The 57,671-nt window shown below is 61.7% G+C and carries 50 protein-coding genes and 1 other RNA gene (2 of these 51 only partly in view); 27 read left to right on the plus strand and 24 right to left on the minus strand.

The window, feature by feature from the left end:
- An RNA gene (gene rnpB, locus CCICO_RS03290) (RNase P RNA component class A) lies at positions 1-45 on the plus strand (it extends 394 nt beyond the left edge of the window).
- A gap of 6 nt (positions 46-51) precedes the next feature.
- Here rnpB and thiD read toward each other — a convergent pair.
- Both thiD and CCICO_RS03300 read right to left on the minus strand, forming a co-directional pair.
- Entirely contained in the window at positions 52-918 is an 867-nt protein-coding gene (gene thiD / locus CCICO_RS03295; protein ID WP_018019043.1) for a bifunctional hydroxymethylpyrimidine kinase/phosphomethylpyrimidine kinase, read from the minus strand.
- Positions 915-2,216, minus strand: a complete 1,302-nt coding sequence (locus CCICO_RS03300; RefSeq protein ID WP_018019044.1) for a hypothetical protein — start codon at positions 2,214-2,216, stop codon at positions 915-917. The genes thiD and CCICO_RS03300 overlap by 4 nt, the downstream gene beginning before the upstream one ends.
- Before the next feature lie 151 nt (positions 2,217-2,367).
- Here CCICO_RS03300 and CCICO_RS03305 point away from each other — a divergent pair, with 151 nt between their 5' ends.
- Positions 2,368-2,565 (plus strand): hypothetical protein, encoded by a 198-nt coding sequence (locus tag CCICO_RS03305; protein WP_018019045.1) that lies wholly within the window; start codon positions 2,368-2,370, stop codon positions 2,563-2,565.
- Between the two features lie 46 nt (positions 2,566-2,611).
- On the opposite strand, the gene CCICO_RS03310 is transcribed toward CCICO_RS03305, so the two are convergent.
- Positions 2,612-4,201, minus strand: a complete 1,590-nt coding sequence (locus tag CCICO_RS03310; RefSeq protein ID WP_018019046.1) for a CYTH and CHAD domain-containing protein — start codon at positions 4,199-4,201, stop codon at positions 2,612-2,614.
- Between the two features lie 130 nt (positions 4,202-4,331).
- Between CCICO_RS03310 and glnA (CCICO_RS03315) the strand changes: the two genes are divergently transcribed.
- From glnA (CCICO_RS03315) to CCICO_RS03325, 3 genes are read left to right on the plus strand one after another with little or no spacing between them, the layout of a single operon-like run.
- Positions 4,332-5,672 (plus strand): type I glutamate--ammonia ligase, encoded by a 1,341-nt coding sequence (gene glnA / locus CCICO_RS03315; RefSeq protein WP_018019047.1) that lies wholly within the window; start codon positions 4,332-4,334, stop codon positions 5,670-5,672.
- 39 nt (positions 5,673-5,711) lie between these two features.
- Positions 5,712-8,894, plus strand: a complete 3,183-nt coding sequence (locus tag CCICO_RS03320) for a bifunctional [glutamine synthetase] adenylyltransferase/[glutamine synthetase]-adenylyl-L-tyrosine phosphorylase (RefSeq protein WP_018019048.1) — start codon at positions 5,712-5,714, stop codon at positions 8,892-8,894.
- A 50-nt stretch (positions 8,895-8,944) separates the two neighbouring features.
- Positions 8,945-9,370: a hypothetical protein gene (locus CCICO_RS03325; protein ID WP_018019049.1), complete on the plus strand. Its 426-nt coding sequence runs from the start codon at positions 8,945-8,947 to the stop codon at positions 9,368-9,370.
- Here the strand turns inward: CCICO_RS03325 and CCICO_RS03330 are convergent.
- Complete coding sequence (locus tag CCICO_RS03330) at positions 9,367-10,638, minus strand: MFS transporter (RefSeq protein ID WP_018019050.1); 1,272 nt, start codon at positions 10,636-10,638, stop codon at positions 9,367-9,369. The two genes, CCICO_RS03325 and CCICO_RS03330, sit on opposite strands and share 4 nt — an antisense overlap.
- Before the next feature lie 132 nt (positions 10,639-10,770).
- On the opposite strand from CCICO_RS03330, the gene CCICO_RS03335 reads away from it, so the two are divergent.
- Positions 10,771-12,033 carry a glutaminase gene (locus CCICO_RS03335; protein ID WP_018019051.1) on the plus strand — a complete coding sequence of 421 codons (1,263 nt, stop codon included), beginning with the start codon at positions 10,771-10,773 and terminating at the stop codon, positions 12,031-12,033.
- Between the two features lie 41 nt (positions 12,034-12,074).
- On the opposite strand, the gene CCICO_RS03340 is transcribed toward CCICO_RS03335, so the two are convergent.
- Together CCICO_RS03340 and thrC are read right to left on the minus strand one after the other, a co-directional pair.
- Positions 12,075-12,431 (minus strand): YbaN family protein, encoded by a 357-nt coding sequence (locus CCICO_RS03340; RefSeq protein WP_026161332.1) that lies wholly within the window; start codon positions 12,429-12,431, stop codon positions 12,075-12,077.
- A gap of 52 nt (positions 12,432-12,483) precedes the next feature.
- The gene (thrC, locus tag CCICO_RS03345; protein WP_018019053.1) at positions 12,484-13,914 is read right to left on the minus strand and encodes a threonine synthase; all 1,431 of its coding nucleotides are present in this window, start codon (positions 13,912-13,914) and stop codon (positions 12,484-12,486) included.
- Positions 13,915-14,049: 135 nt separating this feature from the next.
- Between thrC and CCICO_RS03350 the strand changes: the two genes are divergently transcribed.
- The 5 genes from CCICO_RS03350 to CCICO_RS03370 all read left to right on the plus strand — a co-directional run bounded on the left by CCICO_RS03350 (position 14,050) and on the right by CCICO_RS03370 (position 20,118).
- Positions 14,050-14,589, plus strand: coding sequence for an NUDIX hydrolase (locus tag CCICO_RS03350; RefSeq protein WP_018019054.1), 540 nt, complete (start codon positions 14,050-14,052; stop codon positions 14,587-14,589).
- Positions 14,590-15,288: 699 nt separating this feature from the next.
- Positions 15,289-17,013, plus strand: a complete 1,725-nt coding sequence (locus CCICO_RS03355; protein ID WP_018019055.1) for a glycerol-3-phosphate dehydrogenase/oxidase — start codon at positions 15,289-15,291, stop codon at positions 17,011-17,013.
- Positions 17,014-17,015: 2 nt separating this feature from the next.
- Entirely contained in the window at positions 17,016-17,753 is a 738-nt protein-coding gene (locus CCICO_RS03360; RefSeq protein ID WP_026161333.1) for an MIP/aquaporin family protein, read from the plus strand.
- Between the two features lie 39 nt (positions 17,754-17,792).
- Entirely contained in the window at positions 17,793-19,325 is a 1,533-nt protein-coding gene (gene glpK / locus CCICO_RS03365) for a glycerol kinase GlpK (RefSeq protein WP_018019057.1), read from the plus strand.
- A gap of 130 nt (positions 19,326-19,455) precedes the next feature.
- Complete coding sequence (locus CCICO_RS03370) at positions 19,456-20,118, plus strand: hypothetical protein (RefSeq protein ID WP_018019058.1); 663 nt, start codon at positions 19,456-19,458, stop codon at positions 20,116-20,118.
- Here CCICO_RS03370 and CCICO_RS03375 read toward each other — a convergent pair.
- Entirely contained in the window at positions 20,115-20,663 is a 549-nt protein-coding gene (locus tag CCICO_RS03375; RefSeq protein WP_018019059.1) for a TetR/AcrR family transcriptional regulator, read from the minus strand. The genes CCICO_RS03370 and CCICO_RS03375 overlap by 4 nt on opposite strands.
- A 90-nt stretch (positions 20,664-20,753) precedes the next feature.
- On the opposite strand from CCICO_RS03375, the gene CCICO_RS03380 reads away from it, so the two are divergent.
- Positions 20,754-22,244: an MFS transporter gene (locus CCICO_RS03380; RefSeq protein ID WP_018019060.1), complete on the plus strand. Its 1,491-nt coding sequence runs from the start codon at positions 20,754-20,756 to the stop codon at positions 22,242-22,244.
- Here the strand turns inward: CCICO_RS03380 and trhA are convergent.
- On the minus strand, positions 22,241-22,948 hold the full coding sequence (trhA, locus tag CCICO_RS03385) for a PAQR family membrane homeostasis protein TrhA (protein ID WP_040357218.1): 708 nt from the start codon (positions 22,946-22,948) through the stop codon (positions 22,241-22,243). The genes CCICO_RS03380 and trhA overlap by 4 nt on opposite strands.
- Before the next feature lie 337 nt (positions 22,949-23,285).
- On the opposite strand from trhA, the gene CCICO_RS03390 reads away from it, so the two are divergent.
- From CCICO_RS03390 to CCICO_RS03410, 5 genes are all read left to right on the plus strand, one after another.
- Entirely contained in the window at positions 23,286-23,966 is a 681-nt protein-coding gene (locus tag CCICO_RS03390) for a ZinT/AdcA family metal-binding protein (RefSeq protein ID WP_018019062.1), read from the plus strand.
- A gap of 38 nt (positions 23,967-24,004) precedes the next feature.
- Positions 24,005-25,324 carry a metal ABC transporter substrate-binding protein gene (locus CCICO_RS03395; RefSeq protein ID WP_018019063.1) on the plus strand — a complete coding sequence of 440 codons (1,320 nt, stop codon included), beginning with the start codon at positions 24,005-24,007 and terminating at the stop codon, positions 25,322-25,324.
- Positions 25,321-25,998 (plus strand): metal ABC transporter ATP-binding protein, encoded by a 678-nt coding sequence (locus CCICO_RS03400; protein WP_018019064.1) that lies wholly within the window; start codon positions 25,321-25,323, stop codon positions 25,996-25,998. Before CCICO_RS03395 ends, CCICO_RS03400 begins: the two co-directional genes overlap by 4 nt.
- Positions 25,991-26,848 (plus strand): metal ABC transporter permease, encoded by an 858-nt coding sequence (locus CCICO_RS03405; protein WP_018019065.1) that lies wholly within the window; start codon positions 25,991-25,993, stop codon positions 26,846-26,848. The genes CCICO_RS03400 and CCICO_RS03405 overlap by 8 nt, the downstream gene beginning before the upstream one ends.
- A 168-nt stretch (positions 26,849-27,016) precedes the next feature.
- Positions 27,017-27,766: a ZinT/AdcA family metal-binding protein gene (locus CCICO_RS03410; RefSeq protein ID WP_018019066.1), complete on the plus strand. Its 750-nt coding sequence runs from the start codon at positions 27,017-27,019 to the stop codon at positions 27,764-27,766.
- Positions 27,767-27,915: 149 nt separating this feature from the next.
- Here the strand turns inward: CCICO_RS03410 and glnA (CCICO_RS03415) are convergent, their stop codons facing one another.
- Entirely contained in the window at positions 27,916-29,349 is a 1,434-nt protein-coding gene (glnA, locus tag CCICO_RS03415) for a type I glutamate--ammonia ligase (RefSeq protein WP_018019067.1), read from the minus strand.
- A gap of 309 nt (positions 29,350-29,658) precedes the next feature.
- On the opposite strand from glnA (CCICO_RS03415), the gene CCICO_RS03420 reads away from it, so the two are divergent.
- Positions 29,659-30,132, plus strand: a complete 474-nt coding sequence (locus tag CCICO_RS03420) for an RDD family protein (RefSeq protein ID WP_018019068.1) — start codon at positions 29,659-29,661, stop codon at positions 30,130-30,132.
- Between the two features lie 12 nt (positions 30,133-30,144).
- On the opposite strand, the gene CCICO_RS03425 is transcribed toward CCICO_RS03420, so the two are convergent.
- The 8 genes from CCICO_RS03425 to sucB form a co-directional block, all read right to left on the minus strand.
- A complete protein-coding gene (locus CCICO_RS03425; RefSeq protein WP_018019069.1) occupies positions 30,145-31,749 on the minus strand; it encodes an aspartate:alanine exchanger family transporter in 1,605 nt (534 codons plus the stop codon).
- 148 nt (positions 31,750-31,897) lie between these two features.
- Positions 31,898-32,686 carry a DUF4191 domain-containing protein gene (locus CCICO_RS03430; protein WP_018019070.1) on the minus strand — a complete coding sequence of 263 codons (789 nt, stop codon included), beginning with the start codon at positions 32,684-32,686 and terminating at the stop codon, positions 31,898-31,900.
- Between the two features lie 76 nt (positions 32,687-32,762).
- Complete coding sequence (gene lipA, locus CCICO_RS03435) at positions 32,763-33,797, minus strand: lipoyl synthase (protein WP_018019071.1); 1,035 nt, start codon at positions 33,795-33,797, stop codon at positions 32,763-32,765.
- Positions 33,798-33,845: 48 nt separating this feature from the next.
- Positions 33,846-34,610 carry a lipoyl(octanoyl) transferase LipB gene (gene lipB / locus CCICO_RS03440; protein WP_018019072.1) on the minus strand — a complete coding sequence of 255 codons (765 nt, stop codon included), beginning with the start codon at positions 34,608-34,610 and terminating at the stop codon, positions 33,846-33,848.
- A 149-nt stretch (positions 34,611-34,759) separates the two neighbouring features.
- A complete protein-coding gene (gcvH, locus tag CCICO_RS03445; RefSeq protein ID WP_018019073.1) occupies positions 34,760-35,146 on the minus strand; it encodes a glycine cleavage system protein GcvH in 387 nt (128 codons plus the stop codon).
- Positions 35,147-35,191: 45 nt separating this feature from the next.
- Positions 35,192-36,304 (minus strand): glycine cleavage system aminomethyltransferase GcvT, encoded by a 1,113-nt coding sequence (gene gcvT / locus CCICO_RS03450; protein WP_018019074.1) that lies wholly within the window; start codon positions 36,302-36,304, stop codon positions 35,192-35,194.
- Positions 36,305-36,319: 15 nt separating this feature from the next.
- Positions 36,320-39,169, minus strand: a complete 2,850-nt coding sequence (gene gcvP, locus CCICO_RS03455) for an aminomethyl-transferring glycine dehydrogenase (protein WP_018019075.1) — start codon at positions 39,167-39,169, stop codon at positions 36,320-36,322.
- Between the two features lie 317 nt (positions 39,170-39,486).
- Positions 39,487-41,628: a 2-oxoglutarate dehydrogenase, E2 component, dihydrolipoamide succinyltransferase gene (gene sucB, locus CCICO_RS03460; RefSeq protein WP_301354859.1), complete on the minus strand. Its 2,142-nt coding sequence runs from the start codon at positions 41,626-41,628 to the stop codon at positions 39,487-39,489.
- A gap of 336 nt (positions 41,629-41,964) precedes the next feature.
- On the opposite strand from sucB, the gene CCICO_RS03465 reads away from it, so the two are divergent.
- Positions 41,965-42,381, plus strand: coding sequence for a hypothetical protein (locus tag CCICO_RS03465; RefSeq protein ID WP_018020344.1), 417 nt, complete (start codon positions 41,965-41,967; stop codon positions 42,379-42,381).
- Positions 42,382-42,451: 70 nt separating this feature from the next.
- Here CCICO_RS03465 and CCICO_RS03470 read toward each other — a convergent pair whose 3' ends face one another.
- Positions 42,452-43,933, minus strand: coding sequence for a leucyl aminopeptidase (locus CCICO_RS03470; protein WP_018020343.1), 1,482 nt, complete (start codon positions 43,931-43,933; stop codon positions 42,452-42,454).
- A 189-nt stretch (positions 43,934-44,122) separates the two neighbouring features.
- Between CCICO_RS03470 and CCICO_RS03475 the strand changes: the two genes are divergently transcribed.
- Positions 44,123-45,229 carry a branched-chain amino acid aminotransferase gene (locus CCICO_RS03475; protein ID WP_301354863.1) on the plus strand — a complete coding sequence of 369 codons (1,107 nt, stop codon included), beginning with the start codon at positions 44,123-44,125 and terminating at the stop codon, positions 45,227-45,229.
- A 109-nt stretch (positions 45,230-45,338) separates the two neighbouring features.
- Here CCICO_RS03475 and CCICO_RS03480 read toward each other — a convergent pair whose 3' ends face one another.
- The 5 genes from CCICO_RS03480 to CCICO_RS03500 form a co-directional block, all read right to left on the minus strand.
- Entirely contained in the window at positions 45,339-45,524 is a 186-nt protein-coding gene (locus CCICO_RS03480; RefSeq protein WP_018020341.1) for a hypothetical protein, read from the minus strand.
- A gap of 253 nt (positions 45,525-45,777) precedes the next feature.
- Complete coding sequence (locus CCICO_RS03485) at positions 45,778-46,629, minus strand: adenosylcobinamide-GDP ribazoletransferase (protein ID WP_018020340.1); 852 nt, start codon at positions 46,627-46,629, stop codon at positions 45,778-45,780.
- The gene (gene cobT, locus CCICO_RS03490; RefSeq protein ID WP_018020339.1) at positions 46,619-47,689 is read right to left on the minus strand and encodes a nicotinate-nucleotide--dimethylbenzimidazole phosphoribosyltransferase; all 1,071 of its coding nucleotides are present in this window, start codon (positions 47,687-47,689) and stop codon (positions 46,619-46,621) included. Before cobT ends, CCICO_RS03485 begins: the two co-directional genes overlap by 11 nt.
- 90 nt (positions 47,690-47,779) lie before the next feature.
- Entirely contained in the window at positions 47,780-48,307 is a 528-nt protein-coding gene (locus CCICO_RS03495; RefSeq protein WP_018020338.1) for a bifunctional adenosylcobinamide kinase/adenosylcobinamide-phosphate guanylyltransferase, read from the minus strand.
- Between the two features lie 15 nt (positions 48,308-48,322).
- Positions 48,323-49,036 (minus strand): DUF3043 domain-containing protein, encoded by a 714-nt coding sequence (locus CCICO_RS03500; RefSeq protein WP_018020337.1) that lies wholly within the window; start codon positions 49,034-49,036, stop codon positions 48,323-48,325.
- A 282-nt stretch (positions 49,037-49,318) separates the two neighbouring features.
- On the opposite strand from CCICO_RS03500, the gene erpA reads away from it, so the two are divergent.
- On the plus strand, positions 49,319-49,663 hold the full coding sequence (gene erpA / locus CCICO_RS03505) for an iron-sulfur cluster insertion protein ErpA (RefSeq protein ID WP_018020336.1): 345 nt from the start codon (positions 49,319-49,321) through the stop codon (positions 49,661-49,663).
- Between the two features lie 105 nt (positions 49,664-49,768).
- Here the strand turns inward: erpA and asnB are convergent, their stop codons facing one another.
- The gene (asnB, locus tag CCICO_RS03510) at positions 49,769-51,691 is read right to left on the minus strand and encodes an asparagine synthase (glutamine-hydrolyzing) (RefSeq protein WP_026161562.1); all 1,923 of its coding nucleotides are present in this window, start codon (positions 51,689-51,691) and stop codon (positions 49,769-49,771) included.
- A gap of 555 nt (positions 51,692-52,246) precedes the next feature.
- On the opposite strand from asnB, the gene ctaC reads away from it, so the two are divergent.
- The 6 genes from ctaC to qcrB form a co-directional block, all read left to right on the plus strand.
- Entirely contained in the window at positions 52,247-53,353 is a 1,107-nt protein-coding gene (ctaC, locus tag CCICO_RS03515) for an aa3-type cytochrome oxidase subunit II (protein ID WP_018020334.1), read from the plus strand.
- An 18-nt stretch (positions 53,354-53,371) separates the two neighbouring features.
- Positions 53,372-53,803, plus strand: a complete 432-nt coding sequence (gene ctaF / locus CCICO_RS03520) for an aa3-type cytochrome oxidase subunit IV (protein WP_018020333.1) — start codon at positions 53,372-53,374, stop codon at positions 53,801-53,803.
- A 664-nt stretch (positions 53,804-54,467) separates the two neighbouring features.
- Positions 54,468-55,082 (plus strand): aa3-type cytochrome oxidase subunit III, encoded by a 615-nt coding sequence (ctaE, locus tag CCICO_RS03525; protein WP_026161561.1) that lies wholly within the window; start codon positions 54,468-54,470, stop codon positions 55,080-55,082.
- A gap of 138 nt (positions 55,083-55,220) precedes the next feature.
- Positions 55,221-56,102: a cytochrome bc1 complex diheme cytochrome c subunit gene (qcrC, locus tag CCICO_RS03530; RefSeq protein ID WP_018020331.1), complete on the plus strand. Its 882-nt coding sequence runs from the start codon at positions 55,221-55,223 to the stop codon at positions 56,100-56,102.
- Positions 56,099-57,304 (plus strand): cytochrome bc1 complex Rieske iron-sulfur subunit, encoded by a 1,206-nt coding sequence (gene qcrA / locus CCICO_RS03535; RefSeq protein WP_018020330.1) that lies wholly within the window; start codon positions 56,099-56,101, stop codon positions 57,302-57,304. The genes qcrC and qcrA overlap by 4 nt, the downstream gene beginning before the upstream one ends.
- On the plus strand, positions 57,301-57,671 hold the 5' end (the start) of the coding sequence (qcrB, locus tag CCICO_RS03540; protein WP_018020329.1) for a cytochrome bc1 complex cytochrome b subunit. It continues 1,252 nt past the right edge of the window; the window shows 371 of its 1,623 coding nt (coding positions 1-371); the start codon lies at positions 57,301-57,303; the stop codon falls past the right edge of the window. Before qcrA ends, qcrB begins: the two co-directional genes overlap by 4 nt.

The raw sequence follows: 57,671 nt of genomic DNA on the forward strand, positions 1-57,671 counted from the left end.
TGCCTGAAAGGGAGACAGAATCCGGCTCATAGGCCGGCTCATTCGCCCCATCTACTGATCGGCGATCAGGCCTGCCTGCCGGTAGAGCTGATGGAAATGATGGATCGGGCCGTGGCCGTAGCCTACCTCCAGCTCATCGGCGTGGGCGATCGCCTCGTGTATCCACATCGTTGCCCAGTGGACTGCCTCGGGGGCGCGCTGGCCAGCGCCGAGACGGGTAGCGATGGCCGAGGACAGTGAGCAGCCGGTGCCGTGCGTATTGCGGGTGTTGATGCGTTCGACGGGGGTATGCCACGTGGAACCATCGGGGGTGATCACGGTATTGCCCGCGTCTTCGCTCGAGAGATGGCCGCCCTTGCACACCACAGCCGTGCCGAGCCTCTGGGCCACCTCGGCGGCGTAGGCAGTCGATTCCTCCCGGGTGGTGCACGCCCCAGCGCGCGCGGGATCGCCGCCGTTGATCACCTGCCGCAGCACCGCCAGCTCGTGGGCGTTGGGGGTGATCAGATCAGCGCGGGGGATGAGCTCAATCAGGGCGTCGGCGGAATGCGCATCATGTAGTAGGTCGCCCGAGGAGGCCACCATTACCGGATCGATCACCACCGGAATATCGGTGTCGATGCGGGCGAGGAAATCACCAACTTCGGCGATGGTGTCGCGGTCGCCGAGCATGCCGATCTTGACGGCGTCGATGTCCACATCCTCGCGCACCGCCTCCAGCTGTTCCCGCAAGAACGTGCGCGGGGGAGTGAAGATCTCGCGCACCCCCTGGGTGTTTTGAGACACCAAGGAAGTCACCACCGTCATGGCGAAGCCACCGGCGGCCGAAATGGCTTTGATATCGGCCTGGATGCCGGCGCCGCCGGTGGGATCCGTGCCGGCGATGGATAAGACGCGGGGGATGGAATCGATGGTCATAGGCTCTCGTTCGGGTGGGGCTGGTGCACGGTGGCGGTGTAGCCGCTGTCGAGTGCAACGATGACACAGCCGTCCTCGTTGAGCTCGTCGATAGTGTGCTGGGCGCGGGAGGTAGGAATTACGGCGAGCACCGCGGGAGAGACATCCCATTCCACGGGCCGCGCCGTGATGGCACCGCGGGCACGACACAGCTGCGCCAGCGCGCTTAAGTGCTCATCCAGCTCGCCGCCGGTGGCACAGTGCTTCGCCAGCGCCGTGGTGGAGGCGGCGAGCTCCTCATAGGCCTGGGGCTCGCGCCGGGAGCGCAGATACATGGCGGTGCGCTGGGCGCGTTCGTCTTCGGCGGCGAAAAACTCGGCCCACTGCTGGGCTTCTTCGGCGCTCGGGACAAAGCTAGGCAGCGGGGAGTCACCATGCGAGTGGTGAATGTGCAGCGCCTGCACCCAGTCACAGATGCGCTCTGGGGCGTCGGGCAAGCTGCGTAGCGCGTCCACCCCGAATGCCGAGCACGCGGCGGCCATGCAGGCTCGCCGGGTGGCACTCGCCCCAGTGGGCTGCGGGGTGTGGCCGGGGGAGTACACGGCGATCACCGTGTGCGGTCGGCCACCGTCTTGGCTGAGGTGACCGGCGGAGGTCACCGAGCCATCGGCGTGGTCAACCACCGCCAGATGCGGCTGGGTGGAGGTGCTGGCGCTGCGCAGCGCCGCGTGATAGCGGGCGGGGATCACCGGCTGCGGCGCATGACAGGCGGCGTTGTGGGCCAGAGTCTCCGCCAGGCGGGTGCGGCCAGGGGCGTCATCCTTGGCGCCGGACGCGTTGTGCACAAGCAGCGCCAAGGCGGCCTCGGTGGCCTCTAGACGGCCGAATCCTTCGACCGCGGGGATATCGCTGAACACGGTGATCTCCAACCCGCCGTGGCCCCCGTTGGGGCGCCAGCCGAGGCTGGCTATGAGCGTCGATAAGCGCCATGCCCAAGGGACGTCGGTGGAGCTGTGCTCGCGAGCGGCACGCGGGTTGTCTACCACCTGGGAGAAACTGATGCTCTCGCTGAACTCGGTGGTGGTGCCGGAGCTGGTGCGGGCGTGCACCGTGACCCGCACGATGTCCTCGGCGGTGGGGCTGGCGGCCACGGCGCTGCGATAGCAGGCCAGAGCCATCACCACGGTGCCGCCGGTATCATCGCCATACTCGCCGATCACGGGCACAGTGGCGGGTGCTGAGGCCACCGCCGTGGCTGTGGGATGTAGCCGCGCCACCTCCGCTGCGTGATCAGGATGTGCGCTCGGCCACAACACCATAGCCCTCCTTTAACGTCTCGGTCGGCAACATAACTTCTCACCCACTCTAGGCCAGTGCTCTCAAGGATGTACCGACATGGGGTAGCTTTAGCCCCTACAATGGTCACGCCCCCTTAACGCACGAATGAACGACTTTTAAGGAGTTATGTCTATGAGCGAGAAGACGTGGTACTACAACGTTGCTACCGGTGAGGTTTCCGATGAGAAGATCGGTTCGTGGGATAACCGCATGGGCCCCTACGCCACCGAAGGGGAAGCCCGCAACGCCTTTGAGATCGCGCACCAGCGCAACGAAGACGCCGATGAGCGTGACCGCGACGACGATTGGGATAACGACGACTGGGGCTAAACCCCAGGCGCTATCGCTTATCGACGCCACGCCCGGCCCACAGCACCTAGCTGCGCCGGGCGTTCATCTTTGTGTAAGCAGCGCGAATAGCACGGAAGGAGTGCTCGTAGCCGTCCACCGCGGCAAGCCCCAGCTGCCGCTCCCGCTGATAGAGCAGCCCGTAGGCGAAGGTATCCTCGCCCCGCGCGCGGGCCCGTGCAGCCAGCTTCACAATCACCTCTCGCGAGGTTACGGTGTCCTGAAAATCACCGAGCAGTGATTGCATGCGCTTGCACGCCTTCACCACCTTCTTAGTTTTCAGCCCCGTGGCAGCACCGGCAGCCTCTGCCGAATAGCGCAGCTTCTTAGCCGCCTTCCGCATATCGTGCAGCGCCTCTTCCCGCGTGTGCAGATCGAGCTCGTGATTGCCCCACCTAGCCTGCACCTGGGCATGGCGCTTAGCGAGGCGCCGATACGCCCCATCGAGATGGCGGGCCAGTACCTCCTCCGCGGCGGTATCGGAATCCGCAGTCGAATCCTGGGCCTCGGCCGCCAGTGGGGGATCGGCCAACAGGGCATCGAGATCCCGCAACAGGTCGAGATAGCGTTCACTATCGAGCACCTTCACCACCCGGGCGTGAGCCCGGGCATAGTCGCGCTTCAGCTCCTGCAGGATGTGGGCGCGGGTGGAGGCATCGATCATGCCGCTGTCCTCGTTCTCGATCAACCAAGCCATGCGCTCCGCCACCACCTCGGCATCGCGGGCTTGGCCCAACATGAAGGCTAGGGCCTTCAGCTCCTGCTCGATGTGGCTATAGGCCTGCCCGACGAGGATCCCCTCGAAGGTGCGCATGTGACTACGCAGCTCGCGGGTGGCCACCCGCATCTGGTGAATCGAATCCCATTCATCGCGGCGGACCTGGGGATCCATCTCGACGATACGATCACGGTTCTGCGCCAACGCCGCCACCACCCCGGCCGCCGGGGAAGAGGCGGGTAGCTGCGCCACCTGCGGGGGAGTGGGGGCAGCATGCACCGACTCTCCCAGCGCGGAGACCAACTTCGAGGGGCTGTCGGATTCGCCTGCGCCCGCGGCGCGCACCGCCTTGGAGGCCCTGCGTAGAAACTTAGCGCCACGCTTGGTCTCCGCCGCGGGGCCTGAGAGCTCGATCTCCCACTCGCGCCAGCGTTGCTCCTCGCCGGTGGGAAGGAAGGACTGGGCGTGCACGTGATCGTCACAGAACTCGGCGAGCTCCACCCCCTCGCCGTCCTCATACACCGTCTCGTGGCGCTCGTTATCCACCTGCGCGATCGGCTCCAGGTGCTCGCCGCGGGTCAACGCCCGCACACTCGCCAGAATTTCCGCCGGGATACGCTCCGGGTTGGCTGGGTCGATGTCGGCGTGAATCTCCATGCGCCCCTGCGCGCCGGGAAGCTTGATGTGCCACCCGGCGTCCTTGCCCCCAGTGCGCCGACGCAGGGTTACCTTCGCGCGCGTCAAGCGCAGATCGGGGGTATCGAAATACACCGCCGATAAACGGTGCACCACCGTCTCGCGCGCGGCTTCGCAGCCGGATACCTCCCTCAGATCCGGAACAGCGAGCTCATCGCTGGCAGAAAACTTCACTTCAACCTCAAGATTCGTGGCAGTGCCCATGCCCAATGTCTACCAGTTTTGCTCCGCTTTAGCTGCGCAAACACACGGCGGGGGTGTGCCCTGAAGCGGCGGGTGCACACCCGCGGCTATCCGCCCAACTCAGCCGAAGAACTCAAGTAGGTTGGAATACATGAACAGCCAACAGGAATTCGTGCTCCGCGCCATTGAAGAACGAGACATCCGCTATGTACGCCTCTGGTTTACTGACATCCTTGGCTACCTGAAGTCCGTGGCCATCGCCCCCGCTGAGCTCGAAATAGCCCTCGAAGACGGCATCGGTTTCGATGGCTCCGCAGTGGAGGGCTTTTCCCGCATCTCCGAGTCGGACACCCTGGCCAAGCCGGATCCCTCCACCTTCCAGATGCTGCCGGATTCCTATGGCGAAGGGCTGGAAAATACCGCCCGTATGTTCTGCGATATCGTGATGCCGGACGGCCAGCCCTCCTGGGTCGATCCCCGCCAGGTGCTGCGCCGCCAAACCGAGAAACTCGCCGACGAAGGCTTCCGAGCGCTGTTGCACCCCGAGATCGAGTTTTTCATGGTGCGCAGCCTCGACACCGACGGCAAGGAACCCGTGCCCACCGACAACGGCGGCTACTTCGATCACGCCACCTATGATGACGCCCCGCGCTTTCGGCGCGATGCCATGGCCGCGCTCGAATCCATGGGCATAGCTGTGGAGTTCTCCCACCACGAGACCGCGCCGGGCCAGCAGGAGATTGACTTGCGCTACGCCGAGGCGTTGAGCATGGCGGATAACATCATGACCTTCCGCTACCTGATTAAGGATGTTGCCGCCCACCACGGGGTGAAGGCCACTTTCATGCCCAAGCCCTTTAGGGACTTCGCGGGCTCGGCCATGCACACCCACATGTCCTTGTTCGAGGGAGATACCAATGCCTTCCACGACTCCGATGACATGTACAACCTTTCGCGCACCGCCAAGCAGTTCATCGCCGGCATTCTTCACCACGCCCCCGAGATCTCCGCGGTCACCAACCAGTGGGTCAACTCCTATAAGCGCATCATGTTTGGAAACGAGGCCCCCACCGCCGCCACCTGGGGAGTGTCCAACCGCTCAGCCATGGTGCGCGTGCCCACCTACCGGCCCACCAAGGTCTCCTCCCGCCGCATCGAGGTGCGCTCACCCGATACGGGCTGTAACCCCTATCTGGCCTACTCCGTCCTTCTGGCCGCTGGGCTGCGAGGCATCACCGAGGGCTATGAGCTGCCGGATCCCGCCGAGGATGATATCTCGCAGTTGACCCGCCGGGAGCGCCGCGCGCTGGGCTATCGCGATCTTCCTTCCAGCTTGGACCAGGCGCTGCACCTGATGGAGCAGTCCGAATTTGTGGCCGATGTTCTGGGCGAGCACGTGTTCGAGTTCTTCCTCCGCAGCAAGTGGAGCGAGTGGCGGGACTACCAAAGCCAGATCACCGCGTGGGAACTGCGGACTAACCTGCACTACTAAACGTCGAGAAGCTCATCGCACGCAGCCGAGGAAACGATCATGCGCACTAGCCTGCCCACCCCAGCCAGCCTGTCCCTTCAGCGCCCCACCGCGGCCGATGATCTCAAGGAGCTGGGGTGGTACAACGAGGAGTCGCTGGAGCTGCTGCGGCAGCTCTCTGGGGCGGCCGACCCCGATCTGGCGCTCAACACGCTCATCCGTCTCATCGGCAACCTCGAGGCAGACGAGCGCGCCGAGTTTGATCGCTGCATGCGCAGCCACCGTGAGCTCCGCGTGAAGCTGATCGCACTCGTCGGCGGCTCCACCGCCTTGGGCGATCACCTCGTGGCGCATCCGCATACGTGGCGCAGCTTGATGGAGCCGATCCCCACCAAAGAGGAGATGCTGCGCTCCATGCTCCAGGCGGTGGATGCTCGGCCGGCGCGCTTCGCAGAGGGCGTGCAGGCCCAACCGGCGTCCAAGGACTGCGATCAGGTGGGAATGTATGTGGCTGGGGCCACCGGTACCGAGGCTGAACGAGCATTGAAGGTGGCCTATCGCAGCATCATTATGCGCATCGCCGCCGCCGATGTGGCCGGCACCTATCCGGAGACCTCCCGCCGTTCCGGGCTGGAGCGGGTGGCGTTTACCACCATCGCGGCGCGACTGTCGGATGCGGCCGATGCCGCGCTCACCGCAGGGCTGGCCGTGGCTGCTGCGGGGGTCTATGGGGAGGACCCAGTGGATTGCGCGCTTGCGGTGATCGCCATGGGTAAATGCGGCGCACGGGAGTTGAACTACATCTCAGATGTGGATGTCATCTTTGTGGCGGAGCCGGCCACCACAAAGGCCACGCGCCTCGCTAGTGAGCTGATCCGCATCGGGGGCAAGGCCTTCTTTGAGGTGGATGCGGCGCTGCGTCCCGAGGGCAAGCAGGGGGCGCTGGTGCGCACCTTGGAGTCTCACGTGAGCTACTACAAGCGCTGGGCGGACACGTGGGAGTTTCAAGCCTTACTCAAGGCCCGTCCCCAGACCGGCGATATGGATCTGGGCGAGCGCTATCGCGAGGCGCTTGAGCCCATGGTGTGGGAGGCCAGCCAGCGGGACAACTTCGTGGAAGGTGTCCAGCACATGCGCTCGAGGGTGCTCGATAACGTGCCCTCCGACATGCAGGAACGCGAGCTCAAACTCGGCCGCGGCGGCCTCAGGGACGTGGAGTTCGCGGTGCAGCTGCTGCAAATGGTGCACGGCAGGGTCGATGAGAGCCTGCGCACCAAGGCCACCGTGGCTGCGCTCGAAGCGCTTATCGACGCCGGCTACGTTGGCCGCGAAGACGGCAAGGTACTCATCGAAGACTACGAGTTTTTGCGCACCATCGAACACCGGTTGCAGCTGCAGCGTCTCCGACGCACCCATGCCCTTCCTCCGGCCGATGACACCACCGCGCTGCGGTGGCTGGCGCGCGCCGCTGGGCTACGCGGCGAGGGCCACGGCACCAGCGCGGAGACTCTGGTGAAAAAGCTCAAGCGCGTCTCCATCCAGGTGCGCGGGCTGCACACCCGACTGTTCTATCGCCCGCTGCTGGGCTCGGTGGCGGCACTCGATACCGGCACTCTCACCCTGAGCAAGGAGTCCGCGAAGCTACAGCTGGCCGCCTTGGGATATCAGTTCCCCGACCGCGCCTACGAGCACCTCACCGCCCTGGCCTCTGGTTCCTCCCGCAAGGCCAAGATTCAGGCGATGCTGCTGCCCACGCTCATGGAGTGGCTGGGCGATACCGCCAACCCAGATCAGGGTTTGCTCAACTACCGCAAGCTCTCGGATGCCGCCTACGACCGCACTTGGTTCCTGCGCACCCTGCGCGATGAGGGCATCGTGGGCCAGCGGTTGATGAAGGTGCTGGGCACGTCTCCCTATGCGGCGAATCTGGTGGTGTCTGCCCCTGAGGTGCTCAAGCTGTTCAGTGACTCCGCCAAGGGGCCGCGGCTGCTCGAGCAATCGCCCGAAACCATCGCCAAGTCCCTGCGGGCGGCCGCAGCTAGGCACGACGATCCGGATCGAGCGATCACCGTAGCCCGCTCTTTGCGGCGCGTCGAGCTCGCCCGTATCGCTTCGGCGGATCTTTTGGGGCTCATCGACGTGCAGACGGTGTGCGAGAGCCTGTCCGAAATCTGGGATGCGGTGCTCGATGCGGCTCTGGCTGCCGAGATGCGGGGCTCTGTGCACAAGGGCGAGGTTGAACAGCCGCTCGCGCGGATCGCGGTGATCGGCATGGGGCGGCTCGGCGGGAAAGAGCTGGGCTATGGCTCCGATGCGGATGTGATGTTCGTGGCCGAACCGGTAGAGGGAGTCAGCGAAAACGACGCGTTGATGTGGGCCAAGCGCATCGTCGATCGCATGCGCCGCAGGTTGAGCAAACCCTCCTCCGATCCCGCCCTCGAGGTGGATTTGGGGCTGCGTCCCGAGGGCAAATCTGGGGCCGTGGCGCGCACTGTGGAAAGCTACCGCCGCTACTACTCCTCTTGGGGAGACGTGTGGGAGAAACAAGCCTTGCTGCGGGCTACCGATATCGCCGGCGACGCGGAGCTCGGCAAGGAGTTCCTCGATGCTATCGATGAGTTTCGCTATCCCCGCGAAGGCGTGGACCAGAAGACCGTGCGTGAGGTGCGCCGCATGAAGGCCCGAGTGGATAATGAGCGGCTGCCGCGCGGAGCGGATCGTAAAACCCACACCAAGTTGGGGCGCGGGGCGCTCACCGACATTGAGTGGACAGTACAGCTAGTGAGCATGCTGGAAGCCCATAACTATCCGGCCCTGCACACCACCTCCACGCTGGAGTCCCTAGACGTGATGGAGCAGGAGGGGATCTTAGAGGCGGAGAAGGTACACATTCTGCGATCGGCATGGCTGGCCGCTACCCGTGCCCGCAATGCCTTGGTTTTGGTGCGTGGTAAACGCACCGACCAGCTACCGCAGCCTGGCCCGCAGCTTGCGGAGACTGCAGCAGCCGCAGGGTGGGATCCGATGAACTATCAGGAGTTCCTCGAGGACTATCTGAAGAAGACCCGCCGTGCCCGTCAGGTGGTAGATGAGGTGTTCTGGGGCGAGCCCACCATGAGCGATGAACACGCCGGCTCGGACGGGATGGATCACCGGCTGGGCCACGTGGGCTCCTTTTCCTCCAGCAGCCAGCCCGGGCCCAGCCAGATGGGGCGGATGTCTTGGGGAAGCGAGCGTTTTTAAGCGGGCTACACTGGACGCTATATCCACCGCCGTAAGAAGAAAGCGCAGTAATGAGTATTTCTATGCGAATCGGGCTTGATCTCGACACCGCCACAGTCAGTGATCTCATCGAGTTGGCAGATACCCTCCGCACCCTCGATGTGGCTGGGGATGAGGGGCTGGTCATTGATGATGACACCCGCGAGCTGTACGTGGAATACAGCGGGCTTGCGGAGTCCCCCTTCGCCGCTGGCGCCCAGGAAGAGGTGATCGAGCCGGAGGAGGTGGATGAGCCTGGACCGGCCGAGACCCCAGGGCCTACGGAGAATCCTGGGCCCACCGGGGGCAACGGGGAGGAGCGGATCGAGTTTCCGCGAGGCACCAGCTTCGATGCCGGCAAGGTGTATGACGCGGTGCGTCAAACTCTCGGTGATCAGGCGGTGCACAGTGTGCTCGATGCGCTACTGCGCGGCCGAGGTGGCCCCACCTCGCGCTAGCGCTTTTCGCGACTGCGCGCCCAGAACAAGGCGCTTGCCCCGAGTGCCCACACGATGAGGGCGGCCAACCCAGCGAAGCGGAAATCGTCCCAGGTGTAGCTGCTGCTGTCCGTGGAGGCGACGTCGAGAAGCATGCCATAGGCCTGGGCAACGATCATCCCAGCGGTGAAGCCGCCCATGTTCGCCAGCCCCGTGCCGGTCGCCAGCACCTCGTGCGGCACCGCCTCGCGTACCTGGTCGAAACCATAATTGGCCACGGGGGCGAGCGCGCCCATCACCACGTTGATCGCCACGATCCAGACGACCCCGCGCGGGGAGGAGCTGAGGAAGAACACCGCCCACAGCGCCATGGTCGCCCCCGAGGTGATCAGCGCCAACATCCAGCGCGTGGCCCCGAAACGGGCGGATATTACTCCGTGTAGGGGGCCGGCGAGCACCTGAACCACGGTGTTAACCACCAGCACCCAGCCAGCCACCTGGGGGCTGAGTCCCATGCCGAGTGTCATCAGCGGCATGCCCCATGTGAGCGTGAAAACCACTTGGGGGAATAGGCCGATGCCGTGGATGAAAAATCCCTGCCAGCAGGCGGGGTGTGTGGCTACCGTGGCTAGCCTGGCGCGCAACGGCTGAGTGGAACTCACCAGCCGGCGCGGCGGCTCCTTGATCGCCACCCAGGCGGCAAGCGCCACCAGCACACCCACCGCAGCAAGGGAGATGAAGGCCACCTCCCAGCCCGCGGCGTGGAGGATGCCGAGGAAAACCACCGCGGACAAAAACTGTCCCACCTGCCCTAAAGCGGCGGTGAGCTGCGTGAAAATGGGGGCACGGTGCAGAGGGAACCACTGCGGGATGATGCGCATCACTGATAAAAACGCGGTGGCATCGCCCATGGCTACCAGTACTCGCGCCCCAATCGCCACCGCATAGCTGGTGCTCAATGCTAGAAGAAGCTGACCGCTAGCCATCACGAGTGCACCGGCCACCAGCAGCCGACGCGCCCCGAAGCGATCAATTAACACCCCTGTGGGAATCTGGGAGAGCGCATACACGCCCATCTGCACCGCGGTAAACACCGCCAAGCCGCTGGCCGAAATGGAGAAACGCTCAAAGGCCTCCACGCTGGCCACCCCAAAGGAGCCACGGCCCATGATGGCCACGATGTAGACCACCACGGCGGCAAGCCAGACCACAAGTGCCCGCCGCTGGGTGGCGGGCTCGGCGGGGTCGGTGTGTGGGCGAGAAGATGACGAGGCATCGGAAGAATTCATCAGTCACCACGATAGTGTTGCCTCAAAATCCGTCATGAACATGGGTCCGCGGGAGCCGCCGCCAGGCGTTGGTAGTGTCAAGAATGTCCGCGCTTTGCCCCGCAGCACCCAAGGAAGGCTTTCGAGCTCAGCATGTCTACCCCTATTCACGACTATTTGGCGCTTGCCCTCGACTCCATCGAATACGACGAGGAAGGCAAGGTAGCTGACTATATTCCGGCGCTGGCGCAGGCCAATCCCGAGCACAAGGCGATCGGCCTGTGCACCTCGCACGGCCGCATCTATTGCGCCGGCGATGCTGAGCACGAGTTCTCGATGCAATCCGTGTCTAAGCCCTTCGCCTATGCCCTCGCCCTCGAGGAGCGAGGCCTGCAGGCCGTGCTGGAGACCGTCGGCGTGGAACCTTCAGGCGAGGCCTTCAACGAGTTGTCACTTGACACCCCCACGAACCGGCCGGTCAACCCCATGATCAACGCTGGGGCCATCGCGATCAATCAGCTGATCAACGGCGAGGACTCCACTATCGAAGAGCGCGTAGAGAAAATCCTTTCCCAGTTCTCCCGCCTAGCCGGCCGGGAACTCAGCGTGGATATGGCGGTGGCGTATTCGGAGCTGGACTCCTCGGATCGTAACTTCGCCATTGCGCACATGCTGCGCTCCTACGGCATCATCGGCGATGACGCGCACGATGCCGTCGTTTCCTATGTGTATCAATGCTCCATCAATGTCACCGTGCGGGACCTCGCAGTCATGGCCGCCACCCTGTCTAATGGTGGGGTCCAGCCCCTGACTGGTGAACAGGTGGTCAGCGAGGACGTGTGCCACCAAACGCTCGCTGTGATGGCATCGGCGGGTATGTACGATGCGGCCGGTCGATGGATGACATCGGTGGGTATTCCTGCCAAGTCGGGAGTCTCGGGCGGGATGATGGGCTGTTTGCCCGGGCAGCTGGGCATCGCCACCTTCTCCCCACCACTGGATGTCAACGGCAACTCGGTGCTCGGTCGCAAAGTGTTCCAGCGGCTGTCTCGCGACTGGGGCCTGCACCTGATGTCCACCGACAGGCGCGGCGTACACGCGGTGCGCGAGCTCGTCCAAGAAGGAGACATCTCCTTGCTTAAACTGCAGGGAACACTCAACTTCTCCGCCGGCGAGGCCTTCTTGCACGCCATGCGTACCCGCGAGATCCGCGGGCCGCTGTTTGCGGTAGACATCTCGCGCGTGATCTCGCTCGCCCCCGTGGCCGAGCGCATGCTGCTCGAGGGATTACGTCGCGTGCGCGAAGAAGGCCACCGGGTGATGATCATCGACCCCGATTCACAAGTGGATCAGTCCTCACTCAGCGGGGAAGAGTGCTTCGAAGTGGTCACCGATATCGGCCTCATCCGCCGCTAACTGCCCGCTGCTACCGAGGCGCCGCGGCTCCGCGGCCATAGTCAGCGGGCCGTGGTCAGCCTGGAGATATGCCACGTCATCGCCAGCGCGCCAAGTGGAAAGATGGTGTAGACGAGAACGTGGTCGAGGCGCCAAACGGTCAACGCCACCGCAAGCCAGATGGTGCCGAGAGTAAAGATCTTGTGCTGCTTACTCATCGCCCCGGAACGGTAGTTGGTGATGTACGGCCCGAGCTGCGGATGGGAGAGCAGCCAGTCGTGCATCCGTGGCGAGCTCCGCGCAAAGCAATAGGCTGCGAGGAGCAAAAATGGGGTGGTGGGAAACAGCGGCAGCACCACGCCAATAATTCCGCATCCGGTGGCGATCACGCCGACCGCCCGCAGCATAAACTTAAGCACCCTTGCATACTAACAAGGGTGCTTTAGGCAAGGCTAATATATGCCGATCGGCTTAGGCGAGACGCTCGTCGATGAAATCCTTCACCCGCTGCGCATCATTGGGCATATCGACAACCCGAAACTCCACGTCCTCGATCCCGGCAAAACGCTCCGGCAGGGCGGGGGCGGAGCCGATAGCTTCGGTGATCGTCTCGGCGAACTTCACCGGCAGCGCGGTCTCCAAACAGATGATGGGGCAGTCGGTGGCATCTCTGTTCTGCTCGGCGGCGGCCACCCCGTCGGCGGTATGGGGATCAATGAGCACCCCATAGTCGCGGTAGACGCGGGCGATAGTCTCGAGCCGGTCGGCGTGGGTGGAGGTGCCGGCCAAGAAACCATAGTCGCGCTCGGCGCGAGCGAAGCAAGGATGCTCGCTGAGCGAAAAGCCGCCCTGCTTCACCTTGGTACCGAACAGCTCCGCGGTAGCGGTGGCGTCACGATCAAGCAGATCGAAGATGAAGCGCTCAAAGTTGGAGGCCTTGGAGATATCCATCGACGGCGAGGAGGTGGCGTGGGTCTCAGCAGAGCTACGCACCCGGTAGTCGCCGGTGCGGAAGAACTCCTCCAACACATTATTCTCGTTAGTCGCCACGATGAGCTTGTCAATGGGCAGGCCCATCGAGCGGGCGATATGGCCCGCGCAGATATCGCCGAAGTTTCCGGTGGGCACAGAAAAGGACACCTTCTGCTCATTGGAGGAGGTAGCGCGAATCCAGCAGGAGACGTAGTACACCACCTGCGCCATGAGTCGAGCCCAGTTGATGGAGTTGACCGCCCCGATCGAACGAGTGGACTTAAAATCGGCATCCGCCGAGATGTCCTTCACCACATCTTGGCAGTCATCAAAGACTCCATCGAGGGCGATATTAAAGATGTTCTCATCATGGAGCCCGAACATTTGGGCCTGCTGGAATGGGGTCATGCGCCCAGCAGGGGTGAGCATGAACACGCGGATATTATCGCGGCCACGCATCGCATACTCCGCAGAAGAGCCCGTATCGCCAGAGGTAGCGCCCACAATATTCAGCGCTTGGTCGCGCCGGGTGAGCTCGTATTCAAAAAGCTCGCCCAGTAGCTGCATGGCCATGTCCTTAAACGCGGCCGTGGGGCCCATAGATAGCCGCCCCAATAGCAAGTTATCTCCGAGCTCTACCACGGGCACAATATCCGGATCGGAGAACTTGGGAGTGGTGTAGGCGCGCTCGCAGATACCCCGCAGGTCCTCAGCGGGGATGTCATCCACAAACAGCTGCAGAACTTCAAAAGCGAGGGCGGCGTAGCCGTCGTTGTTCAGCACGCGCCGCCACTGGCTGAGCTGCTCATCGCTGAGCTGGGGGTAGCTCTCAGGCAGGAAGAGGCCGCCATCGGGGGCAAGCCCGCCGAGGAGAATATCGGTGAAGCTGTAGGGGGTGGCCGAGGTATCGCGAGTAGAAATGTAGTGCACCTCACCCAGCTTAGGGTGTTGGTGCAGGGAGCAAAACTTCCCACCCTCTCGTGGTGGGGTGCAGCTCCCCTGAAGCGGGGAAGCAGCTCGGCGGGGCGGATATTCACCCAGTGTGCGAGGGTAGAGTTAGACGTTATGCCCACACCTGATTTCATTGTTTCGCTTCGTGAAAAAATCGGCCACGAGCCGCTGCTACTACCCGGAGTCACGGCCATCGTGTTGCGCGATTCCACCACCGGTTCCTTTCTCAACGCCCCCGAGGTGTTGCTAGTCCGCCGCGCTGATAGCGGCGCGTGGACTCCGGTCACTGGCATCGTTGATCCCGGCGAGGAGCCCACCACCACCGCCGAACGCGAGGTGAAGGAGGAAACGTGTCTCGACGCCCGCGTGGTGGCTCTGCTTGGTTGCGGGGCGGTGGGGCCTGTGACCTATCCCAATGGCGATGTCACCTCCTATATTGATACGGCCTATCGCTTGGAGCTGGTGGGGGAGGCAGACCCGGCGGTAGGGGATGAGGAATCGGTGGACGTCGGGTGGTTCAGTATTGCCCAGTTACCGTCTTCGGTGGCACCGCGCTTTCGATTGTTGATTGCGGACGCGGTTGCGCAACGACGCCGCCCCCAGGGCTATAGCCCTCGCATGGGCTATCACAAACGCGATAAGCCTGCCTTCTAAACGCCTGAGAACCTCTATTCAGCTGCTTTACACCGACCGTGAGATCGCCGTTGTGTGGCCCTGTGGGGGAGGGGTCAAGCGGTGGCCAAAATAGACATAAAGGGTTCGGGTTTAGGGGTGATGGTAGGGGGTAATGGGGTGCAAAGTGACAGGACATGTATGTCTGCTTACCGATTGGTAGCTTGGGTTCAGGCATGGCGGTGATCGCTTCCCCAGGGGCGGGGGTATGGCCCGTTACGCTAGCGTAGCTTAGCCTTGGGGACATGGGATGAATTTCTTAAAACCGCAGCTAGAACTTGGTTACGATTCCGTAGTTTCGGGATTTACGATGGGGGAAATATGCACCCCGAAAAGGGGTGGTGACGCCACCGTAACTTAGCAGGTTAATGTGACTCAGGACACATCTGATGTCACATCTTAGGTGTGGGTGATCCTGCTACCAGCAACAATGGTGTTAGGTCCGATCCTTGCTTTGTCGCGCTAAGCATAAGCACCCTTTTGGGGTGGGTTGGCCGCTGTTACTCTGGACTTTGACATCAGGGCTCAGTGTCCGAGTCGATGAGAGTGTTAGAGCTTTCCTAACTTCCTCACTGTCCCCTCACATCAACCCATTGTTGGCCTCCACCGATGCGCCGAAGCTCGCCTCCACGGCGAGCACAACACGAGGCGTCGACGGGCCGGAAAGGTCGTGAATTCCTAATGGCTTCCACGTCGAAGCAAGCACTCAACCCCGAGTATTACGAGCAGTCTTGGGAGAAGTTCGGTTCAGAGAAGTTTGACGTCGTCATCATTGGCGGTGGCTCGGTTGGTGCCGGTGCCGCTCTGGACGCCGCCACCCGTGGTCTGAAGGTTGCGGTGATCGAGACCCGCGACTTCGCCGCAGGTACCTCCTCGCGCTCGTCCAAGATGTTCCATGGCGGCCTGCGCTACTTGGCCATGCTGGACTTCCGTCTCGTGGCTGAGTCTCTCCGCGAGCGTGAGCTGAACATGTCCACTCTGGCTCCGCACCAGGTCAAGCCGCTGAAGTTCCTCTTCCCGCTGACCAACCGCGTGTGGGAGCGCGTGATGATGTTCGGCGGATTCACGCTCTACGATCTCATGGGCGGCGCCAAGACTGTCCCCATGCAGAAGCACTACACCCGCAAGGGCGCACTGAAGGTCGTGCCCGCGCTGAAGGAAGACGCCGTTGTTGGTGGTATTCGCTACTACGACACGCTTGTCGACGACGCCCGCCACACCATGACGGTGCTGCGCACCGCCGCCGAGTATGGCGCCACCATCCGCACCTCCACCCAGGTGGTCGGCTTTGAGAAGAAGCATGGCCGCGTCGTGGGTGCTACCTTGCGCGATACCGACACTGGCCGCGAGACCAGCGTGCACGGTTCCGTGTTCATCAACGCCACCGGCGTGTGGAATGACGACATCCACAAGATGGCCGGTGTTGAGGGCAAGTTCTCCGTTCACGCCTCGAAGGGCGTGCACATTGTGGTGCCGAAGGACAAGATCGAGTCCGACGCCGCCCTGTGCTTCGTTACCGAGAAGTCTGTGCTCTTTGTGATTCCGTGGGGCGAGTACTGGATCGTCGGCACCACCGACACCGAGTACACCGAGGGCCGCCCGGATCCGGCTCCCACCAAGGAGGACATCGACTACATCCTCACCGAGCTCAATGACCGCGTGCGTACCCCGATCACCCATGAGGACATTGTGGGCGTCTACTCCGGTCTGCGTCCACTGGTGGCCGGTTCTTCCGACACCACCACCAAGCTGTCCCGTAACCACGCTGTTGCCCGCGACCTGCCCGGCCTGATCTCCGTGGCCGGCGGTAAGTACACCACCTACCGAGTGATCGGTAAGGACGCCGTGGATCTCGCCATCGGCGATATCCCGAAGCAGGTGCCGGAATCCATCACGGATCACACCCCGATCCTGGGCGCCGATGGCTACCACGCCCTGGCTAACCAGGTGGATGCTTTGGCTGCTCGCCACGAGCTGCCGGCGAAGACCATCGAGCACCTGCTCGGTCGCTATGGCTCCCTCTACGAGGAGGTGCTGGCCCCGGCTGCCGAGGACAAGGAGCTACTCAAGCCCATTGAGGGTGCCGAAGGCTACATCTGGGCCGAGGTGCTCTACGCCGTCACCCACGAGGGTGCGCTGCACCTGGAGGATGTGCTCAACCGCCGCCTGCGCGTGGCCATGGAGTACGACGACCGCGGCACCGTTGCCGCCGAGGCTGTCGCCACTTTCATCGCCCCGCACCTGGGCTGGGATGATGCCACCCTCAACGCCGAGCTGGAAAGCTTCCGCACCCGCGTCGAAGCTGAGCTCAACGCCGAGAAGGCTCTCACTGACTCTGCCGCCACCGACTACATGATCAAGGCCGGCGATCCCCGAACCAACATCGACGAAAGCATAGATATCTAATGATCACAGCAACCCAAGCGTTGGGCTGGGAGTTCCTGGGCACCACGCTGCTTCTGCTCCTTGGTAATGGCGTGTGCGCAGTTAACACGCTGCGCACCTCCGGTGGCCGCAACACCGGCTGGGTCCTCATAGCCATCGGATGGGGTATGGCCGTGTTCGTGGGCGCTTCCGTGGCAGATGTCTCGGGCGGTCACCTCAACCCGGCTGTGACGCTGATGCTCGCCCTGAACGGTTCCACCCCCTGGGATCTGGTTCCCTACTACATCATTGGCCAAATGCTCGGCGGCATCTTCGGCGCGGTGCTCTGCTACCTCACCTTCAAGCAGCTTTTCGACGCCAACTCGCTGGACGATAACGGCGAGAACACCGACGCCAACAGCGTCACCGGTGGCATCTTCTTCACCGGCCCGGTGCATCCGAAGAATGGCTGGAATGCCTTCACTGAGTTCGTGGCAACCTTCGTTCTGCTGGCCTTCATCGCTTGGGGTCCCGCTGGTGGCGAGCTTGGTCCGCTGACCTACTTCGCCGTGGCCTTCGTGGTGATCGCGATCGGTATGTCGCTCGGTACTCCCACCGGTTATGCGATCAACCCGGCCCGTGACCTTGGTCCCCGTATCGCCTACGCGTTCCTGCTTCCCATCAAGGGCAAGGCTGATGCTAACTGGGGCTACGCTTGGGTTCCCGTTGTTGCCCCGATGCTTGCAGCCCTCGTCGTTGGTCTCATGACCACCGTCATGTAGTCCACTTTTCCCCCATCACCCCAGTATTGGAGAACATATATGTCCACCAAGTACATTGCCGCGATTGACCAGGGTACAACCTCCACTCGCTGCATCATCTTTGATCACGACGCCAACCAGGTTTCTGTGGGCCAGTACGAGCACAAGCAGTACTTCCCGCAGAAGGGCTGGGTGGAGCACGACCCCAAGGAGATCTGGGACAACACCCGCCGCGCCGTGGGCCGCGCCTTGGCCAACCAGGACATTTCCGTCCAAGACATCCTGGCTGTCGGTATCACCAACCAGCGCGAGACCACCGTTGTGTGGGACAAGAACACCGGTGAGCCCGTCTACAACGCCATCGTGTGGCAGGACACCCGCACCACCGAGATCTGCCACAAGCTGATCGGCGATGGTTCCGCCGACAAGTGGCAGGAAAAGACCGGTCTTTTGATCAACTCTTACCCGGCCGGCCCGAAGGTGAAGTGGATCCTCGATAACGTCGACGGCGCCCGTGAGCGTGCCGAGAAGGGCGAGCTGCTCTTCGGCACCATCGACACTTGGCTGCTGTGGAACATGACCGGTGGCGCCGAGGGCGATGACGGACAAGAGGCCCTGCACGCCACCGACGTGACCAACGCCTCCCGCACCCTGCTCATGGATCTGAAGACCCTGCAGTGGGACGAGGAGCTCTGCAAGGCCATGGACATTCCGATGGCCATGCTGCCAGAGATTCGTCCCTCGGTGGGCGACTTCCGTGCCGTGCGTGCCCGTGGCTCCATGTCCGGGGTGCCGATCAAGGCCATCCTGGGCGATCAACAGGCCGCCATGTTCGGTCAGGGCTGCTTCCGTGCCGGCGATGCCAAGAACACCTATGGCACCGGCCTGTTCCTCCTGCTCAACACCGGCACCAAGCCGCAGCTGAGCGAGAACGGCCTGCTCACCACCGTCTGCTACCAGCTTGAGGGCGAAAAGCCCGTCTACGCGCTGGAGGGCTCGGTCTCTATGGGTGGCTCCCTGGTGCAGTGGCTGCGCGATAATCTGCAGCTCATTCCGAATGCCCCGGCAGTGGAGAACCTCGCTCGTGAGGCCAAGGACAATGGCGGCGTCTACATCGTGCCCGCGTTCTCTGGTCTCTTCGCCCCGCGGTGGCGTTCCGATGCTCGCGGCGTGATCGTTGGTCTGACTCGCTTCACCAACCGCAAGCACATCGCCCGCGCCGTGCTGGAGGCCACTGCCTTCCAGACCCGCGAGGTTGCGGACGCCATGGTGGCCGACTCCGGGGTGGAGATCACCAACCTGCGCGTGGATGGTGGCATGACCATGAACGAGCTGCTCATGCAGTTCCAGTCCGACATCTTGGGCACCAAGGTGGTGCGCCCGAAGAACGTGGAGACCACCGCTACCGGTGCGGCCTACGCCGCCGGTCTGGGTGTCGGCTTCTGGGAAGACTTGGCAGCACTGAAGGACCAGTCCTCTGAGGCGAAGACATGGAGCCCCTCCATGCCGCAAGAAGAGGTTGATCGTCTCTACAGCGAGTGGAACCGCGCTGTGGAGCGCTCCTATAACTGGGAGGTCCCGGAGGAGAACTAATCTCCGCACGGGACAGTGTGTGAGGGAATAGTTATAAGCCCCGTCCACGGTGAGCATTCGCACTCATAGCCACCGTGGGCGGGGCTTTGCCTTGCCTTGGTCTCCGGTGGGCGCGGTACGATATTAAACTATGCGTCCGATCAAATTGACACTCGCTGCCCTTGCCACCACCGCGCTTATCGTGCCGCTCGCAGCCTGCGGTTCTGATGCCGATAACTCCGCTGAGTCCTCCAACCCCAGCTCCAGCTCCGCTGAGTCCTCCCAGCCTGAGAGCCAGGAAGGATCAGGGGAGAAGACTGAGAACAAGAAGCAGGACGGGGAGTGCGCCCCAATCGATGGCCCCAGCGCCAAGGTGACGGTCGGAGAAACCGGCTACAGCGTGGCAATGCCCATGCCCGAGGGGTGGGAGCGGAACGAAGAGGCTGAATCGGACTCTATTCTGCTGTCCCTCAGCTCCGGACAGATCAACGCCAGCGTTGTGGGCGGCACCGTTGAGGTTGGCCCAGATGAGGCCTTCCAACAGTATGTGGACACGCTGAACATGCTTTCCCAGGACGGCGACCTGAAGGTGGAGGATGCCCCCGAGGTGTGCGGGTATCCGGCGAAGAACATGACTTACAACACCACCATGCTCGATACAAAGGTGGTGCAGGAAGCAAAGATGATTGTGGTTCCCCTCGAGCAAGGCTCGATCAGCCTCGTGGTCACCGTGATTGATGAATCCGGCGAGCCGGTTCCGGCAGAGCTGCGCGACGAGCTGCTCGAGAATATTCACATCACTGCCCCGGCCTAAGAGGTGGGGGAGTCCGGCGAGGTGGCGTCGATAAGCGTAGACGCGGCGGCGAGCACCTCGTCGGTTACATCGCGTTTAGCGGTGGAACAGAAGCCGGAATTGATCTCGTTGTAGTAGAGGCCCTCACCGAGAAGTAGCACCGCGATCGCGGCGTTTTCGGTGGGGCAGTGGAGCTTGAGCTCGGCGAGGAAGCGTTCCTGCACCATCGATAGGGCGTGCTCCACGGCACTGCTTTGGCGCGCGCCGATTTTCGTGACGGCCATGAGCGTGCGGCCGAAATAATCGTCTGTCACGGCGGAGGTGCGCAGATAGTAGTGCACGGCGCCCTCATCGGCGGCGCGCATGTTGGCAATATCGTCGCCTGTGCGGCGCTGAAGACGCTCGATGAGGCCGTCGGCGAGGGCCTGCTTGCTGGGGAAGTGGTAGAGCAGCCCGCCCTTGGATTTTCCCGCGGCCTTGGCGATGGCTTCGATGGTGGCTGCTTGATCATCGCGCTCGATGAGGAGCGTTTCATAGGCATCTAGGACAGCTTCTCGTGCGGACATGCCGCAATACTAGCGCAGCGCCACGCCATTTACCAGCGAAACTGTACCGGCTGGACGGTTTAGCTATGGTCTGTTAGATTGATTGTCGCTATGACTCAAGAACAGAAAGATAGGTGGAAGGCACTGGCCGTGCTCATGCTGCCGGTGCTGCTTGTCTCCATCGACAACACGGTCCTCAGTTTCGCCCTGCCGGAGATCTCCTCGCAGCTGACCCCGACGGGAACGCAGCTGCTGTGGTTGGTGGACATCTATCCGCTCGTTTTGGCCGGGCTACTCATTCCCATGGGCAGCATTGGCGATCGCGTGGGTCGTCGCCGCATGCTGCTCATTGGCTGCTCCGGCTTCGCGGCCATCTCGGTGGTGGCCGCCCTAGCGCCCAGCGCCGCACTGCTGGTTGCCTCCCGTGCCGTGATGGGATTCTTCGGCGCCATGATTATGCCGGCGACCTTGTCGTTGATTCGTAATATTTTTAGCAACCCCACGGAGCGTCGCCTCGCCATCGCCATCTGGGCAGCAGGATTTTCCGGAGGCGCTGCGATCGGGCCCGTCGTTGGCGGCGTGTTGCTCGAACACTTTTATTGGGGCTCGGTCTTTCTCATGGCCATCCCAGTGCTCGTTCCCTTGATTGTGTTGGGGCCGCTGTGGATCCCTGAATCCCGCAATCCGCACCCAGGCCCGCTGGACGTGCTGTCTATCCTGCTCGCCTTCTTCACCATGGGGCCCATCGTGCTGGCGATTAAAAACGTCGGCACTGCCGGCCTCGGCTGGGAGCTGCTCGTGGCCGCCGGGTTGGGCCTGCTCTGCGGCACTCTATTCGTCCGCCGCCAGCTCTCCAGTGCCGATCCGATGCTCGACATGCGTTTGTTCGGTGTGGGGCAGTTCACGGGCGCCGTGCTGGCGAATCTCTTCGCCATTTTGTCCCTGGTGGGGCTGCTGTACTTCATCTCCCAGCACTTCCAGCTGGTCAGCGGCCACAGCCCAATGGTGGCTGGGTTGCTGCTTGTGCCGGGCATGATCGCCACGATCATCGCCGGACTTTTGGTGGTCAAGGCCTCCATGCGTATCGACGCCCACCTGCTCGTCACCTTCGGCCTCGTGCTCAACGGGGTGGGCTATCTCTTGGTGCTGTTGTCTGGGCGTTCACACTCGGATGTGGGGCTCGTGCTCGCCTTTATGGTTATCGGTATTGGAGTGGGAACGGCAGAGACGATCTCTAATGACCTCATCCTCTCAGCGGTACCCCCAGAGAAGGCTGGGGCAGCATCGGCCATCTCCGAAACCGCTTATGAGGTAGGCGCGGTGCTGGGCACTGCCTTCTTGGGCTCAGTGGTCAATGCCGTCTACCGCAGCAATGTTCAAGTGCCTAGCGCCATCACAGGCTCCGAAGCTGACGCCGCCCGCGATACCCTCGGCGGGGCCATCGCCACCGCCGAGTCCTATGGCGGAGAGGTAGGAGCCGCATTGGCAGAGTCTGCTCGGGCCGCGTTCGATTCCGGTGTAGTGGTCACCTCCGCCATCGCAGTAGTGCTCATGGGCGCGACCGCAACCATGGCGTTTTTCACTCTGCGCCCCAAGGGTTAAAAGCATGGCGCCGGAGTGTGGCTGCTCACCACGAGCCACACTGCGGCGTAGTGCACTGCGGCTGCCACCACCGTGGCGGCGTGAAAATACTCGTGATAGCCGATGTAGCGGGCGTGCCGGCCAGGCCGTTTCAGTCCATAAACCACGGCCCCGAGGGAGGAGACCACCCCGCCGGCAGCGAGTAGCCCCACCACGGTCATGCTGGTGGCGGCAATCAGCTGTGGGATGATCGGCACTACCAGCCAGCCGAGGATAAGGAAGACCGCGACATCGAGCCAACGAGGATGATCAATCCACAGCATGGATAGTGCAAGCGATGCCCCTGCTCCAATCCATGCGGCGGCCAGCATCCACGTCCGAGTCGGCGCGGATACGCTCAGCACGCACAACGGGGTGTATGTGGCGGCGATAAACACCGCGATGGTGGAGTGATCGGCCCGCCGCCACCGCACCACCGTGGCGGGCGTGCGCCACTGGCCTAAGTGATACGTAGCCGAGACACTAAACAGCGCCACCATGCCCACCCCGTAGATGCCCACGCTGATCGCCTGGGTGGGGCTCAGGAATATCCAGGCGTAGGTGGTCAGCGCAGTTGCTGCGACGATACCCAGCAGCGCTGCCACCGCGTGGACCCAGCCGCGCCCGCGTGGGCGCTCGCCGCGATAGGCGAGGGTGCGATATACCGACACTGTAGGGGAATGCACGGGGGCGCCTTTCTTTTTGAGAAGGCTCAGCAGATGAGAGTAGGTACTGTATGCCTGTGCTTAGTTGAAGCCTCAGCGACCGAGGGTGGGTTCAGCTTAAACAGGGCCCCAATCGGCGGCAATGCGAGCTAGGTCACTCACAAAACTGCAGCTGAAGCGGTATTTGGCCCCAGTAGGGGGGTGGGCTATTGACACCCTTCTTCATGTCGTTTTAGCCTAAGCTCAGCTAGGTTCAATGAATTGAACCCTGTGTGTCGAGCCGCGCCCAGATCGGTGAACTTTTCTGGCGAAGCGGCACGATGTCAACCGTACCCGTGCACCCTAGGAAAGGGCTCTCATGAAGCTTTCCCGTTCCATTCTCGCTATCGCCGCCGCTGGCTCCCTGGCGCTCGCAGGCTGCTCCAGCGAGGAGGCCAAGGACACCGTTTCCTCCGCCACCGAATCTGCTACCTCCGCTGCATCCGAGGCTAGCGAGACCGCCTCCGACGCGGCCTCCGAGGCCACCGATGCCGCCAAGGCCACCCTCGCCGATTGGGATGGCACCTACCGCAGCCTCGGCAGCTACATTGACGATGCCGACATGGAAGAGGCCTTCACCAAGGCTGCCGAAGAGCACGGCGAGAGCCTGGATGAGCTCAAGGATGAGCTGAAGGAGTCCTACGGCCTGCCGTACGAGGGTCTGGTTGTTGATGGCGAGACCATCACCTTCGTCAAGAACAAGGACGAGCTGGACAGCCCCTCCGAGGAGCCGGTCGACTACGAGTTCCTTGAGTCCGTGGACAAGAGCTTCAACGGCAAGGACTTCACCTGGTACGTCTTCGAGGCCAAGGGTGACGCCGAGAACAAGTACGTTCTGCTCATGCCGAAGCACGGCGAGGAGACCCTCGAGCACTTCCACGCCCGTTTCGGTGACGATAAGGACGCCCTCCTCGACGCCGAGAACTTCCCGACCTTCGTCAACCCGGACAACGCCACCCAGGCCCAGATCGAGGAAGAGCTCCTGGAGCACGCTCACTAATTGATGGAGGTTGTGCCGTCTAGGCACGCACTGAAGTGATGAAAAAAATCCTTCTGCTCCTCAGTTTGCTTGTCGCTCTCGCCGGTTGCGCGGTTTCGCCCAGCGCATCTGTCGGCGGGGGCGACGAGTCGTCTTCAGGCCCTTCTGGTGATACCCCGCTGATCTACGCGTCGTTTTATCCCATCTACAGCCTTGTCTCCGACATTGCCGGTGATTATGCCGAGGTTCGTAGCTTCCTGCCCGAAGGCCAAGACCCGCATCTGTGGGAGCCCACCCCGAAGAACATTAAGGCTCTGTCCGAGGCCGACTTGCTGGTGGTTAACGGCGCCAACATGGAGCCGTGGTTGCCGCACATCCACGACATCCTGCCCGATCTGCCGGTGCTGCGATTGTCCGACTACGTGGACCTCATTAACTACAAGGGAGCCGCTGCGCTCGGCGAGTTCCAGTACATGGGCCATGCCTCGATCGATAACTCCAAGACCTACACCATGGTCTTTGGGCACACCCACGAGCGCTCGCTTCGTGGCGCCTTCTTCCCCTATGAGGAAGGAAAGAGCGAGCAGGACTACATCGATCAGGGCCGAGAGGTGATGAATGACAAGGGAGCACCGCTGGAGCAGCGGGCAGCTACGAAAATCACCCCTGGTCAGGTCTATGACATCCAGATGGGTCACCAATCCGGTGAAGTCACTTTCAGCTTCCCCGAGGCGGGGGAGTGGGTGTTTGTGTCCGACCGTGAGTCCGAGTCTTTGCTGGAGTACAACTTTGTGGATGATGATGGCCACGAGCTCGAGTTCACCAATGTGGTCGATGGAGGCTCCGCCGTGACCGACACTGTCAGCTTCGATCCCCATTCGTGGTTGTCGGTGGTGAACGCTAAACGCTACGCCAACGCGATCAATGTGGAGCTGGGCACGCTCATCCCAGAGCACAAGAAGGAGATTGAGAAGAACAAGTCCTCTCTCGTCGGGGAGCTGACCACGATGGAGGCGCAGTTCAAAGAGAAGCTTCTCGACGCTCCGCGCCGCGACTTTGTGACAGCCCACAACGCCTTTGCCTACTTGGCCCGCGATTATCAGCTCTCCCAGCATCCTCTCCAAGGGTTGACCACCAACTCGGCACCCACCCTGCGCGTATTGACCGATTCGATTCGTTTCGCCCGGGCCCAAAATATCGACGTGATCTACTACGAAGACGGTACTGATCCCAAGACCGCAACCGTGGTGGCCGAGGAAATCAACGGGCGCGCACTGCCGCTGAACTCCATGGAGTATGGCGGCGGCGATGAAGGCTATACGGGGTATATGCGCATGAATCTTGAAAACCTCTACGAATCTTTGGGGGAACAGCAGTGAGCACCGCCGTCATTGAAACCACGGACCTGCACTTTTCTTTTGGCCGCTTTCCCGTTCTCTCTGGGGTGAACTTCACCCTCAACGAAGGTGAAGCGGTATGCCTCACCGGCGAGAACGGGTGTGGCAAGTCCACCGCATTGAAGTTGCTGATCGGCGCGTATAAACCCTCCCAGGGCTCGTCGCTGCTGTTTGGTTCCTCGGCCACCAAGGGGGATCAACTGAGCCGCGTGGGGTACGTCCCCCAGGCCACGACCACCGAGAAGATCTCCTTTCCTATCACCGCCCGCGAGTTGGTGGCGCAGGGCCTGACTCGCGAGTTGGGGGTGTTTACCTTCACTAGAAAGAAGCAGCGGGATAAGGCAGAGAAGATGCTGCGGTCCATGGGGCTGAGCAAGATCATTGATGTTCCCTTCTCTGAGCTTTCGGGCGGTTTGCAGCAGCGGGTACTCATCGCTCGGGCGCTGATCACCGAACCCGAGCTGCTCATCTTGGACGAGCCAATTTCTGGCGTGGACGCCGAGTCCCGCGTGGAATTCCTCACCCTCATCGAGAAACTGCGTTCCGAGCGTAACCTCACGGTGCTCATCGTCACGCACGATCTCGAGGAGATTCGCCGCTATGTCACCATTGATCGCATTCACCGCATCGAGGAAGGACAGTTGATCGATGCTTGAGCTATTCTTCGAATTCGAGTTTGTGCGCCGCACCTTGCTCGTCGGCCTCATGCTGTCGATCTCTATTCCGTTGATCGGCATTGTGATGGTGGCTCGCCGCACCGCCATGATGGGCGACGCGCTCTCCCATACCTCGCTGGCAGGTGTGGCTTTAGGTCTGATTGCAGGCTTTAGCCCAGTCATCGGTGCGGTACTGGTGGCCGTGCTCGGTGCCTTTGGTATCGAGCTGCTGCGCAAAAAGTTTCCCCAATACGGCGATATGGCCACCGCCGTCACGCTGAGCGCGGGGCTCGGTGTGGCAGTCATCTTGGCGGATTTGGCCCCCAGTGGCCGCAGTTTCGAGTCCTATCTCTTCGGCTCGATCACCGCAGTCACCCAGGCTGATGTGTGGGCGACAACGATCGTTTTCGTTCTCGTGGTAGCCGCCAGCGTGGTGTTCTACGGCAGTCTGCAAGACATGGTGGTCGATCCCTTGCTAGCGCGCATCTCCGGCACCAAGGTGCAGTTGGTCAACACCGTGTTCACCGCTCTGGCGGCGGTCACAGTCGCCTTGGCCGCAAAGGTGATCGGTGCGCTGCTTGTGGTTTCGCTGATGGTGCTGCCCGTGGCGACAGCACTCATCGTGGCCCGCAGCTACAAGCAGGCTTTCCTGCTCTCGATCGCCCTCGGCATCATCTACACCATGGTGGGGATGACGCTGAGCTACAGCTTCGATCTGCGTCCTGGTGGCGCGATCGTGGTGACTGCGGTGGCGGGGCTGCTGCTTTTTGTTGCCTACCGCGCGATCGTGAAACCGGATCGCAAGCGCACTCTCAGCGAAAGTAGCGCGGTGCTGAGCCGCAGCGCCTAGGCGCTGTCCCCGCGGGCTGTGCGCTTCCGCCATAGGGCGTGTGTGAGAGCAGTGGGGTGTTGCCTAATCGTGAGCGGATCGTTATCTGGATAGAGACTACCGTCGATATTTCTCAGGTAGTCTCGGGTTCTGTTCAATTTTCTCACAGCATCAAAGGATGTTTATTTTATGAAGAAACTACCGAAGACCCTTATCGCCCTCGGCGCCGCAAGTGCAGTGGCCCTTGCTGGCTGTTCCAGCGACGAGGTCTCCGATAACGTTTCCGATGCCACCAGCTCGGTCTCCGATGCAGCCTCCGACGCTAGCGATGCGGTCTCTGATCAGGCCGACAAGGCTGCCGCTGCTTTGAAGGACTGGGACGGCTCCTACCGTAGTCTCGGCAGCTACATCAACGACCCCGAGATGGCTGCCGACTTCGCCAAGGCCGCCCTCGATCACTCCCAGAACTGGGAGGATCTTAAGACCAAGATTCTCGGTACTTATGGCGACGGCAAGGAAGGCCTGGTGATCGACGGCGATCAGATGACCTTCGTGGGCGACTACAAGGATCTCGATAACCCGGCAGACGCCCCCAGCACCTATGAGTTTGAGGAAACCGTCGACCGCAAGGTTGGCGATGACGATGACTACACCTGGTATGTCTTCAAGGCCGCCGATGACTCCGCCCCGTACCCCTTCCTGATCCTCGGGGAGAAGGAAGATGAGGACAATACCACCTACTTCCACGCCCGCTTCGGCGATAACAAGGACGAACTGCTGGACACCCAGGAGCTTCCCACCTTCGTCGACCCCGACACCGCCACCCAAGCGACCATCGAGGAGCTGCTCTTCGATCACGACCATGAGCACGCCGATGGCCACGATCACGAGGGCCACGATCACGATGATCATGATCATGACCATGACCACGATCACTAAGCTTTAACGCTGCACGCTGGCCACCTCCGCCACCTTCTCAGGTGGACGAGGTGGCCATGCTGTGTCTGCGGCGGCGGGAGGTGGCGTCGATAAGCTCAAAAAAACCGCCCGCACCACAAGGATGCGGACGGTGTTGCTGCGCGCAGTGTTTAGCAGTCGTAGTAGAGCTCGTACTCCAGCGGGGTCGGGCCCATGCGGGACGGGGTGATCTCGGTGTCCCACTTGTACTTGATGTAGGTCTCGATGAGATCCTCGGTGAACACATCACCTTCGGTGAGGAAGTCGGAATCCTTTTCCAGAGCGGCCAGGGACTCTTCGAGGGAGGTCGGCGCGGTCGGGATGGACGCGGCCTCCTCCGGGGGCAGCTCGTAGAGATCCTTGTCCACCGGAGCGTGCGGCTCGATGCGGTTCTTCACACCGTCCAAACCGGCGAGCATCATCGCGGAGAACGCGAAGTAGGGGTTCGCCGAGGGGTCCGGGGCGCGGAACTCGATGCGCTTGGCCTTCGGGTTCGATCCGGTGATCGGGATACGCACCGCAGCGGAGCGGTTACGCTGCGAGTACACCAGGTTGATGGGAGCCTCGAAGCCCTTGACGAGACGGTGGTAGGAGTTCAGAGTCGGGTTCGAGAACGCAAGCACCGAACCGGCGTGCTCCAAGATGCCGCCGATGAAGTAGCGGGCGGTGTCGGAGAGGCCAGCGTAGCCGGACTCATCGTGGAACAGCGGCACGCCGTCCTTCCACAGGGACAGGTGCGCGTGCATACCGCTACCGGCAGAATGCGCCAGCGGCTTGGGCATGAAGGTGGCGGTCTTGCCCCACTTGATAGCGGTGTTCTTCACCACGTACTTGAAGCTCTGCAGGGAGTCGGCGCTCTTGAGCAGAGTGTCGAAGCGGTAGTTGATCTCCTGCTGGCCATTGCCCACCTCGTGGTGGAAGCGCTCCACATCGAAGCCGATGCGCAGCAGGTTCTTGGCCATGGCGTCGCGCAGATCCATCGTCTGGTCGTAGGGGGCGGTGGGGAAGTAGCCGCCCTGGTGGCGGTTCTTGTAGCCCTGGTTGGGGCTGCCATCGATCTGGGTGGCAGCGCCGCGGTTCCACCAGCCCTCGCCGGAGTCGACCTCGTAGAAGCTGCGCTGCACATCGGAGGCGTAACGCACCTTATCGAAGAGATAGAACTCGGCCTCGGCACCGACGAAGCAGGCGTCTGCGATGCCGGTGGAGGCCAAATACTCTTCTGCCTTACGGGCCACGTTGCGCGGATCGCGGGTGAAGGGCTCGCGGGTGAAAGGATCGTGCACGAAGAAACGCACGTTGAGGGTCTTCGCGGCGCGGAAGGGATCGATGTAGGCGTTAGACAGATCCGGCAGCAGGTTCATGTCGGACTGGTCGATCGTGGTGAATCCGCGGATCGACGAGCCATCGAACGCCAGTCCCTCCTCCATCGCGTCCTCATCCAGCATGGAGGCTGGGATGGTGAGGTGATGCTCCGTGCCAGGAACATCGGTGAAGCGCACGTCGATAAACTCAACGTTTTCGTCCTGAATAAACTTGACTACGTCGCTCGGGGTTTCAAACTCCACGGGTGTTAGCTCCTTGGGGCTATTTTATTGGGTTGAGATCTCCTACCCAGTTTAGGTGCTCCATTGCCGTCGTGGGGCCGCTATCGCGTGTGAGTTACACGCGCTTATCGACGCAGCCCTCACGCCAATGAACACCGTCAGCTGTGAGTAGAGACGGCGCGGGCTATATTGCGATACGGCACGTGCCGCTGGAACCACATAGTACCCGAATATCTATAGCCCGAACGAAAAGGGGGGGATGGTGTGGCGTGGCCGGCTGTGCGGGCAACAGTTTCGACTTAGTCGACGCTCACCATTAAATTAGGAAACATGGCAGAAAAGAAGCGTAGCTGGCTCGATGGACCCGCGATCCCCAGTTCGGCCGACGGTGCCCACCGGCCCTCCGCATGGCCGGGTGAGAAGCTGGGTCTGCCAGAATCAGGCCCAGGCGCATTGGCCTCGGTGATGCGGCGCTCGGTGGGCGTGCTGATCGACTGGGTCATTTGTTGGGGCACCGCGATCATCATCGATCAATACTCTGATTTCTTCACCGGCGCGGCCACACTCACCTGGTTGTGCTTCTTTGTTCTCGGAACCCTCAGCGTAGCGTTTCTTGCCCGCACCCCAGGGCAGGCCTTGCTGGGAATCGGTGTTGGCCGCATCGATGAGCAAACACAGGTGGGACTATGGCGCGCCGCGGTGCGTACCGCGCTGACCCTGCTGATCTTCCCCGCCGCAATGGTGGACGAGGACGGCCGTGGCATCCACGATCGCGTCACGCAGACAGCCGTGATCTTCGGCTAGCTCTAAGGGCTGCTAGAGCAGCAGGAACACCAAAACCTGGGCGAGCACGATCTTGGCCACCATCGACACGGGATACACCGTGGTGTAGCCAATCGCTGGTAGCTCGTTTTTTGTCTGGTCGGACACGTAGCTCAATACTGCGGGGTGGGTTTGCACCCCGGCGAGTATGCCCGCGGCTTGGCCGAAGGGAATCTTCAACCAGAAGTAGCCTGCGAGGATAGTGACCACAGAAAGCGTCACGGTGATCACGAAACCAATACCGATGATCGTCAGCGATGCCGGGTCACTGAGGGCGGTTTTAAACCCAGCGCCGGCGGTGGTGCCAATACCGGCCAAAAACAGCGTGATACCGGTAGTCCGTAGAACATTGTTGGCGCTATAAGAAATCTGCCACACCACAGGTCCCGTGCGGCCAACGGCTCCAAGCACAAGCGCCACCAACAAGGGGCCGCCAGCGCTTCCCAATTTCAGCTCCGAGCCACCTGGCAGCGGGAAGGGGATGAGGCCCACCAGCAAACCCAGCGCCAGCCCCACCAGTAGCGGGAGCATGTCGGCGTTGGAAACTCGGGCATAGGAATCGCCGAAAATTCGGTTGGCACGGCGCAATGTCTTCGGATCCGCTACCACTCGTACGCGATCGCCGAGTTGCAGCATCATGTCTGGGGTAGCCACCATGTCGGCATCGCCGCGGCGGACCCGGGTGACCAGCATTCCGTGGAGCTTCGGTTCCAGCTTGGCTAGCGGTACGCCCACCACCTCGTTAGAGGAGACGAAGATGCGCCGGAAATCCAGCTCCTCATCGTGTGAAGGGCCGCCCTCGAGGGGCTGACCCAAGCGCGCAACTGCTCGATCAACCTCATCTGGCTCGCCAACGATCGTCAAAATATCCCCAGGGCGAACCCGATCGCCATATTCGGCCAACCCCTCTCGATGCCCGTGCTGGACTCGTGAGATGATCACCCGCAGTTGCCACAGCAGCGGGATATTGTCCACCGCCGGGACGTCATTGGCGATCACGAGCACGCGCTGCGATACCAACTCATGCGGTGCCACACCTGCATCGATGGCTTCCTGCTCATGGTCGATCTTGAGGAGCTTCGCCATGATGGCAATCACCATGATCACACCGAGCACACCAAGCGGATATGCCAAGGAATAGGCCACCACCGGCAGATCGAGCTCTTGAGCATCCACCACGCCGGTGAGTGAATCCACTACGGCGGCCAGCGCTGGGGTGTTGGTAACCGCGCCGGTGAACATACCGGCGCCCGTGGCGGCACCAAGACCGGTGAGACTGATCAACCCCCACGACACGCCGGTCATAAGCACGAGCACGCCGAGGATAAACGCATTGTGCTTAAGCCCGCGGGTGCGCAATGAGGCGAAAAAGGTGGGCCCAGCCTCCAGACCAATGGTGTACACAAACAGTGCCAGCCCCAGCAGATACACCACTTCGGGAAGCTTGACTCCCGGCTCTATCGTGGCGAAACCTAGGCCGACAAAGAGCACGGCGGCGACCCCGAGACGAAAACCCCCGATATTAATCCTGCCGATGATCAGCCCCACCGCCATGATGACGATGAGCGCGAGCAGGTGGTTCTCAGCAAAGATACTCACCAGTTCATCATTGCACGTAACGGCCCCAAAACATAGGACGTGTCACCCTACTCTGCGGGGTGTGTGGTGTGGTCAAGAAAAAACCTCCGATGCCCTGTGGGCAACGGAGGTCGTGAGGCAGCGCGGGTGGCTGATGAAAGCGGCGCGGCTACTTGGAGCGGCGCTGCGCGGCGCGGCGGGCACGGCGGTTCATGCCAGCCATAGATGCGCCCTTGGGCACCGGCCCCTTCGGCATACCAGCGGCCTGCATGGGATCGCGGTCCATCGCTTCGAAACGAGCAGACAAAGCGCCCAGCTCTTTCTTCTTGTAGTTGCGGGGCAGCTTCATCATTTCTTTTTGCAGGTTGCGCACCCGCACCTGGCCCTCGCCCTCGCCTGCGAAGATCTCGTAGATCGGGGTTTGGCCGGCGATACGCACAAGCCGGCGCTTATACGTGGCCATGAGGGGGCGGACTCGCTTGATATCGCCCTCGCCCACCAGCACCACGCCGGCGGGGCCGATCACTCGGTGCACAGCATCCATGTGGTGGTTGGTGGCCACCGCGGTGCGGGTGTGCCACTCGACGCCGGGGCCGCTTCGCAGATTCTCCAAAGCCCAGCCGGCGGCACCAGCCTGGCCCTCGGCGCGATCATAAACGGTGTTTTCCACGCGTTTGGTGAAGATGTACATGGCTAGGGCGAAGCCCAACACCAAGCCGAGCGGCAGCAGGAACCACTGGCCGCCAAAGAGCGAACCAATGAGGAAGAACAGCAGGCCGCCACCAATGATGGCGAGGAGCATCAGCGGAACGAGTTTCTTATCGTTCTTCGCCTGCATCTTAAAGGCCTGCCAGACCTGAGCGCGGCTCTGCTTGCGCTGCTGCTTCTTCAGCGCCTTCTCTTCCTTCGCGGCCTGCTTGGCCGCTTGCTTACGTTGTTGCTTATTAGGATCAGCCATGTGTTTTAGGATAGGCGATCGACGTGCGTACGCCCGCATTGCCTAGCCCTCGTGTCACCCTTTCGATGCGTGTGGCTTAACGACGGGCAGAGGTAACCGGAGTGTCCTTGGATGCACCATAGCGCCGAATGAGGCTCGATGCCTCTTGCGCGGTGGTGCCGGTCTCCTTGCCGAGGTGGGAGAGATTCTCCGGCAGGGCCTCGCCGCGTGCTTCCATCGCTCGGGCATAGAGCCGACCAGCGCGATAGGAAGAGCGCACCAACGGCCCAGCCATAACGGCCTTGAAACCGATCTCCTTGGCGGCCTTGGAATGCTCCACAAACTCCTCGGGCTTCACCCAGCGGTCGATGGGGTGGAAGAGCGGACCGGGCCGCAGGTACTGGGTGATGGTGAGAATCTCACAGCCGGCATCATGCAGATCCCGCATCGCCTCGCGTACTTCCTCCACCGTTTCACCCATGCCGAGAATGAAGTTGGATTTAGTCACCAGCCCGTAATCGCGGGCCTGGCGAATCACATCCAAGGAGCGCTCATAGCGGAAGGCAGGACGAATCTTTTTAAAGATGCGAGGCACGGTCTCCACATTGTGCGCAAACACCTCGGGCTCGGATTCAAACACCTGCTGAAGGGCATCTGGGTTGCCACGGAAATCATCTACCAGAAGCTCCACGCCCGTGTTGGGGTTGAGCTTATGAATCTGGCGGCAGGTTTCGGCGTAAATCCACGAGGCGCCATCGGGAAGATCATCGCGGGCAACGCCGGTAATGGTGGAATAATTCAGCTGCATTTCCTGCACCGATTCGGCGACACGCCGCGGCTCGTCTCGGTCAAGCTCCGTGGGCTTGCCCGTAGCGATCTGGCAGAAATCGCATCGCCGGGTGCACTGATCGCCGCCGACGAGGAAGGTGGCCTCGCGATCCTCCCAGCACTCGTGGATATTGGGGCAGCCGGCCTCCTGGCACACCGTGTGCAAAGACGCACCGGACACGCGATTTTTCATGTCCTTATACTCCGGGCCGGTCTTCACCTGGGTCCGGATCCAGCGCGGCTTGTTCTCAATGGGAGTCTCGGCGTTGCGGGCCTCGATGCGTAGTAGCTTCTTTTCGCTCACGTTATCCTCAATTAGTGGCCCCACCTGACGCGGGGCGCTGGTGTTGTTCTACAGCGTTAGTTTCCGGATAGCGGCCGGGGAACAAGGATCCTCGGCCGAGCCAAAACTGTGATCGGCTACCTCCAGCCGGCCTTCCAAGGCCTCGACCAACCAGTGGTAGCAGGGCTCGATCACATCCTCCACCCGGACATCAGTGTCTAGCTCCCGCGACAGGGTGGTGACCCCAGCGTCGGTGATACCGCACGGCACGATGTGATCGTAATAGTCCAAGGTGTTGTCACAGTTCAGCGCAAAACCATGCATCGTTATTCCCCGAGTGATGCGAATGCCCAGCGCGGCGATCTTGCGATCCGGTCCGCGATCATCAGCAGGCACCCACACACCAGATCGGCCATCGATGCGGCCGGCCTTGCTCACCCCCAGTGAACGTACGAGCTGGATAAGTGCTTCCTCCACTCGGCGAACATAATCCACCACATCTACTGGGTCGCGCAGTTTGATGATGGGATAGCCCACCAGCTGGCCCGGTCCATGCCAGGTGATGCGCCCACCGCGGTCGACATCAATACACGGAACGCCATTAGTGGGGCGGTCCGAGTCCTGGGTGCGTTTACCCGCCGTGTAAGTGGAGGGGTGCTCCAACATGAGCACGCGATCATTGATCTCGCCGCGGGCTCGTGCAGCCGCCAGATCCGCCTGCTCGTGCCACATATCCAAATAGTCGCGAGTACCGAGACGGTGCAGCTCAATGGGGGTATCAAGGTGTCTGATCGCTTGGCTTGAGGGGGTAAAAGGCTCGCGCGGTGCAGTCATAATGATTCAAGGGTACACGCGCGGTGTGGCGCGGAGCTCACCCGCCTCATGGTGGCGCAGGGCAGTGGTGGCTGTGGTGCGGGGTGGCGTCGATAAGCATGGAAAAACCGCTCCACACCGAGGTGTGAAGCGGCGTGGTGGGGCAGCGATTAGGAGTTCTGCTCCTCGTACTCTGCGGCATCCATGAGCTCGCCCACCTCTTGCACCTCGACCTCGAAGAGGAAGCCGGAGGCGAAGGGATCGTCATTGATGAGACCCGGGTTGTCCTCGAGCTCCTCGTTGATCGCGGTGACGGTGCCAGTGACCGGGGAGTAGATATCAGAAACGGACTTGGTGGACTCCACCTCGCCGCAAATTTCTCCGGCCTCCACGGAATCGCCCACAGCGGGCAGATCCACGAAGACGATCTCGCCGAGACGATCCGCAGCGATGGACGTCAGACCAACCTTGACGGTGTTGCCGGCGGCATTATCCGCGGCGCAATCGATCCACTCGTGATCCTCGGAGTAGGAAAAAGTGGTGGGCAGCTGGGACATGGGTGAGTCCTTTCTGTCGAGCAGTAGTACGTAGTGGGGATTAGTTTAGCCGCGCTTGTAGAAAGGGCGGGGACAAATGGTCATCGGCTGGCGCTTGCCGCGGACATCCGCGTCGATCGTGGTGCCTTCATCGGCGTACTCGGCGGCTACATAGGCCAAAGCGATGGGATAGCCCAAGGTGGGGGAGAGCTGACCAGAGGTAATCTCCCCGACGAGCTCATCGCCGACATACAGGGCAGAGCCTGCGCGGGCGGCACGACGCCCCTCGCCCCGAAGCCCCACCAGCTTGCGCTGTGGTGTGGCAAGCTCACGCAGCTGATCGCCGTAGAACTCGCCCGTTTTGTTCTTGCCTACGAGTACCCGCAGGCCAGCATCGACCGGGGTGAGATCCTGGTTGAGCTCATGTCCGTAGAGCGGCATCGCAGCCTCGAGCCGCAGCGAGTCACGGGCAGCGAGGCCACACACGGCGCCCTCATAGGCCTCGAGCTTGTCTACGATGGCGCGAAAGACCTCTGGGGCCTGCTCCTTGGATACATAAACCTCGAAACCATCCTCGCCGGTGTAGCCGGTACGTGCCACGAGGGTGTCTACGCCAGCAACGGCAAGCGGGGCGGCGGAATAGTAGCTGAGCCCAGAGAGAGTCTCCTGTGATTCAGCCGGAACCAGCTCCGCAAGCAGCTCGACGCTGCTGGGCCCCTGGACCGCGATCAAGGCGGTGTCGAGGCTCTGATTCTCTAGATGCACATCGGCCTCGGGGAAGCGCTCACGGGCGCGCTCGCTAAAGGCAGCCCACACCGCGGGCTGATTGCCGGCGTTGGGCACCACCAAGAACTCATCATCGGCCACACGGTAGGTGATCAGGTCATCGATGATGCCACCATCGGCGTTGACGATCATCGAATACTTGGCTTTGCCCACCGGCAGGGTGGACAGCTGCGAGATCAGAACGTAGTCCAAGAATGCGGCGGCATCCCGACCCCGCACAGAGAGCTCGCCCATGTGCGAGAGATCGAATACGCCGACGCGCTCACGCACGGCACGGTGTTCTTCCAACTCGCGGCCGTATTTCAGAGGCATGTTCCAGCCGCCGAAGTCGGTGAAGCTGGCGCCCAGCTTCTCATTGAGATCGTGCAAGGGGGACTGCAAAAGATCGGTCATAGTGAGCCTTTCAGGTTAAGCGTGGTCGGTGTCGATGTCGAAGGCCTCCGGCGGCGGGCAGGAGCACACAAGGTTGCGATCGCCGTAGGCATCATCGATACGGCGAACCGCGGGGAAGTACTTATCGCGGCGCAGACCAGGAACGGGGAATGCGGCCTTTTCGCGGCTGAACTTCTCATTCCACTCATCGGTGACCACACTGGCTGCGGTGAAGGGAGCCTTGCGGATCACCGAATCCTCCACGGCCACCTCTCCGTCGATGATCTCTTGGATCTCGGAGCGGATGACCAGCATTGCCTCCACGAAGCGGTCCAGCTCCGCCAGATCCTCGGACTCGGTGGGCTCCACCATGAGCGTGCCGGCCACAGGGAACGCGAGAGTGGGGGCGTGGAAGCCGAAGTCCACGAGGCGCTTGCACACATCCAACGCCGTCACACCGGATTGCTTGGTCAGTTCCTGCAGATCCACGATGCACTCGTGGGCCACCAGCCCGTTCTTACCGGTGTAAAGCACCGGGTAGGCGCCCTCAAGCTTCTTGACGATGTAATTGGCGGCCAACACGGCGTGTGCGGAAGCCTTGAACAGCCCTTCGCTGCTCATCAGTAGCAGATACATCCACGAAATCGGGGTGACACCGGCCGAGCCATAGTAGGTGGCAGAGATCGGCACACCCTCACCCACGGGGGCGTCCTCGTAGGCGTTGTCGGTGCGGGCATCGGTGGGCAGGAAGGGCACGAGGTGCTCGGCCACACCGATCGGGCCCACACCCGGGCCGCCACCGCCGTGCGGAATGGTGAAGGTCTTGTGCAGATTCAGGTGGGAGACATCGCCGCCGAACTTGCCGGGACGGGCGATACCAGCCAAAGCGTTCATGTTGGCGCCGTCGATGTAGACCTGCCCGCCTGCCTCGTGCACCAGCGAGCACACCTGGCCCACGTTTTCCTCATAGACGCCGTGGGTGGAGGGATAGGTAATCATGATGGCCGCGACATGGCCGGCGTGGGCCTCAAGCTTGGCCTTGAGATCATCGATGTCCACGGTGCCATCTTCGGCCGTTGCCACCACCACGACCCGCAGGTTCGCCAAGGCAGCAGAGGCGGCGTTTGTGCCGTGAGCGGAGGCCGGCACGATGCAGATATCGCGCTGATCGTCGCCACGAGAGACGTGGTAGCGGCGAATAGCCAGCAAGCCGGCCAGCTCGCCCTGGGAGCCGGCGTTTGGCTGGACCGACACCTGTGCGTAGCCAGTGATCTCCGCCAGCCACTTCTCTAGCTCTTCGATGATCTGGCGCCAGCCCTCAGTGTGCGACTCAGGGGCGAAGGGGTGCACATCGGCCAGATGCGGCCAAGTGATCGGCTCGACCGCAGAGGTGGGGTTGAGCTTCATGGTGCACGAACCCAGCGGAATCATGGTGCGATCGAGGGCAAGATCACGGTCCCCGAGGCGACGGATATAGCGCATCATCTGGGTTTCCGAGTGGATCTGGGAGAAGATCTCGTGGCGCAGCGGGGCATCGGCGCGCTCCAGCTCGATACGGGAGGGTGCATCGTGGTCCAGCGCCTCAGAGTCGAGACCGAAAATGGAGCAGAGCACGTTTAGATCTTCGCGGGTGGTGGCTTCGCCAAAGTTCACGCACACCCGGTCCTCGTCGAGGGCACGGATGAGATAGCCCTTCTCCAAGGCTGATTGGTACAGCTCCTCGGCGCGGCCGTCGGTGGACACGCACACCGTGTCGAAGAAAGTGGAGTGCACCACCGACAGGGAGGAGTCGGAGGAATCAATCACCTCGGCGAAGCTACAGGCCTTGTGGTGGATCTCGCGGGCGATACCGCGCAGCCCCTCAGCGCCGTGGTAGACGGCATACATGGAAGCCATCACGGCGAGGAGCGCCTGGGCGGTGCAGATATTGCTGGTAGCGCGATCGCGGCGGATGTGCTGCTCGCGAGTCTGCAGGGCAAGACGATAGGCCGGCATGCCGTCCAAGTCTTTGCTCACGCCGACAATGCGGCCAGGAATCTGGCGCTTGAGCGAATCGCTCACAGCCATGAACGCGGCGTGCGGGCCACCAAAGAACAGCGGCACACCGAAACGCTGTGTGGTGCCCACGCACACATCCGCGCCAAGATCGCCGGGGGCGGTGTGCAGGACCAGCATCATCGGGTCGGCTACCACGGTGGCGAGGCCACCGCGGTCGTGGGTGGCGTCGATAAGCGAAGAGATCTCGCGCACATCGCCTTCGGTGCCGGTGTAAGCAATCACGGTGCCCACCAGATCTTCGGCAACAAGCCCCACGGACAGATCCTGGATGTGCACCTCTAGTTCCATCACTCGGGCGCGCTCGCGGGCGATGCTCAGCACCTGCGGATGCAGGCGGCTATCCAGCACCACGCTGCGACCCTTCTTCACCTTGCGGCTCATCAGACCGATGGCTTCAGCCACCGCCGTGGCTTCGTCCAACAACGAGGCGTTGGCGATAGGCAGATTGGTGAGCTCAGAGATCATGGTCTGGAAGTTCAGCAGGGCCTCGAGTCGGCCCTGGGAGATTTCCGGCTGGTAGGGGGTGTAGGCGGTATAAAAACCAGCATCCTCGAGAACGCCCCGTCGGATTACCGACGGGGTGATGGTGGAGGAGAACCCCTGACCATAGAAGGATTTAAGCGGGATATTCAGCTCGGCGTCGCGGGAAAGAATGCGCTGCGCCTCGAACTCGGTGTAGGCCGGCGGTAGATCCAGCCGCTCGGTATTGATAATCGAGGCTGGGACGGCCTTCTCGATGAGTTCGTTCAACGAGGAGACGCCAAGCGTATCCAGCATGACCGAAGTTTCTTGAGCGTCAGGGCCGATATGGCGGTCGCTGAAAGACAAAGGTGGGCCTTTCCGTGAGGTTGAAATGCCTTAGGAGATATAAGGGCTAGAGAACGATATGTCTCCCTCATTATAGGAGCTGGGTCACTGCTTCGGATCGAGAGTGGTGGCCCCCATTCTCGGATTGCAGACATTCTGCAGTGAGGGAATGCGGGGGTAGCTGCGGGGGTGGTTGGTGGTGGGGGTTCTCGAATCATGCCGCTGGGGCCTGGACGGGGGCCGGGATGAGTGCGGGAAGACGCAGGGGGGGCAAAAGGAAGCCACCCCGCGCGGTGCCGAAGCGGTGCGCGGGGTGGCTGTGAGCGAAGGGCGAATGCTTAGCTCAGCTCGAGATCCTCGGTGAAGTCGATGCTCTCGAGGCGGTCGCGGACGGTGGTCATGAAGCGGCCAGCGTCGGCGCCGTCGATGATCTGGTGATCATAGGAGAAGGGCAGGTAAGCCATCTGGCGGATAGCGATAGCGTCGTTGCCGTTCTCGCTCACCACTACCGGGCGCTTGGTGATTGCGCCGGTGCCCACCATGGCCGCCTGCGGCGGGACCACGATCGGGGTATCGGAAAGTGCGCCTTCCGAGCCGATATTGGTGATAGTGAAGGTGCCGCCAGTGAGATCGGAGGGCTTGAGCTTGTTGTTGCGGGCGCGATCAGCCAAATCAACAATCGCCTTCGCCAGCTCCGGCAGGGACAGCTTCTCTGCCTCGTGAATCACGGGGGTGAGCAGGCCCTTCGGCGTATCGACGGCAATCGCCAGACCAACGCTCGGGTGGTAGGTGATCTCCTTAGTGTCAGCGTTATAAGAGGCGTTGACGTTCGGGTGAGAAACCAGTGCCTCAACAATGGCCTTCGCGAAGAAGGGCAGGTAGGTGAGGTTCACGCCATGAGCCTTGGAGAAGGCCGGCTTGGCCTCCTTGCGTAGCGCGGCGATGGTGGTCATGTCCACCTCATGCAGCTGGGTGAGCTGGGCGGAGATCTGCAGAGCCTCGAGGGTCTTCTTCGCAGTGATCTCGCGGATGCGGTTGACCTTCTGGGTGGTGCCACGCAGCTCAGCCTTTGCCGGATCCACCGACTTGGTGGACACGCGCGGAGTCTCTTCCTTGACTGGGGCCTTTTCCTCAGATTCCGCAGAGGATCCCTTGGCGGCAGCCAACACATCCTGCTTGCGGATGCGACCACCCACACCGGTGCCCTCGATGGCGGAGAGATCGATGCCGTGCTTATCAGCCAGCTTGCGCACGAGCGGGGTCACATACGGCAGGTTGTCGCCGGTGTTGACCTTCTCCTGCTTCTTCTCTTCCTTCTTCTCAGGCTTGGACTCGGACTTGGACTCAGCCTTCTCTTCCTTCTTCGGAGCAGGCTTGTCCTTCTTCTCTTCCTTGTCCTCGGCTGCTTCTTCAGCTGCCTCGTCGTCGGAATCCTCGGAGTCGTCGGAGTTGTCGGAGTCGTCGGAGTTGTCGGAGGTGCTGGCGTTTTCGTCGCCGATGCGGGCGATGACGTCACCGACGTCGACGGTGTCGTCTTCTTCGGCGAGGATTTCCAGCAGGGTGCCGGCGACGGGGGAGGGGACCTCGGTGTCGACCTTGTCGGTGGAGACTTCGAGGAGGGGTTCGTCGACGTCGACGGTGTCGCCGACGGACTTCAGCCAGGAGGTGATGGTGCCTTCGGTGACGGATTCGCCGAGTTCGGGCATGGCCACGTCGGTGGCTTCGGCGGAGGAGGACTTCTTCTCGGCCTTGGGCTTGTCCTTCTTCTCTTCCTTGTCCTCGGCTGCTTCTTCAGCTGCCTCGTCGTCGGAATCCTCGGAATCCTCGGAATCCTCGGAGTTGTCGGAGTTGTCGGAGGTGCTGGCGTTTTCGTCGCCGATGCGGGCGATGACGTCACCGACGTCGACGGTGTCGTCTTCTTCGGCGAGGATTTCCAGCAGGGTGCCGGCGACGGGGGAGGGGACCTCGGTGTCGACCTTGTCGGTGGAGACTTCGAGGAGGGGTTCGTCGACGTCGACGGTGTCGCCGACGGACTTCAGCCAGGAGGTGATGGTGCCTTCGGTGACGGATTCGCCGAGTTCGGGCATGGCCACGTCGGTGGCTTCGGCGGAGGAGGACTTCTTCTCGGCCTTGGGCTTGTCCTTCTTCTCTTCCTTGTCCTCTGCTGCTTCTTCAGCTGCCTCATCCTCGGAGTCGGCAGAACCCTCAGAGTCAGAGCCAGAATCGCCCGAGGGCTCTTCACCCTCTTCGCCAATGATGCAGATAACGTCGCCAACGTCGACGGTGTCGTCCTCGTCAGCCTTGATCTCGAGCAGGACGCCGGCCTTGGGGGAAGGAACCTCGGTATCGACCTTATCGGTGGACACCTCGAGGAGCGGTTCGTCGACCTCGACCGTATCGCCCACGGACTTCAGCCACGTGGTGATGGTGCCTTCAGTAACTGACTCGCCCAACTCGGGCATCTCTACGGAGAACGCCATTGTTTTTAAGTCTCCTCGCATGAAAGTAGCGTGTGAAAAATCGTCAAACGGTAACAACAAAGAGAGTACCGCTTTTAACGGTCCATTGTAGGCGGTTGCTCCCCGCATCCTATGCATAGCGTGCCCTCATCGCTGGTGCCGCTTCGCCACGGAGGAATCTTTCACCCCGAGCGCTGCCCGAGCACTGCTCGAGCGCTGCCCGTGCACCCTCGTGGGCTGGCGAGAAACCCCGCTTCGTGCCATCGGCACCACCTCTGTACCACCGCTGCACCCAGCAGCGCTCGGCCCGCGCACGCCGGAGTCGTGGGGCGAGGGCGGATTGTAGAATGGTGTGTCATGTTCAATCTCTTCAATCGCGGCCGATCGAAAAAGGGGCTGAAGGCTCCCCGCAGCGCCACCGGGTCTATCCGAGACGCCGATCTTGCCGAGCTGCGCGAGTGGATGCGTGGCCGCGGTTTCGTCGAGGGCTTTGTGGAGCCTGAAACGTTGGTGAATGAGATGAGTGTGGTGTTGGTGGATGAGCATGGGGAGTTCATCCGCCGCCGCATCGGCGGGCCCAAGGGGATTAATGACACCGCCTCTGCGCTGGGAATCGGGTTGTTCGATGTGGAGGAGACCGGTTATCCGCAGCGGATGCGTGAACGCATCGAACGTGATCGGATCCTGCGCAAGCGGCAGGAGCAGCGGCAGCGGCGTGAAGAATGGGAGAAGAGGCACCCAGATCAGGCGGGTGGCGTCGACAAGCGCCCGTAGCCCTTCCGCGCCCTGACACACATAATCCCAGCCACGATAGCGGCTGGGATTGCGTGCTCTCTGGCGGGGATTAGCCGTTAATAGAGATGTCGCGGAGCAGGTCCACCAGGGTGCGCACCGGAACGCCGGTGGCGCGCTTGGGGGTGTAGCCGTAGACCGCGGAGGTGTTGTAGGCAGGGCCGGCGATGTCGATGTGGGCCCACGGGATGCCCTCGCCGACGAAACGGCTGAGGAAGTATCCAGCCTGCATCATGCCGGCGGAGCGGCTGGTGCCAGTGTGGCGCAGATCCGCAGAGGGCGAGGAGAACTGCTCGGCGATCTCCTCCGGGATGGGCATGGCCCACGCCGGCTCACCTGCGTCACGACCAGTGGCGGCGATGCGCTCACGCAGAGTGTCATCGCCCATCACGCCCGAGGTGCGATCGCCCAAGGCCACCACCTGCGCGCCGGTGAGGGTGGCGCTGTCGATCAGGTAGTCCGGGTTGTCCTCGCTGGCGCGGACCAGAGCGTCCGCCAGGATGAGACGGCCCTCGGCGTCGGTGTTCTGGATCTCGGAGGTGGTTCCGCCATAGTGGGTGATCACATCACCTGGGCGATAGGCCTTGCCGCCGGGCATGTTTTCCGCCATCGGGATGGTGGCGGTGATGCGTACCGGCAGTTCGAGGCGCGCTGCCGCAACGATCGTGGCGATCATGGCCGCGGAACCTCCCATATCGGAGATCATGTTCTCCATGTTGGTTCCCGGCTTGAGGGAGATACCACCAGTATCGAAGGTCACGCCCTTGCCCACCAAGCCGACGTGGGTGGAGGCCTTCTTCGGCTTCCACTCGAGCCGCAGCAGGCGAGGGGTGCGGGAGGAGCCCATCCCCACGGCGAGGATGCCGCCGTAGCCGCGCTTGGCTAGCTTCTTCTCATCCAGCACGGTGGCCTGCAGCCCGATCTTGGCGGCTTCTTCGGCCACGAAGGAGGCATAGGACTCGGGGTAGAGGTGGGAGGAGGGGGTGTTCACAAGATCGCGGCACAGGGCCACGGACTCGGCCACGATCACGGCGGTGTCGAAGTCCTTCTTATCCGCGCCGAGGAAGCTCACCGAGCGCGGACGGGTGCTTTCCCCTTCGGTGTGAAGGCCGCGGTAATCGTAGGCGCCGAGCGCGCAGCCTTCCACAGCAGCGGCGGTGTTGAGCTCAGAGAGGGTGGTGGCCACCACGGCGTGGTCGGGCAGGGAGCGAATCGCGGCCCCAGCGGCGCGACGAATCGTTTCCGCATCGGCTTCATCGGCGGGGCCGAGCCCCACAGCGGCGATGGCATCCACCTTCACCTTCTTCGGGGCGGGCACGGTGTGCACGGTGCCGGCCTTACCGGTGGCGCCCACGGCAGTCAGCGCGGAGCACAGCGAGCGGGCAGAGGCTTCGTCGAGCGGCCCCAACACGGGCAGCTCTAGCTCGCGCTCGCCTTCGTAGACGGGCACGAGCAGCACGGAGGTGTCTTTCTCCAGCTTCTTGGTTCGCTTCAATTCAGGCAGATAGCCGCGCGCGGGCAGGGTGTTCGCCATGTGGTTCGCAATCCTTTCTGTACAGCGGTTAATGCTTATCGACGCCTGCCTTAGCGGCAGTGTCGCGAGTGTCTTGTGAATAAGACTTCCACTAGCCTAGCGTGAGCTAGGTACAGCCGCTGTGAGCTTGTTGCCCGAAACCTAGGGTAATCAGGGCTCGGCGTTGAAGAGAGGGAGTAACTTAGGGCCATGCAAGATTTAGAGTTCACTGTCCAAAAGAATGAGAACCCCACCCCCGCCGAGGAGATCGCCTCGATTCTGCAGGCCCCGGGGTTCGGTAAGCACTTCACCGATCACATGGTGACCATCGAGTGGTCTCAGGAGAAGGGATGGCATGACGCTCGTGTGCGCCCCTATGGTCCGCTGTCCTTCGATCCGGCCACGAATGTCTTTCATTATGGGCAGGCTATCTTCGAGGGGCTGAAAGCCTATCGCCACCAGGACGGCTCGATTGTCACCTTCCGTCCCTACGCCAATGCCGCTCGTTTCCAGAACTCCGCGGAGCGGCTGGCTATGCCCGCACTGCCCCAAGAGGTGTTTATCGAGTCCATCCGCCAGCTGGTGGACATCGACCGCGAGTGGGTTCCCGCCGCCGGCGGCGAGGAGTCGCTGTATCTGCGCCCCTTCATGATCTCCACCGAGGCCTCTTTGGGCGTGCACCCCGCCAATAGCTACACCTATGTCTTGATTGCCTCTCCCGCAGGTGCGTATTTCTCCCGCGGCATCACTCCGGTGTCCGTGTGGATCTGTGAGGACTTCGTGCGCGCCGCCCGTGGTGGCACCGGCGCTGCGAAGTGCGCCGGCAACTATGCCGCCTCCCTTTTGGCGCAGGCACAGGCCGAGGAGAAGGGCTGCGATCAGGTGGTGTGGTTGGACTCCACCGAATTGAACTACATCGAGGAAATGGGCGGGATGAACCTGATGTTCGTCTACGGCGAGGGCGAGGATGTCACGGTCGTGACCCCCGCACTGTCTGGCTCGCTGTTGCCGGGCGTCACCCGCGATTCCTTGCTCCAGGTGGCTCGCGACATGGGCTACAAGGTGGAGGAGAAACTGGTGTCGAAGTCCGAATGGCGTGACGACGCCACCTCTGGCGCCATGACCGAAGCCCTCGCCTGCGGTACTGCGGCCGTGATCACCCCGGTGGGCGCGGTGAAATCGGCCCACGGCGATTTCGAGATCAGTGGCGGAAGCACCGGTGAGGTCACTATGAAGCTGCGTAATCACCTCACGGGCATCCAGCGTGGCACCGTGGCCGATACCCACGGCTGGCTCCACACCCTGATCGAGGCTTAACTCGCCACACACATAAAACAACACCGGCGTTGTCTCCTTAACTTGAGTTAAGGGGCAGCGCCGGTGCTGTGTGTGCGTGAGATGTATCGCGTATGCGTAAAAGAGATACTTAGAGAGCCGAGAGATCGAGGGTCAGATCGAGCAGATCGGTGGGACCGAAGTGAGCACCGGAGAAGTCCATGTTCTCCAGGTTCGGCAGGATTTCCGGGGCCGGGCAGCAGCTGCTGCCGCACTCGAGGTACAGATCCTTGATGGGGCCATCAACAATCTCATTGATACATAGAACGAAGGACAAAGCGTGTCTCCCTCTTGCGTTGCCACTTATGTGGCGTCCTGAACACTTGCAAAGAGGACATTAATTGCTGGCTCAGTAAGGGGCAATAATAGAAAACCGCAGCGTGTGGCCGGAAAATGAAGGTGATATAGCCGCAGAAAATATATTCACAATTCCCGGCTTAAGGCTGATATTTTCTGCACAATGTAGACATGGCCGCGAACCGCTGTGGTGTCGCCGGTGGCGGTTACCCCCACTGGCTACCCCTTCGCTTTTAGGCGGCGAGGAGGGGCAGGCTCAGCGCGTAGGCCACCGCGGCGATAGCGGCGGTCATCTCGATGAGGGCGCCGGTGCAATCACCGTTGAGCCCTCCAAAGCGGCGGGCCATATGCCGCACCGTGGCTTCGGCACTCAGCCACACCACCAGCACGATCACGGCGCTTGCCACGGCCATAGCGGGGGCGCCGAGGGCGCACCAGCTGCCGGTCGATACCGCGAGAAACCCGCCAGCCCACGCCGCGAGCCGCCACCTAGGCACTGTGGCGATAATTAATGCGCCGAAACCCGTAGCGGAAAAGGGCCGTCTGGTCGGAGAGGAGCTGCGGCGACACACCACCATTGCCGCCCAGCGTGAAAGCACATAAACGCTGCACACCGCCAGTGCCAGTACAGCGGGGCGTCCTGCAGCTTCTGCTACACCTGCCAGGCCGGCGACTTGGCACAGCAGGGTAAGTACCACCGCCCCCGATCCGAGCGCTCCGGTGTAGCGGTCGGCGAGGATCTCGCGGGCGCGCTCAGGCGGGGCATAGGAGCCGAGTGCGTCGCCGACATCCGCTAGACCATCAAGGTGCATGAGCCTGCTCGCCAGCTGCACGACCACTACTGCCAGCACCCCGGCCAGCACGGGCGAAGCCAACGACCCCAGCATGCTGACTAGGGCGGCGAGCCCACCGAATGCGCATCCCACGAGGGGAACGCACGTCATGGCCCTACGACCGGTGGTGGTGTCAAACACGCGCGCCCCGCGCAGAGGCACCACGCTGAGCCACGAAAAGATGGTGGCTGGGCCTTCCCATAGGGGATGGCCGTGGCTGGCGTCTCCTGAGGGGCCTGCTTTACCCGACACTCTCGCCCTCTGACTTGGTGGATACTCCCGCGGAGCTGAAGGTGGCCATATCGGCCATGATGTCCACCGCTGCTGTGACGATGGGCAAAGCGGCAGCAGCCCCCGAGCCTTCACCCAGACGCATTCCAAAGTCGAGGATCGGGGTGAGATCGAGTGCTTCGAGTGCGGCGCTATGGGCGGGTTCGACGGAACGGTGTCCCGCGATCCACCACTGGCGTGCTCCAGGGGCGAGGCGGTTGGCCCATAGCGCGGCGGCACTAACCACCACGCCGTCGAGGATCACGGGGGTGCGGCGCACAGCTGCCTGGGCTAAGAAGCCCGCCATGGCTGCGAGGTCGGGAGAACCAATGGTGCGCAACACGCTGACGGGCTCGCGGTTGAGGAGGCGAGCACGGAACATGGCGTCGCGCACCGCGGCCACCTTGCGCTTCCAGCCCTCATCGTCGATACCTGTGCCACGGCCTACCACCACGACCGGCTCAAGCCGAGTTGCTAACCCAATGAGAGCCGCCGCGGGGGTGGTGTTACCGATGCCGAGATCGCCGGCGATGAGCAGATCCGCCCCACGGTCGCATTCTTCATCGGCGATGCGTCTGCCAATCTCGAGGGCGCGAACTACCTGTTCGTTGCTCATCGCATCCTCGCGGTCGATGGAACCGCAAGAGCGAGACACGCGCTCATCGCCCCACACATCATGATCCAAAGACACATCCACGAGGCGAACCTCGGCTCCGGCGGCACGGCCCAGCACATTGATTGCGGCGCCACCGTGGCGAATGTTCTCCGCCATCTGGATAGACACCTCGGAAGGATAGGCGGAGACTCCGTGAGTGGCGATCCCGTGGTCGCCAGCGAAGACCACAATGGTGGGCCGGCTGATAGGGCGCGGTGGGCACTGGTTTTGGCAGGAGGCTATCCAGATACCGATCTCCTCATAACGCCCCAGGGCGCCCACCGGTTTGGTGAGATCCGCCTGATGGGCGATCGCCGCCTGCCGAGCCTCGGTGCTAGGGGAATCTACCTTGGCAAAAAGATCGGAGGCGGAGGGCTGGGACTCCATGGGACAGCTCCTTTGCTGCACGGGAAACCACGGGCGGTTTCGTATGAGGGATCAGACCTTGACCAGAATACGACTGCACCAATCAGAATTTCATGTTTTGATCTGCAGCGGCTGGCCGGCAATGACTAAGGTGACGCTGTCGAGCACCTCGGCGAGCTGTGCGTTGAGCCAACCGAGCTCGTCGCGAAACAGCCGGCCCGCTCGATGTTCGGGGATGATCCCCATGCCTACCTCGGGGCTTACGATTACCAGGGTGGTGGAGGAGTCAAGCGCGGAGACGGCGTCGATAAGCGCGGTGCAGCGGGGACGAATGCTGCCGCGCGGCTGATCCCAGGCGGCTGCGGAATCGAGTTCATGGGTGAGCCACGTTCCGAGGTCATCCACCAGCAGCACTGGGGCGGGTGGAGTGTGTAGCAGATCAATCAGATCGGAGGAATCATCGGTCTGCCAGCGGGGATCGCGGCGGCGCTGATGCTCGGCTATGCGGGCGGCGAAATCTGTATCCCCAGGCCAAGGCCTCGCGGTGGCCACGTACAGTACTTCGGGGCTATCCGCCAGTAACGCCTCGGCATAGCCCGACTTGCCGCTGCGGGCGCCGCCCAGAATCAGATGATGCATCGGGCACCGACACGTTTAGCGCTCAACGTCGGCGCCGATCTCCACGCGCGGGCGAGGGGAGCGCCAACGGCGGGGCTGGCCGGCACGGGAGAAGGCATAGAAACCAAGACCAAAACCAGGCTCGGTGGAGCCGGGGAACTTCAGCCGCGCTGCCTTGTTCACGCGGCGACCCATGATAATGCCCTCGATGAAGATGGCGAGCATGATGATCATCGCCACCACGGACGCAGCCATCGAGATCTGCGGCACGGCATTCGACACCAGCATGACAAACAGCAGGATGAGGGCCATCGGCATCATCATGTTCGTGATGAAGCGGCGGGCATCAACCCAGTCGCGGGCGAAGGCGCGCACCTCGCCCTTGTCGCGCTCGAGCAGATAACGCTCATCGCCACGGTCCATCGCCTCTTGGATGCGGCGTTGCTCCTCACGGCGTTGGCGTTTCTGCTTGGATTTGTACTCCTTGTACTCCTCCTTCGTCATCGACTCCTTGAACTTCTTACGCCGAGCCCGAGCCTCACTGCGGGTCTCGGGGGCGGTGAAGTGCTCACGTCGCACGCCGCGCTCGCGCTCCCGCTCATTGCGCTTAGGGGTGGGGCGGCCCTTCTTAGGGGTGTAGCCCCGCGGTAGCTCCTCCTGAGAGTCAGCGGGCTGTTCCACCTCGGCAGCCGTATCGGCTTGGGGAGTGGAAGTGGTCTCGTCCTGGTTCTTCTGCCACGGTAGTTTCACGCCTAATAGGCTAGTAAAAGATTCCCCAGAGATACTCATCGGCACGCGTGAAACCCCCGTGCGTAGGTGAGGGTGTAGGCGAGGGTTACTGCACGCATGAGTAACGCCTGAGGGAATAGCGGCACTCAGAGATGTGTTTACACTCAGTACAGGCACGCGGTAGCCTTGGTGCCACTGGCGTGGCGGCAGTCTCCGCTGGAGACGGAGCCGCACCACGGTGGTGCCCGTTACAGGCCACTGCGTTGCGCATGACTCAATAACTATAAGGAGAATCCACTCACCATGACTGCACCCGAATCCGCCACTGGAGTGATCCTCACTGAGGCCGCCGCCGCCAAGGCGAAAGCCCTGCTTGAGCAGGAGGGTCGCGATGATCTTTCCCTGCGTATCGCCGTGCAGCCCGGCGGCTGCTCCGGTTTGCGTTATCAGCTGTACTTCGATGATCGCTCCCTGGATGGCGACAAGACCGATGAGGTCGGAGGCGTCACCCTAGTCGTGGACAAGATGAGCATCCCGTATCTCACCGGCGCCACCATTGACTTCTCCGACACCATCGAAGCCCAGGGCTTCACCATCGACAACCCGAACGCCACCGGCTCCTGCGCCTGCGGCGATTCCTTCCACTAAATCCCCGTCGCGGGTGCAGCGCTGGCGTCGATAAGCGTTGCCCGTGCACAGCACAAAGCCCAGCTCCCGAATCAGGCGGGAACTGGGCTTTAGTCATGTGGTGTTTTAAAGATCCACGGGATAGTCGCGCTGCTCGATCTGCGGATCGATGCGCTCCTCCACGAAGATGCCGTGCCAAACCATGAAGGCCAGCACCGTCCACAGCCGGCGCGAGTGATCAGAAGCGCCAGCGCGGTGCTCGGCGAGCATCTTCAACACCTCGGGCTTGTTGAAAATATCGTCGGTCTGGGAGGCGTTGATCGTATCCTGTGCCCAGCCGTGCAGCTCATCGCCGGCCAGCCAATGCCGCATCGGTACCGGGAAGCCCAGCTTCTTACGGTTGAGCACATGCGCCGGAACGATCTGCTCCATGGCCTTACGCAGCGCGTACTTGGTGGTGCCCTCGGCGATCTTCAGCTCGTGCGGAATGGTTTCTGCCACGGCGAAGACTTCTTTGTCCAAGAACGGCACGCGCAGCTCCAAGGAGTGGGCCATATTGATCTTGTCGGCCTTGACCAAGATGTCGCCGCGCATCCAAGTAAACAAATCTAGGTGCTGCATGCGGGCCACCGGATCCATGTGAGTGGACTCGGCATAAATCGGGGCCGTCACCTCGCGGTGGTCCCACTCGCGGCTAGCCCAGGGGATCACCCGCTGCATCTGCTCGAAGTTGAAGGACCGAGCGTTGCCGTAGTAGCGCTCCTCCATCGACATGGTGCCGCGTTCGAGCAGGGACTTACCCTTCATGCCCTCAGGCAGCACAGCGCCCAGTCGACGCAGTCCGGCGCGCAGGGGAGAGGGGACCTTCTCAAACGGCGCCAGCGACAGCGGCTCCTTATATATTGTGTAGCCACCGAAGAGCTCATCGGCGCCCTCGCCGGAAAGCACCACCTTCACATGCTTACGGGCCTCTTGGGCCACGAAATACAGCGGCACCAACGAGGGATCCGCGACCGGATCATCCAGATACCACATGATCTTCGGAATCGCGGTGGCGTACTCCTCGGGCGAGACGATCTTCACGATGTGCTCCACTCCGATCGCCTCAGCGGACTCGGCGGCCACATCCACCTCGGAATAGCCCTCGCGCTCGAAGCCCGTGGTGAAGGTGAGCAGATTCGGATTGTGGCGCTTGGCAAGGGTCGCGATGGCGGTCGAATCGATACCGCCGGAAAGGAAGGAGCCCACAGTCACGTCCGCGCGCATATGCTTCTCGACGCTATCCTCCAGCGCCCGGGCAATACGATCGAAGAGATCCTGCTCAGCACCCTTGGGCACCGCGGTGGTGGAAAACTGCGGGCGGAAGTAGCGCTGCTGCACCAAGGATCCACCGGGGTGGACCGTGGCATAGCAGCCCGACTCGAGACGGCGAATATTTTCGTGCAGCGACTCCGGCTCTGGGACATACTGCAGGTCTACGTAGTGCTCGATGGCGCGACGGTCAAGGCCTAGGTCCAGACCCAGAGCCTGAGCCATGGACAGGATCGTCTTCTTTTCCGAGGAAAATACCGTCCCGGCCTCGGTGGTGGCGTAGTACAGCGGCTTGATGCCGAACTGATCACGGGCGAGGAAGAGTACCTGCTCCTTGGTGTCCCAAATAGCGATGCCGAACATGCCTCGAAGATGCTCCACCACCTTCTCGCCCCAGTGGTGATAGCCCACGGCAATAGTCTCTGTGTCGCCGTCAGTGTGGAAGGTATAGCCCTCCTTGCTGAGGGTCTCGCGCAGCTCGATGTAGTTATAAATCTCGCCATTGAACGTCATCGAGTAGCGATCGGGCTCATCCTCCGGACCCCAGTGCAGAGGCTGGTGGGAATGTGCTAGGTCGATGATGGACAAACGGTTGAAGCCAAAGACAGCATGCTCGTCGTGCCACGTGCCCGAGGCGTCCGGGCCGCGGTGGTGCATGCACGGCAACGCCTGCTCCACAGCTTTTTGAAACTCGGCGGCATTCGCCTCGGCGGTGAGCATTCCAAGAAGACCACACATAGTCGGGCAGATTCCTCGATTCCTAGGAGATAAATAGGAGGGCTATAGATATTAAGGACGTAGCGTACAGTGCAGATTCCACGGCGCCATGGTCATTAGGGCGACCGCACTGGGGCCACGGCGCTTCAACCGCCACAGTGGGCGTTTGTGCGCAGGCCGCTACAACGCCCCCAATAGTACAGCCGCGATGGTGCCGAGCCCTAAGCGTTGGGGATGGGCCACACCGACTGCTCGCGATCTCGCCGAGCGTGGGCGCGGCAGGGTCCCCGAGGGCACGGCGGAAGCGGCTACGCCCGAACGGGGGAGAGCGGAACTCGAGCACGCCGGTGACTTAGCGCACAATATTGACGTGCGTCGCTCTCGTTGTGGCAGGAAGTGCCGAGTACAATACTCAGAGAATTTTCAGGAATCGGCCCGATCCTTAAAGAACCATGACAAACGACATGGAAAAACGGCCAATATGCAGTACTCTGCTTAGTTAAGAGAGTGTCTTAGGACGAGCTTGTAGCTCTGGGCACTCACAAAGTTTTTGTGTGGACAGGAAGGCAGACACACGTGGAACAGCGTAAAAAGCGTGGTATTTCGCGCAAGGCGATGCTCGCAGGCGTCACCGGTGTCAGCGCACTTGCGTTGACTGGTTGTGACGTCACCCCACCTGACAATGGCTTTTTCCATGCACTGCGCATGGGTTGGCCCGAGGGTGTGACTCCCGAATCGTACGAGATCGGTAACTTCTGGGTCTGGGTCTGGGTTGCTGCCTGGATCATCGGCATCATCATGTGGGGCCTGATGCTCTACTCGATCTTCGGTTTCTCTGCGAAGCGCGCTAAGAAGGCTGGCAAGGACGAGTTCCCGCGCCAGACCCAGTACAACATTCCGCTTGAGCTGGTGCTCACCGGTGTGCCGATCATCATCGTGATGGCACTGTTCTTCTTCACTGTGCAGACCCAGGATCGCGTCACCGCGCTGGACAAGGATCCGAAGGTGACCGTGGATGTGACTGCATACCAGTGGAACTGGAAGTTCGGTTACCAGGAGGTGGACGGCCAGTTCACCCCGACCGGCAACCAGTACCAGGGCATTGACGAGAAGCGTCAGGCAGCAGCCGAAGAGTCCGCTGAGGATCCCGAGGGTGTGAAGAACGCGAACCCGATTCACGGCAAGTCCCTGAACGATCGCTCCTACCTGCACTACAACAAGATCGAGACCGTCGGCACCACCGAAGAGGTTCCGGTTCTGGTCCTGCCGACCAACACCGCGATCTCCTTCCAGCTGGCATCCGCAGACGTCTCCCACTCCTTCTGGGTCCCGGAGTTCCTCTTCAAGCGCGACGTCTACTCCCACCCTGAGGCCAACAAGTCTCAGCGTGAGTTCCAGATCACGAGCATCGATAAGGAAGGCGCCTTCGTGGGTCGCTGCGCCGAGATGTGCGGTACCTACCACGCCATGATGAACTTCGAGGTTCGTGCGGTCTCCCCGGAGAAGTTCAAGCAGTACCTCGAGTACCGTATGAATAACCCGCAGGCCACCAATGCGGCTGCACTGGAGTCCATCGGCGAGGCCCCCTACGCCACCTCCACCGCACCGTTCGTCTCTGGCCGTGAGGACTCCCGCGATGGCGGGAACTTCCTCGACAAGCCCGGCGCAAACGCGGGCAACTAGGAAACGAGGTCAAGAAACATGAAGGTCAGCTCCAAACTCATGTACGCCCTCACCGCCTACATTGGCGCGGCGTCCATCATCTACATTTTCGCGACCATCTTTGTCGATGACTCCGGCAACGTGAAGGGCGGCGAGTGGATCGGTATCACCATGCTGGTGATCTCCACCCTCATGACCCTGATGCTCGCGGGCTACTTCCACTTCACCGAGAAGCGCCAAGATATCCTCCCGCAGGACTGGGAGGAAGCAGAGGTTGAAGACGGTGCCGGTACCTATGGCTTCTTCTCCACCAGCTCCATCTGGCCGGCAGTGATGTCCGGTTCCATCTTCGTTCTCGGTGCTGGCATCATCTACATGCACTACTGGATGATTGGTTTCGGTGCGGTCCTCGTTATTTGGTCCACCACCATGCTCAATCTGCAGTACGGCATTCCGAAGGAAAAGCACTAAGGCTTGTCCTTCAGGGCACAGGTTAAGCGTGCGCCCAGTGTGTAGGTTGTCTGCTTCTTACATGCGGCCCGCATAACTCACAAAAACTTTCAACGCGGCACTCGGCTCAACATCAGTTGGACCGGGTGCCGCGTTCGCTGTGTCTTTGTATCCTGTGTCTCTGTCGCGATCCGCGTTAGTGCTCGCAGAGAATCAGGGCAGAGGTGCACAAGCCGTTCATCCGACTTGGTGTGATCCCACTTTCGTGCCGGCGCCGCCGCTGGGGTGGGAGCTCCCACGGGGGAGTGTGGCGGGGGAGTGGGAGTCATGCCTGAGGCTATGTGAGATGAATCTCCGCTTTCTTAGGGTGCATTTATGACGATTAATATCGGGTGATCGGCTAGCATAAACACATACTTTCTTCCCGCGCATGGGGTGTGGCGGCGAAGGGGATCCACCGCACGCTGCAGGGATGTGGTTGGGCGGAGGAGCGGGCCCAGGTGGGGCTGAACTGAGAGGTGTTGGACGGGCTTCGTCGGATGCGGTTCCGAAAAGTTCCCGGCTCATCGAAAACTTCTCAAATTCTTAGAAAACCCTTGATAGCGAGCTGGGGAAACGGAAAAAGTTGGCGCTATATCGGGGGTAGATGATGAATCTTCCTTAGGAATCAGTCATACTGAGAGGCGTGACGAGCGCAGTAAATAACTCAGGAACGGCAGCAACACAGCGCGTTGCCGCACTGAACCGACCCAACATGGTCAGTGTGGGAACGATCGTGTTCCTGTCTCAGGAATTGATGTTCTTCTGTGGTCTGTTCGCCATGTACTTCGTCTCCCGAGCCAATGGCCAGGGAGTGTCGTGGGACGAGGGAACCGACCACCTCAACGTCCCCTACGCGATGGTGATCACGGCGATTCTTATTTCGTCGTCCTTCACCGCACAGTGGGGCGTCTTCGCAGCAGAAAGGGGTGACGTCTTCGGTCTCCGCCGGTGGTATGCACTGTCCGCACTGTTGGGCGCGGTCTTCCTCGTTGGCCAGGCTTACGAGTACTACCACTTGGTTGAGCACGGTCTGACTATTCAGAGCAGTGTCTACGGCTCGGTCTTCTTCATTACGACCGGCTTCCACGCAGCCCACGTCCTCGCGGGCGTGCTGGCATTTGTGGTTGTCCTGCTTCGTATTGCGAAGTCCAAGTTCACGCCGGCACAGGCAACCGCAGCAATGGCAGTGTCTTACTACTGGCACTTCGTCGATGTTGTCTGGATTGCCCTGTTCGCAACCATTTACTTCATTCAGTAGGCCGTATCGGTCCGGCGTTGTTTCCTCGCCCCAGTATGTTCCGCAGCCTGTGACAGGCAGGCGCTCATGCGGTGGGGCAGATGAGGAAGGACACGGATCAACAGCCCTTCACTTTCCGAAACCCGAAAAAGGAAAATGATGGATACCACACCACACGATGTTTCTGCGGCCAAGTCCGCAGAGGCAAAGAAGACCCGGACGCGGCGCAAGGCGCGCCGTTCCGTCGCGGGTGCTCTTGCACTCACGGTGGGTCTAACTGGCGCCGGCCTGCTGGCTCACGCACTGACCCCCGATGCACAGGTAGCAACCGCCCAAAAGGATGATGCCGCTCTCGTTCAAGAGGGTAAGGACATCTACGACGTCGCCTGCATCACCTGCCACGGCACCAACCTCCAGGGTGTAGAGGGACGTGGTCCCTCCCTGATTGGTGTCGGTGAGGGCGCAGTGTACTTCCAGGTGCACTCGGGCCGTATGCCGATGCTGCGTAATGAAGCACAGGCTCAGCGCAAGACCCCGCGCTACAACGAGCACCAGGCACTGGCGCTCGCCGCATACGTGGACGCCAATGGTGGCGGCCCGGGCCTCGTGAAGAACGAGGACGGCACCATCGCCATGGATTCCCTTCGCGGCGCTCACTACGACGGCACCATCGATCCGGCCGACGTGGCCCGCGGTGGCGAGCTGTTCCGTCTGAACTGCGCTTCGTGCCACAACTTCACCGGACGCGGCGGCGCTCTGTCTTCCGGTAAGTACGCACCGGTTCTGGACCCAGCCAACGAGCAGGAGATCTACCAGGCCATGCTCACTGGCCCCCAGAACATGCCGAAGTTCTCTGATCGTCAGCTCTCGATGGACGAGAAGAAGGACATCATCGCGTACATCAAGTCCACTAAGGAAACCCCCAGCCCCGGTGGCTGGAGCCTCGGCGGTCTCGGCCCGGTGGCTGAGGGTATGTTCATGTGGCTTGCCGGTATGGCAGCGCTCATCGCTGCAGCTCTGTGGATTGGATCGCGCTCATGAGCAAAGACAAAAAAGACTACACCTCGAACGAACTCGCTGCGATGAGCAACGAGGAGCTCGCCCGCCTCGGAACCGAGCTCGATGACGTGACGGTGGCGTATCGCAAGGAACGCTTCCCCATTGACAATGACCCCGCCGAGAAGCGTGCAGAGCGCTCGGTTGCCTTCTTCTTCATTGCAGGCACCATCCTCATGCTCGCCTTCATGGCTATCTACCTCTTCTGGCCGTGGCAGTACAAGGCACTCGGCCAAGACGGTTTGTGGCTCTACACCTTCTACACCCCGCTGTTGGGCCTGACCGCCGGTCTGGGCATCATCTCCATGGGTATGGGTGTTGTCACCTATGTCAAGAAGTTCATCCCCTCGGAGATTTCCGTGCAGCAGCGTCACGACGGTGGCTCTGCTGAAGTGGATGCCAAGACTCTCGGCGCTCTTCTGAACGACGCATGGGAGACCTCCACCCTGGGGCGTCGCAAGATGCTCAAGGGAGTTATGGGCACCGGTGCTGTGGTTGCCGGCTTGGGTATCCTCGCTCCGCTGGGCGGCATGGTGAAGAACCCGTGGAAGGCCCACGAACTGGGCATCCAGGGCGATGGCACCCTGTGGACCTCCGGCTGGACCCTCTCCGAGCACGGCACCAAGCTCTACCTCGGCCGTGACACCGGTGTGACCGCTGAGAAGCACGATGGTCACTACACCACCCAGGGCATGACCCGCCTGGTGCGCATGCGTCCGGAGGATCTGCTTGCTGCCTCTATGGAGACTGTGTTCCCGCTGCCAGAGGAGTACGTCAACGATGGCGACCGCTACGACAAGCAGGCCATGGTCTACGAGGAGCACATGCACTCGATCCACGGCCCGCGTAACGCCGTCATGCTGATCCGCCTCCGCAGCGCTGACGCCGCCAAGGCTATCGAGCGCGCCGGTCAGGAGGACTTCCACTACGGCGACTACTACGCCTACTCCAAGATCTGCACGCACATCGGCTGCCCGACCTCGCTCTACGAGGCTCAGACCAACCGAATCCTGTGCCCCTGTCACCAATCGCAGTTCGACGCTCTGCACTACGGCAAGCCGGTGTTCGGCCCCGCCGCCCGTGCACTGCCGCAGCTGCCCATTACCGTCGATGAAGATGGTTACCTCGTCGCCGCTGGCAACTTTATTGAGTCTGTTGGACCGGCATTCTGGGAGCGTAAATCATGAGCAATAAACTAGCTGAGCGCGCAGAAGCCATTGACTCCCGCTACAGCGGAGCAGGCTTCTTGCGCACCCAAATTAACAAGGTGTTCCCGACTCACTGGTCCTTCATGCTCGGTGAGATCGCGCTGTACAGCTTCATCATTCTGATCGTTACGGGTGTCTACCTCACCCTGTTCTTCGATCCGTCTATCTCCAAGGTCATCTACGACGGTGCCTATGCACCGCTCAACGGTGTGGAGATGTCCCGCGCTTATGAAACCGCGCTGAACATTTCCTTCGAGGTGCGCGGTGGTCTGTTCATTCGACAGATGCACCACTGGGCTGCCTTGGCATTCGCCATCTCGATCATCGTTCACATGATGCGCATCTT

Source organism: Corynebacterium ciconiae DSM 44920, from assembly GCF_030440575.1.
In the GTDB taxonomy this organism is placed as follows: Bacteria; Actinomycetota; Actinomycetes; order Mycobacteriales; family Mycobacteriaceae; genus Corynebacterium; species Corynebacterium ciconiae.

Coding starts and splice junctions, on each gene's coding strand:
- thiD (WP_018019043.1), bottom strand. CDS start 918: ATGACCATCGATTCCATCCCCCGCGTCTTATCCATCGCCGGCACGGAT.
- CCICO_RS03300 (WP_018019044.1), bottom strand. CDS start 2,216: ATGGTGTTGTGGCCGAGCGCACATCCTGATCACGCAGCGGAGGTGGCG.
- CCICO_RS03305 (WP_018019045.1), top strand. CDS start 2,368: ATGAGCGAGAAGACGTGGTACTACAACGTTGCTACCGGTGAGGTTTCC.
- CCICO_RS03310 (WP_018019046.1), bottom strand. CDS start 4,201: ATGGGCACTGCCACGAATCTTGAGGTTGAAGTGAAGTTTTCTGCCAGC.
- glnA (WP_018019047.1), top strand. CDS start 4,332: ATGAACAGCCAACAGGAATTCGTGCTCCGCGCCATTGAAGAACGAGAC.
- CCICO_RS03320 (WP_018019048.1), top strand. CDS start 5,712: ATGCGCACTAGCCTGCCCACCCCAGCCAGCCTGTCCCTTCAGCGCCCC.
- CCICO_RS03325 (WP_018019049.1), top strand. CDS start 8,945: ATGAGTATTTCTATGCGAATCGGGCTTGATCTCGACACCGCCACAGTC.
- CCICO_RS03330 (WP_018019050.1), bottom strand. CDS start 10,638: ATGAATTCTTCCGATGCCTCGTCATCTTCTCGCCCACACACCGACCCC.
- CCICO_RS03335 (WP_018019051.1), top strand. CDS start 10,771: ATGTCTACCCCTATTCACGACTATTTGGCGCTTGCCCTCGACTCCATC.
- CCICO_RS03350 (WP_018019054.1), top strand. CDS start 14,050: ATGCCCACACCTGATTTCATTGTTTCGCTTCGTGAAAAAATCGGCCAC.
- CCICO_RS03355 (WP_018019055.1), top strand. CDS start 15,289: ATGGCTTCCACGTCGAAGCAAGCACTCAACCCCGAGTATTACGAGCAG.
- glpK (WP_018019057.1), top strand. CDS start 17,793: ATGTCCACCAAGTACATTGCCGCGATTGACCAGGGTACAACCTCCACT.
- CCICO_RS03370 (WP_018019058.1), top strand. CDS start 19,456: ATGCGTCCGATCAAATTGACACTCGCTGCCCTTGCCACCACCGCGCTT.
- CCICO_RS03375 (WP_018019059.1), bottom strand. CDS start 20,663: ATGTCCGCACGAGAAGCTGTCCTAGATGCCTATGAAACGCTCCTCATC.
- CCICO_RS03380 (WP_018019060.1), top strand. CDS start 20,754: ATGACTCAAGAACAGAAAGATAGGTGGAAGGCACTGGCCGTGCTCATG.
- CCICO_RS03390 (WP_018019062.1), top strand. CDS start 23,286: ATGAAGCTTTCCCGTTCCATTCTCGCTATCGCCGCCGCTGGCTCCCTG.
- CCICO_RS03395 (WP_018019063.1), top strand. CDS start 24,005: ATGAAAAAAATCCTTCTGCTCCTCAGTTTGCTTGTCGCTCTCGCCGGT.
- CCICO_RS03405 (WP_018019065.1), top strand. CDS start 25,991: ATGCTTGAGCTATTCTTCGAATTCGAGTTTGTGCGCCGCACCTTGCTC.
- CCICO_RS03410 (WP_018019066.1), top strand. CDS start 27,017: ATGAAGAAACTACCGAAGACCCTTATCGCCCTCGGCGCCGCAAGTGCA.
- CCICO_RS03420 (WP_018019068.1), top strand. CDS start 29,659: ATGGCAGAAAAGAAGCGTAGCTGGCTCGATGGACCCGCGATCCCCAGT.
- CCICO_RS03430 (WP_018019070.1), bottom strand. CDS start 32,686: ATGGCTGATCCTAATAAGCAACAACGTAAGCAAGCGGCCAAGCAGGCC.
- lipB (WP_018019072.1), bottom strand. CDS start 34,610: ATGACTGCACCGCGCGAGCCTTTTACCCCCTCAAGCCAAGCGATCAGA.
- gcvH (WP_018019073.1), bottom strand. CDS start 35,146: ATGTCCCAGCTGCCCACCACTTTTTCCTACTCCGAGGATCACGAGTGG.
- gcvT (WP_018019074.1), bottom strand. CDS start 36,304: ATGACCGATCTTTTGCAGTCCCCCTTGCACGATCTCAATGAGAAGCTG.
- sucB (WP_301354859.1), bottom strand. CDS start 41,628: ATGGCGTTCTCCGTAGAGATGCCCGAGTTGGGCGAGTCAGTTACTGAA.
- CCICO_RS03465 (WP_018020344.1), top strand. CDS start 41,965: ATGTTCAATCTCTTCAATCGCGGCCGATCGAAAAAGGGGCTGAAGGCT.
- CCICO_RS03470 (WP_018020343.1), bottom strand. CDS start 43,933: ATGGCGAACACCCTGCCCGCGCGCGGCTATCTGCCTGAATTGAAGCGA.
- CCICO_RS03475 (WP_301354863.1), top strand. CDS start 44,123: ATGCAAGATTTAGAGTTCACTGTCCAAAAGAATGAGAACCCCACCCCC.
- cobT (WP_018020339.1), bottom strand. CDS start 47,689: ATGGAGTCCCAGCCCTCCGCCTCCGATCTTTTTGCCAAGGTAGATTCC.
- CCICO_RS03495 (WP_018020338.1), bottom strand. CDS start 48,307: ATGCATCATCTGATTCTGGGCGGCGCCCGCAGCGGCAAGTCGGGCTAT.
- erpA (WP_018020336.1), top strand. CDS start 49,319: ATGACTGCACCCGAATCCGCCACTGGAGTGATCCTCACTGAGGCCGCC.
- asnB (WP_026161562.1), bottom strand. CDS start 51,691: ATGTGTGGTCTTCTTGGAATGCTCACCGCCGAGGCGAATGCCGCCGAG.
- ctaF (WP_018020333.1), top strand. CDS start 53,372: ATGAAGGTCAGCTCCAAACTCATGTACGCCCTCACCGCCTACATTGGC.
- qcrC (WP_018020331.1), top strand. CDS start 55,221: ATGGATACCACACCACACGATGTTTCTGCGGCCAAGTCCGCAGAGGCA.
- qcrA (WP_018020330.1), top strand. CDS start 56,099: ATGAGCAAAGACAAAAAAGACTACACCTCGAACGAACTCGCTGCGATG.